52 protein-coding genes (1 of these 52 only partly in view) are annotated in these 56,220 nt (G+C 64.7%); 32 read left to right on the top strand and 20 right to left on the bottom strand.

Translation table 11 applies throughout. The features are described 5' to 3' along the window. From EWM57_RS14945 to EWM57_RS14935, 3 genes are all read left to right on the top strand, one after another. Nucleotides 1-1,044, top strand: partial view of a DUF885 domain-containing protein gene (locus EWM57_RS14945; RefSeq protein ID WP_129921963.1) — the 3' portion only. 744 nt of this gene lie to the left of the window's left edge; the window shows 1,044 of its 1,788 coding nt (coding positions 745-1,788); the start codon falls outside the window, past its left edge; its stop codon occupies nt 1,042-1,044. A gap of 121 nt (nt 1,045-1,165) precedes the next feature. Further along, nucleotides 1,166-1,522 carry a thioredoxin domain-containing protein gene (locus EWM57_RS14940; protein ID WP_129921962.1) on the top strand — a complete coding sequence of 119 codons (357 nt, stop codon included), beginning with the start codon at nt 1,166-1,168 and terminating at the stop codon, nt 1,520-1,522. 72 nt (nt 1,523-1,594) lie between these two features. After that, nucleotides 1,595-2,347, top strand: coding sequence for a YdcF family protein (locus EWM57_RS14935; protein ID WP_129921961.1), 753 nt, complete (start codon nt 1,595-1,597; stop codon nt 2,345-2,347). Nucleotides 2,348-2,460: 113 nt separating this feature from the next. Here EWM57_RS14935 and EWM57_RS14930 read toward each other — a convergent pair whose 3' ends face one another. Next, nucleotides 2,461-3,858, bottom strand: coding sequence for an NAD-dependent succinate-semialdehyde dehydrogenase (locus EWM57_RS14930; protein ID WP_129921960.1), 1,398 nt, complete (start codon nt 3,856-3,858; stop codon nt 2,461-2,463). A gap of 262 nt (nt 3,859-4,120) precedes the next feature. Here EWM57_RS14930 and EWM57_RS14925 point away from each other — a divergent pair, with 262 nt between their 5' ends. The 5 genes from EWM57_RS14925 (at nt 4,121) to EWM57_RS14905 (ending at nt 7,457) form a co-directional block, all read left to right on the top strand. Continuing rightward, nucleotides 4,121-4,678: an RNA polymerase sigma factor gene (locus EWM57_RS14925; RefSeq protein WP_242510085.1), complete on the top strand. Its 558-nt coding sequence runs from the start codon at nt 4,121-4,123 to the stop codon at nt 4,676-4,678. 2 nt (nt 4,679-4,680) lie between these two features. Beyond that, nucleotides 4,681-5,520 carry an anti-sigma factor gene (locus EWM57_RS14920; RefSeq protein ID WP_165370534.1) on the top strand — a complete coding sequence of 280 codons (840 nt, stop codon included), beginning with the start codon at nt 4,681-4,683 and terminating at the stop codon, nt 5,518-5,520. A 137-nt stretch (nt 5,521-5,657) separates the two neighbouring features. Further along, nucleotides 5,658-6,197, top strand: a complete 540-nt coding sequence (locus EWM57_RS14915; protein ID WP_129921958.1) for a heme NO-binding domain-containing protein — start codon at nt 5,658-5,660, stop codon at nt 6,195-6,197. Nucleotides 6,198-6,216: 19 nt separating this feature from the next. Beyond that, nucleotides 6,217-6,783 carry a rhodanese-like domain-containing protein gene (locus tag EWM57_RS14910; protein ID WP_129921957.1) on the top strand — a complete coding sequence of 189 codons (567 nt, stop codon included), beginning with the start codon at nt 6,217-6,219 and terminating at the stop codon, nt 6,781-6,783. 74 nt (nt 6,784-6,857) lie between these two features. Continuing rightward, the gene (locus EWM57_RS14905) at nt 6,858-7,457 is read left to right on the top strand and encodes a TIGR04282 family arsenosugar biosynthesis glycosyltransferase (RefSeq protein WP_129921956.1); all 600 of its coding nucleotides are present in this window, start codon (nt 6,858-6,860) and stop codon (nt 7,455-7,457) included. A gap of 8 nt (nt 7,458-7,465) precedes the next feature. On the opposite strand, the gene EWM57_RS14900 is transcribed toward EWM57_RS14905, so the two are convergent. From EWM57_RS14900 to EWM57_RS14890, 3 genes are all read right to left on the bottom strand, one after another. After that, entirely contained in the window at nt 7,466-8,776 is a 1,311-nt protein-coding gene (locus tag EWM57_RS14900) for a glycosyltransferase 87 family protein (protein WP_129921955.1), read from the bottom strand. After that, nucleotides 8,773-10,242 (bottom strand): cellulose synthase family protein, encoded by a 1,470-nt coding sequence (locus EWM57_RS14895; RefSeq protein WP_129921954.1) that lies wholly within the window; start codon nt 10,240-10,242, stop codon nt 8,773-8,775. Before EWM57_RS14895 ends, EWM57_RS14900 begins: the two co-directional genes overlap by 4 nt. Nucleotides 10,243-10,316: 74 nt before the next feature. Then, nucleotides 10,317-11,030, bottom strand: coding sequence for a glycosyltransferase family 2 protein (locus tag EWM57_RS14890; protein WP_129921953.1), 714 nt, complete (start codon nt 11,028-11,030; stop codon nt 10,317-10,319). A 169-nt stretch (nt 11,031-11,199) separates the two neighbouring features. On the opposite strand from EWM57_RS14890, the gene EWM57_RS14885 reads away from it, so the two are divergent. The 6 genes from EWM57_RS14885 (at nt 11,200) to EWM57_RS14870 (ending at nt 14,975) form a co-directional block, all read left to right on the top strand. Then, nucleotides 11,200-11,709, top strand: coding sequence for a peroxiredoxin (locus EWM57_RS14885; protein WP_129921952.1), 510 nt, complete (start codon nt 11,200-11,202; stop codon nt 11,707-11,709). A gap of 75 nt (nt 11,710-11,784) precedes the next feature. Then, nucleotides 11,785-12,504 carry a GAF domain-containing protein gene (locus EWM57_RS14880; protein WP_129921951.1) on the top strand — a complete coding sequence of 240 codons (720 nt, stop codon included), beginning with the start codon at nt 11,785-11,787 and terminating at the stop codon, nt 12,502-12,504. A gap of 93 nt (nt 12,505-12,597) precedes the next feature. Continuing rightward, nucleotides 12,598-13,134 (top strand): alpha/beta fold hydrolase, encoded by a 537-nt coding sequence (locus tag EWM57_RS21630; protein ID WP_242510084.1) that lies wholly within the window; start codon nt 12,598-12,600, stop codon nt 13,132-13,134. A gap of 3 nt (nt 13,135-13,137) precedes the next feature. Continuing rightward, entirely contained in the window at nt 13,138-13,590 is a 453-nt protein-coding gene (locus EWM57_RS21625) for an alpha/beta fold hydrolase (protein ID WP_242510083.1), read from the top strand. Between the two features lie 590 nt (nt 13,591-14,180). Then, a complete protein-coding gene (locus EWM57_RS21800; protein ID WP_262708251.1) occupies nt 14,181-14,312 on the top strand; it encodes a hypothetical protein in 132 nt (43 codons plus the stop codon). Nucleotides 14,313-14,561: 249 nt separating this feature from the next. Beyond that, entirely contained in the window at nt 14,562-14,975 is a 414-nt protein-coding gene (locus EWM57_RS14870; RefSeq protein WP_129921950.1) for a hypothetical protein, read from the top strand. A gap of 195 nt (nt 14,976-15,170) precedes the next feature. Here the strand turns inward: EWM57_RS14870 and EWM57_RS14865 are convergent, their stop codons facing one another. The 3 genes from EWM57_RS14865 to EWM57_RS14855 form a co-directional block, all read right to left on the bottom strand. Further along, nucleotides 15,171-16,529 carry a 4Fe-4S binding protein gene (locus EWM57_RS14865; RefSeq protein ID WP_129921949.1) on the bottom strand — a complete coding sequence of 453 codons (1,359 nt, stop codon included), beginning with the start codon at nt 16,527-16,529 and terminating at the stop codon, nt 15,171-15,173. Nucleotides 16,530-16,584: 55 nt separating this feature from the next. After that, nucleotides 16,585-16,812, bottom strand: coding sequence for a hypothetical protein (locus EWM57_RS14860; RefSeq protein ID WP_129921948.1), 228 nt, complete (start codon nt 16,810-16,812; stop codon nt 16,585-16,587). Between the two features lie 84 nt (nt 16,813-16,896). Continuing rightward, nucleotides 16,897-18,240, bottom strand: a complete 1,344-nt coding sequence (locus EWM57_RS14855) for an NAD(P)/FAD-dependent oxidoreductase (protein WP_129921947.1) — start codon at nt 18,238-18,240, stop codon at nt 16,897-16,899. Nucleotides 18,241-18,442: 202 nt separating this feature from the next. On the opposite strand from EWM57_RS14855, the gene EWM57_RS14850 reads away from it, so the two are divergent. Continuing rightward, a complete protein-coding gene (locus tag EWM57_RS14850; RefSeq protein WP_129921946.1) occupies nt 18,443-18,805 on the top strand; it encodes a hypothetical protein in 363 nt (120 codons plus the stop codon). 246 nt (nt 18,806-19,051) lie between these two features. After that, entirely contained in the window at nt 19,052-19,750 is a 699-nt protein-coding gene (locus EWM57_RS14845) for a carboxypeptidase-like regulatory domain-containing protein (RefSeq protein ID WP_129921945.1), read from the top strand. A gap of 83 nt (nt 19,751-19,833) precedes the next feature. Here EWM57_RS14845 and EWM57_RS14840 read toward each other — a convergent pair whose 3' ends face one another. From EWM57_RS14840 to EWM57_RS14830, 3 genes are all read right to left on the bottom strand, one after another. Next, nucleotides 19,834-21,318 carry an APC family permease gene (locus EWM57_RS14840; protein ID WP_129921944.1) on the bottom strand — a complete coding sequence of 495 codons (1,485 nt, stop codon included), beginning with the start codon at nt 21,316-21,318 and terminating at the stop codon, nt 19,834-19,836. A gap of 154 nt (nt 21,319-21,472) precedes the next feature. After that, entirely contained in the window at nt 21,473-22,030 is a 558-nt protein-coding gene (locus tag EWM57_RS14835; protein WP_129921943.1) for a hypothetical protein, read from the bottom strand. Nucleotides 22,031-22,062: 32 nt separating this feature from the next. Continuing rightward, nucleotides 22,063-22,632: a hypothetical protein gene (locus EWM57_RS14830; protein WP_129921942.1), complete on the bottom strand. Its 570-nt coding sequence runs from the start codon at nt 22,630-22,632 to the stop codon at nt 22,063-22,065. A 134-nt stretch (nt 22,633-22,766) separates the two neighbouring features. On the opposite strand from EWM57_RS14830, the gene EWM57_RS14825 reads away from it, so the two are divergent. Continuing rightward, nucleotides 22,767-25,508, top strand: coding sequence for a hypothetical protein (locus tag EWM57_RS14825; RefSeq protein ID WP_129921941.1), 2,742 nt, complete (start codon nt 22,767-22,769; stop codon nt 25,506-25,508). Between the two features lie 168 nt (nt 25,509-25,676). Here EWM57_RS14825 and corA read toward each other — a convergent pair whose 3' ends face one another. After that, nucleotides 25,677-26,888, bottom strand: a complete 1,212-nt coding sequence (gene corA / locus EWM57_RS14820; protein WP_129921940.1) for a magnesium/cobalt transporter CorA — start codon at nt 26,886-26,888, stop codon at nt 25,677-25,679. 164 nt (nt 26,889-27,052) lie between these two features. Between corA and EWM57_RS14815 the strand changes: the two genes are divergently transcribed. From EWM57_RS14815 to EWM57_RS14805, 3 genes are read left to right on the top strand one after another with little or no spacing between them, the layout of a single operon-like run. Then, the gene (locus EWM57_RS14815; RefSeq protein ID WP_129921939.1) at nt 27,053-28,042 is read left to right on the top strand and encodes a hypothetical protein; all 990 of its coding nucleotides are present in this window, start codon (nt 27,053-27,055) and stop codon (nt 28,040-28,042) included. A gap of 60 nt (nt 28,043-28,102) precedes the next feature. Continuing rightward, complete coding sequence (locus tag EWM57_RS14810) at nt 28,103-29,398, top strand: MATE family efflux transporter (protein ID WP_165370533.1); 1,296 nt, start codon at nt 28,103-28,105, stop codon at nt 29,396-29,398. A gap of 5 nt (nt 29,399-29,403) precedes the next feature. Continuing rightward, nucleotides 29,404-30,333 (top strand): glycosyltransferase, encoded by a 930-nt coding sequence (locus EWM57_RS14805; protein ID WP_129921937.1) that lies wholly within the window; start codon nt 29,404-29,406, stop codon nt 30,331-30,333. Nucleotides 30,334-30,341: 8 nt separating this feature from the next. Here EWM57_RS14805 and EWM57_RS14800 read toward each other — a convergent pair whose 3' ends face one another. Further along, a complete protein-coding gene (locus EWM57_RS14800) occupies nt 30,342-32,000 on the bottom strand; it encodes a glycosyltransferase family 39 protein (protein WP_165370532.1) in 1,659 nt (552 codons plus the stop codon). 197 nt (nt 32,001-32,197) lie between these two features. On the opposite strand from EWM57_RS14800, the gene EWM57_RS14795 reads away from it, so the two are divergent. The 3 genes from EWM57_RS14795 (at nt 32,198) to EWM57_RS14785 (ending at nt 36,825) form a co-directional block, all read left to right on the top strand. Beyond that, on the top strand, nt 32,198-33,826 hold the full coding sequence (locus EWM57_RS14795) for a hypothetical protein (protein ID WP_129921935.1): 1,629 nt from the start codon (nt 32,198-32,200) through the stop codon (nt 33,824-33,826). A 105-nt stretch (nt 33,827-33,931) separates the two neighbouring features. Next, complete coding sequence (locus EWM57_RS14790; protein WP_129921934.1) at nt 33,932-34,909, top strand: acyl-ACP desaturase; 978 nt, start codon at nt 33,932-33,934, stop codon at nt 34,907-34,909. A 197-nt stretch (nt 34,910-35,106) separates the two neighbouring features. After that, on the top strand, nt 35,107-36,825 hold the full coding sequence (locus tag EWM57_RS14785; RefSeq protein ID WP_165370531.1) for an FG-GAP-like repeat-containing protein: 1,719 nt from the start codon (nt 35,107-35,109) through the stop codon (nt 36,823-36,825). A gap of 82 nt (nt 36,826-36,907) precedes the next feature. On the opposite strand, the gene EWM57_RS14780 is transcribed toward EWM57_RS14785, so the two are convergent. Further along, nucleotides 36,908-37,546 carry a hypothetical protein gene (locus EWM57_RS14780; RefSeq protein WP_129921932.1) on the bottom strand — a complete coding sequence of 213 codons (639 nt, stop codon included), beginning with the start codon at nt 37,544-37,546 and terminating at the stop codon, nt 36,908-36,910. A gap of 67 nt (nt 37,547-37,613) precedes the next feature. Beyond that, nucleotides 37,614-37,895, bottom strand: coding sequence for a DUF427 domain-containing protein (locus tag EWM57_RS14775; RefSeq protein WP_129921931.1), 282 nt, complete (start codon nt 37,893-37,895; stop codon nt 37,614-37,616). Nucleotides 37,896-38,052: 157 nt separating this feature from the next. Here EWM57_RS14775 and EWM57_RS14770 point away from each other — a divergent pair, with 157 nt between their 5' ends. From EWM57_RS14770 to EWM57_RS14760, 3 genes are all read left to right on the top strand, one after another. Next, nucleotides 38,053-40,479, top strand: a complete 2,427-nt coding sequence (locus tag EWM57_RS14770; protein ID WP_129921930.1) for a T9SS type A sorting domain-containing protein — start codon at nt 38,053-38,055, stop codon at nt 40,477-40,479. A gap of 62 nt (nt 40,480-40,541) precedes the next feature. Beyond that, on the top strand, nt 40,542-42,998 hold the full coding sequence (locus EWM57_RS14765) for a hypothetical protein (protein ID WP_129921929.1): 2,457 nt from the start codon (nt 40,542-40,544) through the stop codon (nt 42,996-42,998). A 124-nt stretch (nt 42,999-43,122) separates the two neighbouring features. Then, nucleotides 43,123-44,226 (top strand): vWA domain-containing protein, encoded by a 1,104-nt coding sequence (locus tag EWM57_RS14760; RefSeq protein WP_129921928.1) that lies wholly within the window; start codon nt 43,123-43,125, stop codon nt 44,224-44,226. Between the two features lie 100 nt (nt 44,227-44,326). On the opposite strand, the gene EWM57_RS14755 is transcribed toward EWM57_RS14760, so the two are convergent. From EWM57_RS14755 to EWM57_RS14745, 3 genes are read right to left on the bottom strand one after another with little or no spacing between them, the layout of a single operon-like run. Continuing rightward, entirely contained in the window at nt 44,327-45,883 is a 1,557-nt protein-coding gene (locus tag EWM57_RS14755) for a TolC family protein (protein ID WP_242510082.1), read from the bottom strand. Between the two features lie 35 nt (nt 45,884-45,918). After that, nucleotides 45,919-47,292, bottom strand: a complete 1,374-nt coding sequence (locus EWM57_RS14750; protein ID WP_129921926.1) for an HlyD family secretion protein — start codon at nt 47,290-47,292, stop codon at nt 45,919-45,921. Next, on the bottom strand, nt 47,285-48,298 hold the full coding sequence (locus EWM57_RS14745) for an ABC transporter transmembrane domain-containing protein (RefSeq protein WP_129921925.1): 1,014 nt from the start codon (nt 48,296-48,298) through the stop codon (nt 47,285-47,287). Before EWM57_RS14745 ends, EWM57_RS14750 begins: the two co-directional genes overlap by 8 nt. 463 nt (nt 48,299-48,761) lie before the next feature. On the opposite strand from EWM57_RS14745, the gene EWM57_RS14740 reads away from it, so the two are divergent. Further along, entirely contained in the window at nt 48,762-50,285 is a 1,524-nt protein-coding gene (locus EWM57_RS14740; protein WP_129921924.1) for a sigma 54-interacting transcriptional regulator, read from the top strand. A gap of 204 nt (nt 50,286-50,489) precedes the next feature. Here EWM57_RS14740 and EWM57_RS14735 read toward each other — a convergent pair whose 3' ends face one another. Both EWM57_RS14735 and EWM57_RS14730 read right to left on the bottom strand, forming a co-directional pair. Further along, a complete protein-coding gene (locus tag EWM57_RS14735) occupies nt 50,490-51,401 on the bottom strand; it encodes a helix-turn-helix domain-containing protein (protein ID WP_129921923.1) in 912 nt (303 codons plus the stop codon). Continuing rightward, entirely contained in the window at nt 51,398-52,372 is a 975-nt protein-coding gene (locus EWM57_RS14730) for an NADP-dependent oxidoreductase (RefSeq protein ID WP_129921922.1), read from the bottom strand. The genes EWM57_RS14735 and EWM57_RS14730 overlap by 4 nt, the downstream gene beginning before the upstream one ends. A 375-nt stretch (nt 52,373-52,747) precedes the next feature. Here EWM57_RS14730 and EWM57_RS14725 point away from each other — a divergent pair, with 375 nt between their 5' ends. The 4 genes from EWM57_RS14725 to EWM57_RS14710 all read left to right on the top strand — a co-directional run bounded on the left by EWM57_RS14725 (nt 52,748) and on the right by EWM57_RS14710 (nt 54,952). Further along, nucleotides 52,748-53,347: a helix-turn-helix domain-containing protein gene (locus EWM57_RS14725; RefSeq protein ID WP_129921921.1), complete on the top strand. Its 600-nt coding sequence runs from the start codon at nt 52,748-52,750 to the stop codon at nt 53,345-53,347. Nucleotides 53,348-53,452: 105 nt separating this feature from the next. Continuing rightward, complete coding sequence (locus EWM57_RS14720) at nt 53,453-53,872, top strand: hypothetical protein (protein ID WP_129921920.1); 420 nt, start codon at nt 53,453-53,455, stop codon at nt 53,870-53,872. 321 nt (nt 53,873-54,193) lie between these two features. Then, nucleotides 54,194-54,385, top strand: a complete 192-nt coding sequence (locus EWM57_RS14715; protein ID WP_129921919.1) for a hypothetical protein — start codon at nt 54,194-54,196, stop codon at nt 54,383-54,385. A 363-nt stretch (nt 54,386-54,748) separates the two neighbouring features. Continuing rightward, nucleotides 54,749-54,952, top strand: coding sequence for a hypothetical protein (locus EWM57_RS14710; protein WP_129921918.1), 204 nt, complete (start codon nt 54,749-54,751; stop codon nt 54,950-54,952). Between the two features lie 89 nt (nt 54,953-55,041). Here the strand turns inward: EWM57_RS14710 and EWM57_RS14705 are convergent, their stop codons facing one another. Beyond that, a complete protein-coding gene (locus EWM57_RS14705; protein ID WP_129921321.1) occupies nt 55,042-55,503 on the bottom strand; it encodes a peptidylprolyl isomerase in 462 nt (153 codons plus the stop codon). Between the two features lie 221 nt (nt 55,504-55,724). Here EWM57_RS14705 and EWM57_RS14700 point away from each other — a divergent pair. Further along, the coding region (locus EWM57_RS14700) for a fasciclin domain-containing protein (protein WP_129921917.1) at nt 55,725-56,220 on the top strand (496 nt) is incomplete at its 3' end.

Genomic DNA, 56,220 nt, shown 5'->3' with positions numbered 1-56,220 from the left:
AAGGGCCAGTTTCGCTCGTTTCGCATCGGCAAAGCCCTGTTCGACCGCAAGTTTGCCTACGACATTCAGTCGACCTACACCGCCGACCAAGTGTACGCCAAGGCCCAGCAGCACCGGCGCGAACTGCTCCACGACATGGGCCGGCGCGCGGCCCGGCTCTGGCCCAAGTACTTCCCCGGCCAGCCCCAGCCCACGGATTCCATTCAGCTGATTCGCACCGTTATCAGCAAGCTGTCGGAAAAGCACGCCAAGCCCGCCGAGTTTGCCGCCGCCATCAAGCAGCAGATTCCCACCCTGGTTAAGTTCGTCAACGATAAAAAGCTGCTCACCCAGGACCCGACCAAGCCGCTGGTCGTGCGCGACACGCCGCTCTACATGCGCGGCAGCGGGGCCGGCGCCTCCATTTCCGCCCCCGGCCCCTACGACAAGGCCGCCAACACCTACTACAACGTGGAGCCCGTGCCCGCCGAGTGGACGCCCGTGCAGGCCGAAAGCTACTTGCGCGAGTACAACGACTACACCCTGCAGATTCTCAACATCCACGAAGCCATTCCGGGCCACTACACCCAGCTCGTGTACGCCAACCGCAGCCCCTCGCTCATCAAGGCCATTATGGGCAACGGGGCCATGGTGGAAGGCTGGGCCGTGTACACGGAGCGCATGATGCTGGAAAGCGGCTACGGCGGGGGCACCGACGAAATGTGGCTGATGTGGGATAAGTGGAACATGCGCGTGACGCTGAACGCCATTCTCGACCACGACGTGCAAGTCAATAACGCCAGCCAGCAGGCCGTGGTGGGTATGCTCATGCGCGACGGGTTTCAGGAGGAGCGCGAGGCCACCGGCAAGTGGAAGCGCGCCACCCAAAGCCAGGTGCAACTCAGCAGCTACTTCACCGGCTACACCGAAATCTATGACCTGCGCGAGGAGCTCAAGCGGGAGCAGGGCCCGCGCTTCGACCTGAAAACCTTCAACGAGCAGTTCTTGAGCTACGGCAGCGCCCCGGTGAAGTACATCCGGAACATGATGCTGAAAAAAGCGTAGAAGCTCAACCGTTAGCCGCTACCAAAAAAGCCGCCCACCGGGAATTTCCGGGGCGGCTTTTTTGTCTGCGCTCCAAGCTCGGCTCCGCCGCCTCAACCCGTTCTACTCTACTGCCCCGTTCATGAAAGAAGCCGACCGTCAGCGCGTCATCACCACCGATGACGAGGGCCTGCGCCGCTACACCCACGAGCACCTGAAGGTGTTTGCCAAATTCACCTCCGACAACTGCGCCATCTGCGAGCTGCTGGCCCCGCCCTTCGCCAAGTTTGCCGACGACGAAGAATTCCGCTCCATCGTGTTTTTGCGCCTGGCCTCTGAGGAAAGCCCGGTGGCCCGCAAGCTGATGCAGGAAAAAGTGGCGCCGTTTTTCGTCAGCTACTGCCAGGGCCGCCTGCTGGAGTGCGACACGCTGACCACCGAGGCGGAAGTGCAGGCCATGTTGCAGCGCCTGCGCGAGTTTTTGCCCCAGAGCCACTAGGTTCGGCCGGACGGCGGGCGAGGGATAACCGGACGGAATGCCCGGCTGGCTTTTTCCCGCTAGCTTCGCGCCGTGTTTTTTCTGCTTTCCAAACTCCTGCTCTACGCCATTCTGCCGGTCGGAATCTGGCTGCTCGTGCGCCTGGCGCGCAACCCCCGCTGGCGCCGCTGGCTGCTGCCCCTGGCCATCGTCGGGGGCGTGGTGGGTACCAACAACGCGCTCAGCAACGAGGCCCTGCTGGCCTGGGAGCTGCCCGCGGCCCCGCTGCGCACCCTGGCTCACCACGACGCAGCCGTGCTGCTGACCGGCATCACCGAGGTGCATAAGTCGCCCCACGACCGGGTGTATTTGGGCCAGGGTGCGGACCGTTTTACCAATACCCTCTGGCTGTACCGGGCCGGCCGCATCGACCGAATTATTATTTCGGGTGGCTCGGGGGCCGTGGGAGAGGTGGCCCATACCGAGGCCCGCGACCTGTACACGCTGCTGCGCCTGGCTGGCGTGCCCCGGGCGCACATTCTGCTCGAGGAGCGCAGCCGCAACACCCGCGAAAATGCCCAGTTCACGAAAGAGCTGCTGGCCCGGCACCCCGAGCTCAAGTCCCTGGTGCTCATTACCTCGGCCTTCCACCAGCGTCGGGCCTTGGGCTGCTTCCGGCGGGTGGGCCTGACAACCACGCCCTGGCCCGCCGACTTTCGCTCCACCGACCGGCTGCCCGACCCGGCTTACTGGCTCGTGCCCAGCGGCGGGGCCGTGGGCCGCTGGCTGCTGCTGGCCCACGAAATAACCGGCTACGTGGCTTACCGCATCATGGGCTACTGCTAACGGCCCTGACTCTTTTTCCCAGCCCCCGACTACTGTTTTTAAGAAAGCAAAGCCCCGCTACCAGGCAGTAGCGGGGCTTTTGCATTTCAAAAGACACGTCTGGTTGGGCAGTGCTACTCCACTTTTTTCTTGGTCGGCGCGGCTTCGCCCCCAATCCAGATGCTTTTCTGGTTCAAGAACTCCCGCAGCCCCAGGTAGGACAGCTCCCGCCCGTAGCCCGACTTTTTTACGCCCCCAAACGGAATTTCCGGCGACGACTTCACCATCGAATTCACGAATACCGCCCCGGCCTCCAGGCGCCGGGCCACGGCTTCCCCGCGCCGCACGTCGGTGGTCCAGACCGAGGCCCCGAGGCCGAAGCGCGAGTCGTTGGCCAAGCGGATGGCGTCCTCGTCGTCCTTGGCTTCCATCACAATGGCCACCGGCCCGAACAGCTCTTCCTCGTAGGCCCGCTGCCCCGGCCGGACGCCCGAAATAATTGTGGGGCGAAACAAGGCCGTACCGGGTTTCGACTGACCTCCGTACAGCTCCACCTTGGCCCCGGCCCGAACTGAATCTTCCACCTGTTGGGTGAGCTCGTCGGCTAGGTCGGGGCGGGCCAGGGGGCCGTACTGGGTGGCCTCGTCGAGCGGGTCGCCGGTGCGCAGGGCCAGCAGGTGAGTTTTGAGCTGGCTGATGAAGGGCTTGACGATGGACTTGTGCACGATAAAGCGCTTGGCGGCAATGCAGCTCTGCCCCGAGTTAATCATCCGGGCCTGGGCGGCCGTGGTGGCGGCCAGCGTCAGGTCGGCATCGGCCAGCACCACAAACGGGTCGGAGCCGCCCAGCTCCAGCACTGTCTTCTTAATCTGGGCCCCGGCCGTGGCGGCTACCTTGGAGCCGGCCAGCTCCGAGCCGGTCAGCGTGACGGCCTTTACCCGGTCGTCCTCAATGAGCTTCTCAACCAGGTCGGAGCCGATGAGCAGGGTGCGGAATGTGGCGGCCGGAAAGCCCGCGTCGTGGAAGATGCGCTCCAGAGCCAGGGCGCACTGCGGCACGTTGGAAGCGTGCTTGAGCAGGCCCACGTTGCCGGCCATCAGGGCCGGGGCAGCAAAGCGGATAACCTGCCAGAAGGGGAAGTTCCAGGGCATCACGGCCAGCACCACGCCCAGGGGCTCGTAGGCAATAAAGCTGTGCCGGGCCGCCGACTTTACGTCTTCGTCGCGCATGAATTCCTCGGCGTGGTCGGCGTAGTAGTCGCAGGTCAGGGCGCACTTTTGCACCTCGGCGCGGCCGTCGGTGATGGGCTTGCCCATTTCCAGGGCCATCAGCCGGGCCAGCTCATCCTGCCGCTCCCGCAGCAGGTCGGCGGCCCGGTGCATCAGGCGGGCCCGCTCGGCGAAGGTGGTCCGGGGCCAGGTGCGGGCGGCCCGGGCGGACTGCCCCAGAATGCGCTCCGTTTTACTCCAGGAAAAGGCTGGAAAGCGCCGCAGCACGCGGCCGGTGTAAGGGTTGAAGGATTCGATGGCCATGGGCGGAAGGAAAAAGCTGGGCGAAAAAGGACAGGGCGAAGCCGCCCTTGGGTACGCAAACCAGCTTAAACGGGTCAGGTTTCGGCCCGGGCACAGCTTTGTCAGAACTCAAATTCGGGCCCCGGGCCAGCTGCCGGAACAAATTCGAGCCCCGCCGCGGCGATTTGGGCTAAACCATATCGGCGGAATTCGCTTTATCAGTACATTCGCCCATTGTCGGCCGGTAGCCCTACTGGCGCCGGCTCCTCTTACAGTTGCTCCCGTGACACTACACTCCCCCGAGTCATCCATACCCGATTTTGAGGAATTGCTCGTGCAGCGCCTGCGCGACCGGGACGAGTCGGCCATGACTCTGTTCTACGACAAATATTCGGCGGCGCTATACGGGGTGATTCTCCGCATCGTGAAGACGGAAGAAGTGGCCGAAGACGTTTTGCAGGAAGGGCTGGTAAAAATCTGGCACTCTTTTTCGTCCTACGATTCCACCAAAGGGCGCCTGTTTACGTGGGTGCTGAATGTTTGCCGGAATTTAGCCATCGACAAAATCCGCTCCCGGCAGTACCGCGTAAGTAGTCGCACGCAACCTTTAGAGGAGAGTGCCGCGTTGCGTCAGGCCGCCGTTCCCACGTTCCGGCCCGAGCACATTGGTTTGCAGGAAATAACGGCCCAGCTCAACCCCGAGCAGAAGCAGGTTATTGACCTGCTCTATTTTGGCGGATTTACGCAAAGTGAAGTGGCGGAAGAACTCAACCTGCCCCTGGGAACGGTCAAGACCCGGGCCCGGGCGGCTATCAAAGTATTGTCTAAACTGATTCGATAACCGTGAACATTCAGGACTACATCGAATCAGGAATTCTCGAAGAATACGCCCTGGGCGTACTCAGCGAGGCGGAGCGCACCGAAGTGGAGCGCCAAGCCGCGACGCACCCCGAAATCCAGCGGGAGCTGACGGCCATTCTGGCCGCCGTAGACGGCTATGCTCAAGCCCATACGGTGGAGCCTCCCGCCGGGTTGCGCGAGCGGGTGCTGGCCGGCTGGCAGTCGGCCATTCACCAGCCTGTACAGGCGCCGGAACCGGTGGCCGCGGCCCCGGCCGAGCCCGTGGTGCGCCAGCTGGTGCCCGAAGCGGAACCAAGCGCGTCCCGCTTCAATTGGCTGATGGCCGCGTCCGTGGCGCTGCTGCTGTTGAGTGCGGCGGCCAACCTAGTGCTGTACAACCGCTGGAAAGACGCCGAAACCAGCCTCGTTATTGCCCAAACCGAACAGTCGCGGGTGGCTACGACCATGCAGGCCGTTAACAAGAGCTTGGCCAGCCAGGTGCAGGTGCTGCGCAACGACGAGTTCAAAGCCATTGACCTCTCCGGCACGCCTGCCGCGCCCACGGCCAAGGCCCGGGTACTGTATAACGCGGCGACCAAAGCCGTATTCGTGGACGTGCGCCGTCTGCCCGCCCCACCCGCTGGCAAGCAATATCAGCTCTGGGCCCTCGACAACGGCAAGCCCGTTGACGCCGGGGTGCTGGTGGCGGCCACCACGGCCGGCGACAGTCTGCAGCAGATGAAGGATATCAGCAGCGCCCAGGCCTTTGCCATGACGGTGGAGCCTGAAGGCGGCAGCGAGAATCCGACGCTGTCGACCATGACGGTTATTGGGAAGTTTTAACCTCTGCTAACGCGCCTCGTCCTATCCGGGCGGGGCGCGTTTCAGCGAGTAGCGAGGGAATTGTTGAGCTGGTCGTAACAACCGGGTCGGAGTCGGGGTTTATGCAGGAGCTTATTCCCCACCCACTTTAGCTTAGCATGCACGGCTCCATCATCAACCTGCTCAAACGCTTCGTTCAAGTTCACTATGACCACAGCACCTGGCTTCGGCTGGTGGAGTTGTCGGGCCTGAGCAGCGCCGACTTCGAGATGATGCGTGTGTATCCCGACGAGCAGATGTTTGCCCTGGTAGGGCAGGCGGCCGAAATGACGGGGATTCCGGCCGCGGAGCTCCAGGAAAAGTTCGGCGAGTTTCTGGTGCCCGACCTGATGCTGGTGTACAAGCGCTACGTGCAGCCCGGCTGGGATACGCTGGCCATGATTGAGCACACCGAGGAAGCCATGCACGGGGCCGTGCGCCGCGACCTGCCCGGCACCCGCCCGCCCGCGCTGCACGTCACGCGCCGGTCCGAAAACGAGCTGGAGGTGCGCTACGAGTCGGAGCGGCGCATGGGCGCGCTGGCCGTGGGCATTATCCGCGGCCTGGCCACCTACTTCGACGAGGCTGATCAGATTGAAGTGCAGGCCACTACCCGCGAGGATGGGCAGCAGGTCACGATTCAGGTGCGCCGCCACTAAGTAGCGGGCCGTAGCAAGCATGACAAAGAAAATTGGGTTCTGGCGGGCTGCCAAAAGCGTTTTAGGAATATTGCCGGCGTTGGTCGGCCTCGTCACGCTGCCCGCCTGCAGCAAGGAGCGTCCGGCCCAGCAGCCCGCGGGGCCCAGCGCGGCCTACGCCCAGCTGCTGCGCACGCTCTACCGCGAAACGGTGCCCCTGATTCAGCCCGCGGAGTTGGCCGCCCTGCGCCGCCAGTCCGAGGCCGTGGTGCTGCTCGACACGCGCACGCCGGCTGAGTATAAGGTTAGTCACCTGCGCGGGGCACGCTTCGTGAACTTTGACCACTACGAGCAGGCCACCTTTGCCGACTTGCCCCGCGACCAGCCTATTGTGGTGTACTGCTCGGTCGGCTACCGCAGTGAGCGGGTGGGGGAGCGGCTGCGGGCGTTGGGCTTCACCCACGTGCGCAACCTCTACGGCGGCATCTTCGAGTGGGTAAATGAGGGCCACGCGGTGGTGAATGCCCAGGGGCCAACCCAGAACGTGCACCCGTATTCCGCGCTGTGGAGTGCCTGGCTGCAGCGCGGCAATAAAGTGTACGAATAGCGAACTTACGCGCTGAAGGCCCATCTTTGGGAACCGAAGCTCCGGCCCGTTCCGTCCATTCAGTTGCTCCTTTTGTGAATCACCTGCTCATTTTTGCCCGGCACCCCGAGCTGGGCCGCGTTAAAACCCGCCTGGCCCGCACGCTCGGCGACGAAGCAGCCCTGGCCGTGTACGAAGAGCTGCTGGCCTTGACCCGCGCGGCCGCCAACGGCCTCGCCCCGGCGCACAAGACGGTCTGGTTTGCCGAGCCCGCCTTGACGCCGGGCCCCAACCGGTGGCCCGACTGCGAGCAGCGCCTGCAGCCCGCCGGCAACCTGGGCCACCGCATGGTGACGGCCTTCGCCCAGGCCTTTGCCAGCGGCGCTACCGCGGCCGTCATCATCGGTACCGACTGCCCGGAATTGACCACAACTCACTTGGAACAGGCTTTTCAGCAGCTGCAAACCCACGACGTAGTGCTGGGCCCAGCTGAGGACGGGGGGTACTACCTGCTGGGTATGAACCGGCTGCACCTGCTGCTGTTTGCCAATAAAACCTGGAGCACTGACTCCGTACTGGCCGACACTGTGGCCGATTCCCAGGAATTGGGGCTGCGACTCGCGCTGCTGCCCAAGCTGCAGGACGTGGACACGGAGGCGGATCTGACTGCCTGGCGTCAAAAAACCAAGCGCTAGAAGCCGCTTTAAGCCCCGCTTGGGAGCTGTGCCAGCGGTTTTCGGCGCAACTCCCAGAGGAGCACCAGCAGCAGCAGACCATATTCCAAGGCCACCAGACTCAGGTTTTCGGAGTAGCGCGGCCCGCGGTAGGCTCCGTACGACAGCAGCGCCAGCGCGGACCAGGCCAGGGCAAACTGCTGGCGGGTAAATACGCTCAGTGCCACCAGCGGCGTCAGGTACCACGGATGCACGGTGGTGGCCAGTAGGTAATAGCCAGTCAGGACCGCCAGGGCCGCCGTGGGCAGGGTGCTGAAACTTGGTTGCCGCTCCCGGCCGGCCACGACCAGCAGCCAAGCCGCGGCCAAAACGCCCAGCCCGGTTCCGATGCGGGCAATTTCGTTGTAGCCCGTAATCTGGTAGCCCAGAGCCCGGACCAGGTAGTATAGGCTGGCGTTGAACTCGAACTTGTGGAAGTACAAATCGAGGCTACGGCCAAAGTTGCCCACCAACCCGGCCGACAGGAATGGGGCAAATAGCAGACCCACCAGCAGTAGCGTTAGAGCGGTATAGACCAGAAATACCCGCCAGCCCAGGCGCCGCAGCAACAACGGCAGCAGCAGCAACGGCAGCAGCTTGGTAGCAATGCTCAGCGCCAGCGCCCCCGCCGACAGCGCCACCCGCCCCCGGACCAGGGCCAGCAGGGAAGCCAGCACGCCGCAGATCAGCAGGGCTTCGAAGTGCAGGTTGCCGGTAAGCTCCACGATAACCAGGGGGTTGAGCAGATACAGCAACGCTCGTTCGGTGGGCTGTCCGAAATGACGCAGCAGAGCCACCAGCAGCGCGGCCGTGCCTATTTCCGCCGCTATAATCAGCAGGCGCAGCACCACAATGAAGCCCAGCTCCTGGTCGGGAAACAGCCCGCTGGCCAAGCCGAACGCCGCTTGGCACACCGGCGGATACACCGAGTAGTAAGCCGGGGAGTTGAGCCGGTCGTACAGCGCCGACGGCTGGGCTGCCTGCAATTCGCGGGGCGTGTGCCGGTAAGGGTTCTGCCCGGCCGCCACCAGCGTCCCGTCCCAGCGGAAACGGTGGTAGTCGTCGGACAGGGCCGGGGTGGCCGGCAGCCAGAGCAGGCGCAGCAGCAGGGCCGCCAGCAACCCGCAGCGCAGGGTAAGCCCGGCGCGCAGCAGTCCGGCGTAGGCGGCGAAGGCCGTGGCAAACAGCATCAGCACCTGCGCCAGGGCCGGGCGCGGAGTCAGATAGGCCAGCCCGAGGTAGGCTGCCGCGCTGCTCAGCAGGGCTAGCACCTGAACGAAGCCGCGCCGGGTGCTGCTCATGCCCCGCGGCGGTTGTGGCGCACCGAGTAGTAAAACACCAACCCGTAGCCGGTAGTCAGCAGCAGGTGCAGGGGCAGCAGGCTGAAATTGCCGAAGTACAGGCCCGCACCCAGGCCAAACAGGAAGTAGAGCGTGAGCACGCCTTCGAGCCCGGTGCGCGCATCGAGGCCGCCGGTGCGGTAGCGGCGCTGCCAGCGTTGGGGCGGGGCCGTCAGCCCGAGCTTGGGCGTGCGGATAAAGGCCGACCGGCGCCCGGCCAGCCCGGCCAGCACCGCCTGCGTGTTGTGCAGGGAGAGCCCCATTGACATGGCTAAAAACAGCAGGAACTTGGGCACGAAAGCCGTCCAGGGAGCTGCCGGCTCGGCCAGGCGCCAGGCCGTGAAATAGTAGTAGGCCAGGGGCGCGAGGGCCAGCAGGAACAGGGAGGCCAGCTTAAAAACGGGCTCAAACTCGGGCCGGTGCTCCCGGGCAAACAGCAGGGGCACGCTCAGCACGGCCATCAGCAGAATGGCAATAAAGACGGTGCTGTTGAGCAGGTGAAACGTGGCGTGCACCTTGGTGGCCGGCCGCAGCCCCGAGCGGAGCACCCGGCCCAGGTGCTTGCGGGCGGTTTCGGCCCCGCCCTTGTTCCAGCGAAACTGCTGGGAGCGGAGCGCGTCCATGGCGGCAGGCAGCTCGGCCGGGGCCGCCACCCGCGGCAGGTAGCCGAAGCGCCACCCCCGCAGCTGGGCCCGGTAGCTCAGGTCGAGGTCCTCGGTGAGCGTGTCGGCGTGCCAGTTGCCGGCGTCCTCGATGCAGGTGCGCCGCCACACCCCGCCGGTGCCGTTGAAATTGATGAAGTGCCCGCCGGCCTGGCGCCCCACCTGCTCGACGAGAAAGTGGGCATTCAGTCCGAAGGCCTGCAACTCGGTAAGCAGGGAGTCGGCGGCGTTGAGGTGGGCCCAGCGGGTCTGCACTACGCCCAGCTCCGGGGCGGCGAAGTAGGGCACGGTGCGGCGCAGAAAGTCGGGCTCGGGCACGAAGTCGGCGTCGAAGATGGCCACCAGCTCGCCGTCGGTTTCGGTGAGGCCGTGCCGCAGGGCCCCGGCCTTGAAGCCCTGTCGGTCGGGGCGGCGCACGTGGTCGATGCGCCGGCCCCGGGCGCGGTGGTAGGCAATGCGGGCGGCGGCCAGGGCCACTGTTTCGTCAGTGGAGTCGTCGAGGACCTGAATATGGAGGCGGTCGGCGGGGTAGTCGAGGGCCGCCACGGCGTCGATGATGCGCTCTACCACGTACCGCTCGTTGTAAAGGGGCACCTGCACCGTCACCAGGGGCCAGGCCGCGGGCGCGGCGGGGGCCGGCAGGGGCGGCTGCCGGTAGGCGCGCCGGGCCAGGCGCGTGAGGTGCAGCTGCGCGAGGCTGAAACCCAGAATAAACGTCAGGCACAGGCCGTAAAGAACCAGAAGTGCGGTTTCCAGTTCGGGCATCAGCGGAAAAGAAGCATGCGGGATTGGGGAAGAAAACGGCTGCGAGACCCGGCGCACCGGGCGGGGCGGCGAGCTTACAAGTACTTAAAAATCGTCCACAGAATCTTGTAGCCCGCGCCCAGCGTGCCCTTCACCGTACCCGATACCTTCGACACACCGATGCGGCGGCGGTAGCGCACGGGTACTTCCTGGCTGCGGAGCTTGAGCTTGGCGGCCTTGAGCTGCATTTCCACGGTCCAGCCGTAGGTCGTGTCCTGCATCCCGATTTGCTTGAGGGCGTCGGTGCGAATGGCCCGAAACGGCCCCAGGTCGGTGAAGCGCACCCCGTAAAACGCGCGCAGCAGGGTAGTGGCGAGCCAGTTGCCGAAAATTTGCTGGGGCAGCATGGCCCCGCTTTCCCGCTCACCCAGGGCCCGGGAGCCAATAACCAGGTCGGCCTCCCCGCGCCGGATGGGCGCCAGCAGCTCGGGCAGCTGCTCGGGGTAGTCGGAATAGTCGCCGTCGAGAAACACGATGATGTCGGGCTGGTCGGTGGCGGGGCGGGCAAAGCAGTGGGCCATGCCCGCCAGGCAGGCGTGCCCGTAGCCGGGCCGGTTTTCGCGCACCACGGTGGCCCCGGCGGCTCGGGCCACGGCCCCGGTCTGGTCCCGGGAATTATTATCAACGACCAGCACCTCCCGCACCAGTCCGGCGGGAATGTCGGCCAGCACGCGCCCAATGGACTGCTCCTCGTTGTAAGCCGGAATGATAACGTCGATAAGCGGAACGGCGGGCAGGGGCGGAGGCATTCGGAACAAACGAGAAGACGGCGAATATGGATTGGGGCGGGGCCACTAACCCGAGGGGAAAGCGCAAAGATGCAGCCCGGAACCGGGAGAATCAGTACGCCAGCCAAACCTTCGCCTGAGCGGCGCGTTTTTTTCAACGGCATCTTTTCACTTTCTCACCCCCGCACTCATGCTCCAGGTAGGCGACCCGGCCCCCGATTTTTCCCTGACCACCACCTCCGGCGGCACGTTTCACCTCGCCGATTTGCGCGGCCGGCGCAGCCTGGTGCTGTACTTCTACCCCAAGGACGACACGCCGGGCTGCACGGCCGAGGCCTGCTCGTTCCGCGACCAGTACGAGGACTTCCGCGACCTGGGCGCCGAGGTGGTAGGCGTGAGCTCCGACAGCGAGGCCTCCCACCAGAAGTTCACCCAGAAGCACCGCCTGCCCTTCGAGCTGCTGGCCGACGCGGGTGGGCGGGTGCGCAAGCTCTACGAGGTACCCCGGGCCATGCTCGGGCTGCTGCCGGGCCGCGTCACGTTCGTCATCGACCAGCAGGGTATTGTCCGGTACATTTTCAACTCCCTGAGCGGGGCCACCGACCACGTCAGCATCGCCAAGCAGGTGCTGCAAAATCTGGCGGCCCCCAGCAAGGCCGGGTCGCGCAGAAAAAATGGCAGCCCCCGGGTGCTGTTGTAGATATTCAGGACAAGAATGGCTTATTTTTGACAAAAACTCGGCCGGCGCATTCCAGGGCGAGAAAATGTTTGTGTCATGAATACTCTACCTACGTCGCTGATTCCGGACAATGATCCGCAGCGGCTGCGCAGCTTGCACCAGTACCAGATTCTCAACACCACCCCCGAACCCATCTTCGATGAGTACGTGGCCCTGGCCGCCCAGCTGTTCAACCTGCCCATCTCCCTGATTTCCCTCGTCGACGAGCAGCAGGTGTTTTTCAAAAGCAACGTGGGGCTGCCCGACCTGGAGCGCTTGGATCGGGCCGACAGCCTCTGCTCAGCGGCCATTCTGCAAAACCAGGTGCTGACCTACACCGACTTGTCGCGGGAAGGCTGCGACCTGGTCAACCCGTTTGTGGCCCAGGCGGCAGGGCTGCGCTTTTATGCCGGGGCGGCCCTGCACATGCCCGACGGGGAGAATATCGGCTCGCTCTGCGTAATTGGCCGGGAAGCGCGCACCATTGCGCCCGAGGAGGAAACGCTGCTTGCCGAACTGGCCGGGCTGGTTAGCATGACCATGGCATTGCGCTGGGGCTATCTGCACCAGGGCCAGGTCGAAGCGTGGCAGGCCAAACAGCATGAACTGACGGATCTGCTCCACGATAGCGCCGCTTTTGCCCGCTACCTGACCATGCGGACCGGCACCATTTCGGCCAGTGCCCGCGACCTGCACTCCGTACGCCAACGGCTCCAGGAGCTGCGCGACGTGCTCACGGCCGCTCTGGCCGAGCAGTCGCCGGCCCCGGGCCGCTAGGCCAGACACGCCGCCAGATGCCCGTATCCGCTCCCGGCATCTGGGCTTTGTGGGCCGCATTTGCGTAGGAAGACCTCACCCTAGTACGCTGCAATGCCACGATACCTGCTTCTGCTGCTGTTTCTGGTTTTCGGAACGAGTACCTCCGGCCGGGCCCAGAATGTTCCGCTAAATGCTACGCTCGACGGCTACGCGTATCCGTTTGCGGTCAAGTACCTACCCCTGACGCTGGAAGGGCAGCGCCTGCGCATGGCCTACATGGACGTGCCGGCCACGGCCCGGGCCAACGGGCGCACCGTGGTGCTGCTGCACGGCAAGAACTTTTTCGGGGCCTACTGGCGCGAAACGATCCACACGCTCACGGCCGCCGGCTTCCGGGTGGTGGTGCCCGACCAGATCGGTTTTGGAAAATCCGACAAGCCGGACCTGCACTACTCGTTTCACCAGCTGGCCCGCAACACCAAGCACCTGCTCGACACGCTGGGGGTGAAAAAGGCCGTGGTGGTGGGCCACAGCATGGGCGGCATGCTGGCCGCACGCTTTGCCTTGCTCTACCCCGAAGCCACGGAAAAGCTGGTGCTCGAAAACCCCATCGGCCTCGAAGACTACCGCGTCGGGGTGCCGTTCTAGTCCGTGGACCAGGCCGAGGCTACCGAGCTGAAAAGCACTGAGGCCAGCATCCGCAAGTACCACGCAACCTATTACCCCAACGGCTACCCGGCGGCCCACGACCAGTGGCTGCTGCCCCTGGCCGCCCAGACCCGCAGCCCCGACTTTGCGAAGGTGGCCCGCGCCAATGCCCTGACCTTCGACATGATTTACCAGCAGCCGGTCAACTATGAGTTCAGCCGCATCACGGCACCCACGCTACTCATCATCGGCCAGGCCGACCGCACAGTCGTAGGCAAGGCCCTTATCAAAGACCCGAAAGTGCTGGCCTTAATGGGCCAATATCCGGCCCTGGGCCGCCGCACGGCCAGCCTGATCAAAGGCACCAAGCTGGTACAACTGGAAAAGGTGGGCCACATTCCGCACCTCGAAGCCCCGGCGCAGTTCTACAAGGCGCTGCTAGGGTTTCTGGGGTAAGGCTCAACTTAGAAAGGGGCGTCGGATTGGCTTTTCAGCCAAAGGACCGTTTTTTTTGAACTAGGCGAACAGTTCAGTCATCATTATGTAATGGATTAATGTTTTTATTCTTCTCCCGTACAGTGGTAATATTGCTCACTTACTTATTGCTAAGTGAAGCACCCTCATCCACCTATCCCATCCGATACTCGGGCAGTGTGGGGCGGGGTGAAATCCGAATGTGGCTAACCTTAGTGGGGCCCGACATCTACACGTATAGCGAATGGACCCATACAGGCTATTCCGTCGAGGATTCGGGGCACTACGAAACGCGCCCGCAGCACTTGCTGCTTACTTCCATTCATACTGTCCATAAGACAAGAAAGCGCAGAAAGCGCCTGCTGGGTTACCGTATAGCGATACCCGCTAAAACCAGTTATCGACCTCTGTTTCGACGTTCCAGTGCTTTCGTGGATGCCGATACAATTTTGATCAAAAAACGGCACGTCTTGATCAACAAAGACTTTGACATGTACTTGGTGAAAAGAAAATAAATAGCTCCTTTCATCCTCCAGGCTGCAGTGAGAAGCGCGTGGTACTATATTCGGCTCATGTCTATTTACGACGGGAAAGGCTTCAAAGGAAAGTTGCTGGTGGGAGTGGCCATCGGTGTGCTGCTGCTGGTCATGTTCAGCATCTACTGGGTGCTCACGAAAGGGTACGCTTGGCTCTCTTCTCATTAATCATTGGACCGTCTTTTCAATGGTAGCGGCCCGTTTATGGTTGTGGTAACAGCCGCACCAGCAGGGCCACTATCCAGACCATAAACCCCTCACTTGTTGTGGGGGCGAGATGCTATACCCTTCATTGCTAGGTGATGGATGATAATCAATAGCGGAAGGCTACATAAGGAGGGAAGAAAAGTAATTAGATAGTCTGGGTCATGCGTCCAGATCTGTATATAATCCGGTAGGAATAATGTTCGAATGCCTATGTTCCGTCCTGTTCTATTTGCGATTCTGGTAGGGCTATTGAGCGCGTGCATCGGTACGTCCCATGTGGAGAGCTTAGACCCGCGCATTGATACCTTTTTTCGGAATTCCTTTGCTGTACTGCACCGCGAAGTGAATGGCTTGGGTGTCGGTGGGCGAAATCGGACGGATTATGCAGCCATTGCCGGCGATAGTGTATTTGTGGTGGCCGGCATCAGCAGAGCCCTTGGGTTTATGCAAACTATTACTGGCATCTCGGCCCCGTTGCGAAACCCAGCGCAGTACACCGCTGCTCATACTACCACGCCCGAGGTGGTCCGCCGCTGGGAGCAGTGGTATCTCATCCATCGCCGCGAGCTACGCTGGGACGAGCAAACCAAGCAACCGATACGTGGCAAGCGTACCTATAGGTAGAAATGCCCTCGATTAGTTGAACTGCTACTTATAGCTCATTCATAACGTAGCTGATATTGGCGACTGTCTTATGCTGAGTTCAATAAACAGGTGCACGAAATCAACGTGCATAAAACGCTTGCAGCAGTGAGTTTCGTGAACCCGCACTTAGCGCGTTTCACTAGAGTAAGTTTTTATAAAAACCTGCCTGGCGGGCTAGCTCAGGATTCGCAGCGAATCCGAGTGGATAAGGGCGGAGGCTTGGTAGCGGCCCGTGCGGGGGCCGTTTTCGAGGTTGAGCACGCCCCGGGGGCAGGCCGTGGAGCAGAGGCCGCAGCCCACGCAGGCCGCCCGGATGATGGGCTCCCCGCGCTGGGCGTACTGCTTCACGTCGATGCCCATCTCGCAGACGTTGGAGCAGTTGCCGCAGCTAATGCATTGGCCGCCGTTGGTGGTGATGCGGAAGCGGGAGAAGTGCTTTTGCAGCAAACCCAGGTAGGCCGCCATGGGGCAGCCGAACCGGCACCAGACCCGGGCTCCCATAATCGGGTAGAAGCCCACACCAATAACGCCCGAAAACACGGAGCCAATCACGAAGCCGTAGGTTTTGCTCAGCCCTTCGGCCAGGGGCTGCACGGCCGGCACGGCGCCCGAGGCCGCCACCCACAGCAGAACCGTGACCAGGATGATGAAGCCCAGAATCGGGTAAATCAGGCGCACTTCCCAGCGCCAGGCGGCCCGGCTTTTGTCGGCCAGGTGGCGGTACGGGTCGCCGGCGGTTTCGGCCAGGCCCCCGCAGCCGCACACCCAGGAGCAGTACCAGCGCTTGCCGAAGAAGTAGGTGAGCACCGGCGTGGCCAGAAACGACATTACCGCGCCCCAAAATACCATAAACACGCCCAGGGCCTGCCCGTCGCGGAGCAGGTAGCTCACCGTGCCCGGAAACAGGTAGTCGTATTTCAGGGGCCAGAAGTAGGAAAAGTAGAACTCCGGCTTTTGCAGCAGCAGCAACAGGCCCGGCAGCAGAAAGCTAAAACCCAGCTGAAAGAACATCACCGAGCCGGTCCGGATAAGCTGGTAGCGGGAGTGGCGGTATTTCCACAGGGCCCGCCCACCCATTAGCAGCACGGCCAGGGTGTAGAACGTGCCGTAGAGAAACCACTGGTCCGCGGGCTTGCCGCGCAGCAGCTGGCTGAGCGGGTCGAGGGTGCGGATCAGGTTTTCGAGGTAGGCCGGAAACCAGTACAGCACCACGTAAAAGCCCGTCAGCGCTACCCCCAACGCCCAGGCAATGGCGCCCCGGCTGGTGCTAGCCCGCTGCCAGAGGTGGTCGTGGCGCACCCCGGCCGGTGGCCGCCCAAACTTCAGCGCCGCCCAAGTGAGCGTGCCGATGCTCAGCAGGAACAGGGCCACGTACATACTCAGCCGGGCCCGGGCAGGGTCGGCCGCGGTGGCCGCCACGAGCAGGGCCAGCAGCCCCAGGGCCACGGCCGCCAGCGGAAGCTTTTCGGCCGGCGGGGTAGCGGGCAGCGGGGCAGGAGCCAGCAGGGTAGATGCGGAAACGGAAGCAGCCATCAGAGACGAGGAAAAGTAGAGCGGCGGAAGGCGGCGCTCAATGAAAAGGCGCAGCCTAGTGGTGGTGGTGATGCCCTTCGCCGGGCTTACCAAACAAATTCATCAGCGAGGCCACTACGTACAGGGCAGTCCAGCAGACGTAGAGCCAGGAAAAGCCCTCGGGCTGGCGGTGCACGAAAAAATGCAGCACCAAGTGGGCCCCGGCGCTCATAATCAGGCCGGTGATGGCAATGAACTGGTAGCTGTTGAGGGCGCTGGGCTTGTAGAGCTTGGAGAAATCCACGACTTGAAACGTTGAATGCAGAAAAAATAAAAGGGAAGCCCTCCGAGCAGAACGGATGGTGAGCACCGGCCTGCCGCACCTCGATTAAACCGGCCCGCTCAGCCTGCCCCACAGTCCCTTACGGCGCCGCAGCCCGACGGGCTGCTGGGGGTAGGCCGCCGCAAAGGCCGCCACGATGGCCGGCTCGTGCTGGCGGAAGAACTCGGGGTCAAAGTTAGCCGCTCCGAGCTGCTCCAGCACCGCGTGCACCGGCGTGCGGGTCCCGATCCAGCCGGCGCAGACTTCGTGGCGCAGGCGCAAGCCCAGGGCGTTGAAGCCCAGGACGGCGTGGCCGCCCGCCGATTCGAAGTTAATCCGCAGGGCCTGACGGCCATCCGGGTGCTGCCAGTAGAAGCTCTCGATACCCGCAGTGGGCCGGGCCGGCACCTGTCCGTAGGTCTGGTATTCGAGGTTGAAGAACTTGGCCGAGTTAAACCAGATACCGCGGCGGTAGGGGGTGGCCTGCCCGCAGATAGTATGGGCCACGGCTTCGCCCTGCATCCGGCCTGTGTACCAGAGCTGCTCCACGGCCACTTCGCCCGCGCCGGGCTGCCGGTGCTGGGCGCAGTCGCCGGCGGCGTACACGTGGGGCACGCTGGTTTGCAGCCGCTCATCAACCAGAATGCCCTGGTCGGTTTCCACGGCCGAGAGTTGAGCCAGGCTCAAATTGGGTTGCACGCCGGTGGCCACCCCCACCCACTGGCAGGCAATTTCCTCCCCGGCCGTCGTCACCACGGCCCGCACCCGGCCGTGCGCGTCGCCCAGGATTTCGCGCAGGTCGGTTAGGTAGCGCACGGGCACGTGGTTTTCGGCGAACTGCTGCTGCACGAGCCGGCCTTCCTCGGGCGGCAGCACCGAGCCCCAGTAGTGGGCGTCGCGGACCAGCACCGTGACGCTGATGCCCCTGGAGTGCAGCATTTCGGCCAGCTCCACGCCAATCAGGCCGCCCCCGACCACCACGGCCTGGCTGATGCCGCGGGTGTCGCGCGCCATCTGCTCCAGGTCGGGCAGCCCGTAGAGGCCCTGCACCCCGGCCAGCTGCCGGCCGGGCCAGGCGGCAAAGCGGCTCACCGAGCCCGTGGCCAGCAGCAGCTTGTCGTAGGGCAGGGCCTGGCCGGTGCTCAGGGTCACGGTCTGGGCTTCGGTATCGAGGGCGGTGGCGGTGGCGTGCACCAGTTCCAGGCGGTTTTCGGCCCAGAACCAGTCCTCGTACGGCTTGATGTCGGGGTAGCGCAGGTGGCCCATGTACACGTACATTAGCGCCGTGCGGGAGTAGTGGTGCTTGGTTTCGGCCGAAACCAGCGTGATGTGGGCCGCGGGCCGGAGCCGGCGCACCGTCAGGGCCGCCGTGACGCCGGTGATGCCGTTGCCGATAATAACGAGGCGCATAGTGAAGAGTAGGGAACCCAAAGCCAGCCAGACCAGCCGCTTTACCGTCGGGCTTCAAAGGTAGCGCCGCCACAGTAGAACCCGGTTTGGGCAGATGTACTGGTTCGGGCGGGTTTCGGTTTGCGTCGGGGTTCCCTGCCGGGCCCAACCAAGCCTCGCAAGGCGCGTAAGAGAAAGCACACGTCACTAAAGATTCCCCACCATGGCCATCGACAACCAAAACGATACTTCGGCTGGTAAAAACGAGCAGTTCGAAAACGAGAAAGAATTCAAGAAGAGCGTCAGCAACGACAAGGAGTCGGACGACGCCAGCGCCCACCGCAACATCGGGGCCCGGGGCTACACCCAGCGCTCCGACCAGAAAGACCAGCTCGAAAACCTGCACATCGGCGGCAGCGAAACCACGCCCCAGGGCGGCAACGACCACTACAACGAGGGCGAGCAGGCCCAGGGGCCGGGCTTTACCAAGGAAGGCAGCAACGAAATGGGCAACAGCATCCGCACCCAGGACCAGGATTTTGGCGAGTCGGCCCCCAGCGGCCCCGCCTCCCCAGCCCACGACTAGCCTGCTTTACTTAGGCCACAAAAAAGCGGCTGCTTTCGTCACGCGACGGAAGCAGCCGCTTTTTTTTGTGGCCGGCCATACGCACTAGTTTGCAGTCAGGTTACGCTTGCGTTATGATTGTGCTGGACTATTTCTATATCTTTAGAATCCCATAGTGGCCTTGCTGCTAGGGGATTGTTTTTTCTACTTCCTCGAACTGGTTTTTTGCCCGCCTGAACCCACTCTTTTACCCCGAAGCTCTCCTTTATGAATTCTAACAACTACTCTGAACCGGAACTCGACAACGAAACCCAACTCGATGACGAAGAGCAGGCGTTGTCCTCGGGCAACGGTAAGCTGGCCATCATTGTAGGCGCCGTGGTGGTGCTGGCGGGTCTGGGCTACGCCTTTGCCCCCGGCAAAACCGGCAAGGCCCCGATTTCCAGCGTGATGCCCTCCATTATGCTCGGCGACGCTACCGTCACCGGCAGCCGCCCGGCCGAGGAAGCCGCCGCTGCCCCCGCGGAGGAGGCGACTACGGAAGAAGTTAAGAAGTCCGGCGCCACGGCTACCGTAGCCGCCCGGCCCGCCGCCCGCCCCACGGCCATGGCCGGCGCGGCCGCGGCCCCAGCCGAAGCCGCTCAGCCCGCCGCCGCTCCGGCCGTGGAAGAAGCGCCGGCCGCTGTTCCCGCGGCCACTGCTGAACCCGCTAACGTGACGCTTTCGGGCCGGATTCTGGACGAGGAAGGCAAGCCCATGGCCGGCGCTACCGTGATGCTGAAAGGCTCGCGCAAAGTGACCAGCACCGACGCCAATGGCAACTACTCGCTGGAAGTACCCGCCGGCGACAACACGCTCAGCTATGGCTACGGCGGCTACCAGGACCAGGAGATGCGCGCCCGCGGCTCCCAGCCCGTCAACGTGACCCTGCTGCCCAAGGAAGGCAGCAAGCGCCGCCGCAAGTAGCCGCTGCGGTTCCGTTAGTAAGACCAATAAAAAAGCCCCGCCGTGAATACGGCGGGGCTTTTTTATTGGGAGCTTCGGGGTTGCTATTCCGCCGCGGCGCGGCTGGCGAAGCGGTTGCCGAAGATGAAGTACACCGGCAACCCGAGGGCCACCAGTCCCAGGCCGCGGCGGGAAAATTCGGCGGTGTCGGGGGCAATGAGCAGGATGATGCAGAAAGCCGAGGCCAGCACCACGTAGAGCAGGGGCACCAGCGGGTAACCCCAGGCGCGGTAGGGCCGGGGCGCGTCGGGCCGGGTGCGGCGCAGCACGAAGATGCCGATGATGGTCACGACGTAAAACAGAATCACGGCGAACATCACGTAGTTCAGCAACTGTCCGTAGGAGCCGCTCAGGCACAGCAGGCTGGCCCAGAGAGCCTGCACCCACAGAGCCCGGCTGGGTACGCCGGCACCGTTCAGCCGCGCCAGGCCGGGGAAGAAGAGTCCGTCCTTGGCCATGGCGAAGTAGGCTCGGGCTCCGCTCAAGATGATGCCGTTGTTGGCACCGAAGGTGCTGAGCATAATCAGCACGGCCATCACCGCGGCGCCCACCGGCCCCAGCACCGACTCGGCCACGGCCGTGGCCACCCGGTCGTCGGTGGCGTACTGAATGCCGCGGCCCGCCAGCGTGGTGGCCTCTGGCGAGCCAGCCAGGGGCAGCACCAGCAGATACACCACGTTGATCAGGATGTAGAGCGCCGTCACGATGGCCGTGCCGATGGCCATGCTGCGCACCAGGGTCCGCTCCGGGTTCTGGATTTCCTCGCCCGCGAAGCCGATGTTGTTCCAGGAGTCGGAGGAGAACAGCGAGCCGGTCATGGCCATGCCGATGGCAATGAGCAGAGTTGAGCCGCTGATGGGCGTGGTAGCGGCCGTCACGCCGGGGGCTGCCGAGCGGGTGGCACTCCACAAATCGTGGAAGTTGGCCTGAATGGCGTCGGAGTTGATCCCGAAGGCCACGCCCAGCACGATGAGCAGGGCCAGGGCAATGAGCTTGGTGCTGCCCAGCACGTTCTGAATCAGCTTGCCGGCCTGCACGCCCCGGGCGTTGATGGCCGTGATACCGACGATGAGCAGAATGGCCAGCAGCTGCACCGAGGAAAAGGTGAAATCCCAGCCGAAGATGACGGTTTCGTACAGCACGTTCTTGACGCTGAACCAGGGCACGAGCACGCCGGTAAACTTGGCGAAGGCCACGGCCACGGCGGCAATAACCCCGGTCTGAATGACCAGAAACAGCGTCCAGCCGTAGAGAAAGGCCGTCAGGCGCCCGAAGGCCTCGCGCAAATACACGTACTGTCCGCCCACTTTCGGGAACATGGAGGCCAACTCCCCGTAGCTGATGGCCCCGGCCATCGTGATAAAGCCGGTCAGCAGCCAGACCACCAGCAGCCAGCCCGCGCTGCCCACCTGCCGGGCAATGTCGGCCGAGACGATGAAGATACCGGAGCCAATCATGCTGCCGGTGACCAGCATAATGGCGTCAAAAAGAGTAATGGCGCGCTTGAAGTGGCCTTGTTGTTCGGACATTGAAAGAAGGGAAAGAGGGAGTTTAGGCCGGAAGATAGGACGTTGGAAAGGATTGCTGGCAATCTGCTGCTTCGAAGCCCATCTTGCTTGCCGCCCGGCCAGCCGGGGAACCCCGCCCAGCACCCCTCAAATTCGGAAAATCCGAGCTACGGCCCTAAAACTCGCTGCGGTCGTACCAGCTGCGCATGCGCCAGGGGGCGTCCTTGTTTTTGCGCACCAGCACCAGGCGGGCCGAGCCGGCCCCGGTGAAGTTCTGGTCGTCGCGCTGCTCGATGCTCAGGCTAAAGCCGCGCTCCACGTACACTAGCGTGTCGGAAAAAGCCGTGTCGGAGGTGGGTAGGTACTGAGTCCACTGCAAGTTGGCGCTGCGGGCCGCCCGAAACATCTTGTAGGTCGTGTTAATCTCCACGTCCCGGTTCCAGGTGCGGTCCACGTTGTTGGCAAAGTCGCGGTAGGTGAACGTGAAGCGCCTATCGAGCAGCTGCCCGTAGAGCGTGGAGTCGCGCAGTTGGTAGCTGGCCCGAAACCGGTCGAAGAAGCCCCGCACCGTGACCGGGTTGCCCAGCAGCTTGTTGGGGTCCGTCACGGCGTCGTCGAGGGCGGGGGCGAAGGGGTTGCAGCCCGCCGTGGCCAGCAGCCCGGCCGCGGCCAGCAGCCGGCGCAGGGCCGGGGGGCAGGGCAGCAGCGACGGGGGCAGGAGCGAAGAGGGCATGGGGAGTAGGCCGGCGAAGCGGAAGAAAGCAGCTAGTGGCTGATAAAGTATTTTTTCAGGTCGGTCCAGGTTGTCTGATTGGCGGCTGTGCGCTGGTCGCGCCAGCCGGCAATCTTCCACTCGTTGTTGCGCCGCCGCACCAGCAGCCGGATGCTGCCCTCGAGCAGGCTCGCCCGAAAAGCCGTGTCCTGCTGCGGCACCCGCAACTGGTAGAGCGCCGACACCTCGGCCGAGTCGGTGGTGAAAAACTGGTCGCGCCGGCTCGTGAGCGTCAGCTGGTTCTGGCCCGAGGCCGGGGCCCGGCGGCGCAGGCTGTTGAAGTAGTCGCGCTCCTCGCTCACGCTCCAGTTGGCAAACAGCGCCGCCGTGGTGCCGGCCGAGGTGGGGTCGGGCACAAACCGGTAGCCCGGGCCGCTGAAGCACCGCTCGTAGTTGGCCGGGTTGCGGCTCTGCACGGCGGTGCTGAAGTTGGTCAGCAGAATATCAATCTGGGTGGGCTGAATCCACTCGCTGACTGCCCCGGCCGGCTCCGGCTCGCGCAGCTGAAAGCAGCCGGCAAGCGCCACCAGGAAACCGAGCAGAAGAAGACGAGCGCGCCGCATAGCATTGATTGAGTACCCAATATAGAACCTGGCCCGCATATTTCGAGTCGGGGCGCGGGGCCGGGTAAAAGTAACCTTCCGCCGTCCGGCCTCGAATAGCTATTTTTGCCGCCCGCATCTCCCGGCCCCACTGCATGTCGCAAAAGCTTCTGGTGTTTCTGATTGGACTGCTGCTGGTTTCGGCCCTGGGCTCCTACGTCTACTACCGCCGCAGCGTGGCCAGCGTGCCCGTCGACAGCTGGGCCCTGGTGCCCGACGATGCCGTGTTTGTGATGGCCACCCACGACCATCCTACGCTGATGCGCCACCTGAAGGAAACCCAGCTCTGGGACAACCTGACGGCCGTGCGCTACTTCCAGCAGGTCGAGGACAACGTGACGCTGGCCGACAGCGTGGCCGGGGGCCGCAACGTGGTACTGCGCTTTCTGGGCCGCAAAAAGGTGCTCACCTCCGTGCACGTGACCGGCCCCGCAAGCTTCGACGTGCTGTTTCAGGTGCCCATCGGCAGCGTGCGCGAGTACCGGCAGGTGCGCACCCTGGTCGATGGCCTGCGCCGCGACGCCCGCTACGTCATCAGCAGCCGCGACTTTCACGGCGAGGAACTCACCGACGTGCGCGAGAAGGGCACCGGCCACGGCCTGACGTTTTTCAACTACCGCAACCACCTGATTCTGAGTGCCAGCTCGGCCCTGGTTGAAGCCGTGATTCAGCGCCTCGACCACCCCGGCCTGCCCTCGGTGGCCGCCGATTTTCAGAACACCGACTTCTTCCAGCTCAAGGACGTGGACGCCACGCTGCTGATCAACTACCGGCGCATGCCGCAGTTTCTGAGCTTGTTTTTCCGTTCCGAGGTAGGGCCGGGGCTGGCCGCCGTCACCAGCCTGGCCCGCAACGGGCAGTTTGAAATGAAGCTGGCCGGCAACAAGGTCGTGTTCAACGGCTTTGCCAACCCCGAGGTGGCCCACGGCACCCTGCACCAGCGCCTGCGCGGGCAGCCCGCCCAGCGCCTGCGCATGGCCGAGGTGCTTTCCCTGCGCACGGCCGTGCTGGTGCACCTGGGCCTCGACAAGGCCGCCGTGCTGCGCGAAGCTCGCCTGAGCGCCCCGCCCGCCGACTCCCTGGCCGCGCGCACCGGCCCGCTCATCGACAGCCTGGCCGCCGGCCTCAGCCAGGAAGTGGGCCTGTGCTATCTGGCCGCGCCCTCGGCCCGCAGCCGCCCGGCCAAGCTGGCGCTGGTCTACTGTCCCAGCCAGGTAAAGGCCGCCATCTGGCTCGGGCAGCTGCGCCGGCAAACCGGGGCCAGCCCCAGCTTCGAGCGGGTGGGGCCCTACCAGATCTACCAGACCGGCGTGCCCGAGCTGCCGGCCCGGCTGCTGGGCTCCTTATTCAAGGGCTTCGCGGCCCCGGTCGTGACCCAGGTTGGCAACTACCTCGTGTTTGGGGAAGATGCCGCCGGCCTGCGCGGCTGGCTCACCGACGTGGTGGCGGGGCAGGTCTGGAGCCGTTCCCCCACCCAGGTGGCGTTTTTGCAGGAAACCCAGCCCCTGGCCCGCATGAGCGTGTTCTTGGACACCCGCAACAGCTGGAACGTGCTGCTGCGGGCCTTAGTCGAGGAGCGCCGGGCGGGGCTGCTGCGCAACGAAACCCTGTTTAAGCGCTTTCCCCAGGTGGCCCTGCAGTTTGTGCCCGCCGCCAACGAAAACGACGCCGACGCGCAGTATTACACCCAGCTCGTGCTGCGCCATCCGGCCCTGGGCCCCGCCGTGGCCCGGCCCCAGACCCAGAACGGCACCAGCGGCACCCTGGCCTTCAAAACCGGCCTGACCAGCTCGCCCACCCTCGTGCCCGTGGCCGGCACCACCCGGCCCGGCGCCCTGGTCCAGGACGCCCAGCACGTGCTGCACTACGTGACGCCCGACAACGTGGTCAGCTGGTCGGACTCGCTGCCGGGGCCGGTGGTGGAGCCGGTGCAGCGCCTGGGCGCCAACGGCGGCTACCTCTTTGCCACCCCCGACCAGCTCCACCTGCTCGACGAGCGGGGCCGGGAGGCGCCCAATTTCCCGCTGAACCTACCCGATACGGTGCAGATCAGCTCCCTGACCGTCTCGCCGGGCGGGACGGCCACCAACCCGGCGGCCCGGCTGCTGGTGGCCGGGGGCGGGGGCAACCTGTTTCTCTACGATGCCCGCGGTACTGCTTACCCAGGTTGGCAGCCCAAGCGCATGGAGTTTGCCCTGGCCGCCCCGCCGCACTACCTGGTGGTGGGTGGGCGCGACGTACTGGTGGTGCCCCTGGAAAACGGCTACGTGTACGCCTTCGACCAGCAGGGCGGCGTGTACCCGGGCTTCCCCATCAGCATGGGCGCGCGCCTGCACACCGGCGCCTTCGTGGAGGCCGCCGCCACGCTGAGCCGCACCCGCCTGACGGTGGTCACCCAGCACGGGGAGCGGGTCACGTTCAACCTCAGCGGCGACATCGTGAGCCGGAGCCGGGTGGCCACCTGGAGCCGCAACTCGGTTTTCCGCCTCGTGCCCGACCAGATTCAGCACAGCTACGTGGTGGTGCGGGAGGAAGGCGGCCGCCTGAGCTTGTTTGAGCCCGGCGGCCGGCTCCTGCTCAGCCAGACCTTCGTCACGTCGGGCCCGAAGCCGGTGCAGTACTTCGACTTCGGGGCCGGCCGGCGCGTGTTTGTGCTCACCGAGCCGGGCCCGCGCAAAGCCTACCTCTACGACAGCCAGGGCCGCCTCGTGAGCGGGCAGCCCTTCGACAGCAGCGCCCCCCGCGTGGGCCTCACCCACGACAAGGCCGCCGCGGCCTACGAGCTCTACCGGGTCATGGGCCCCGAGCTGCGCCGCACTACCCTCAAGTTCGAGTAGCCGTCCGCCCCCGGGAGCTGACCTCTCACCGGGCGGATCATTGTGATTTTTCGAAGAAGGCTCGTAAGGGGTGGGGATAGGCTGCCTACACTGTGCCTATCCGGAAACCGGTCCGGAGCAGGCTGCCGCCGCCGGCTTGGCAATAGCACAAAACCAAGGCGGCCGGCCTCAGCGCCCGTTCGTCAGCCAGCCTTTGCGGTAGAAGTAAATCAGCTGCCCGGTCACGATGAGGGCCAGCAGGGCCAGCAGGGCGGGGTAGCCCCAGGGCTCGTAGAGCTCGGGCATGTTCAGGTGATTGATGGTGCCGTCGGGGGCCTCGCGCTGGAAGTTCATGCCGTAGAGGCCCACCACGAAGCTCAGCGGAATAAAGATGCTGCTGATAATGGTCAGCACCTTCATCACCTCGTTCATGCGGTTGCTCTGGTCGGAGAGGTACAGGTCCACGAGGCTGCTGACCGATTCGCGGTAGCTTTCGGCCAGGTCCATGGCCTGGATGGCGTGGTCGTAGCAGTCCTTGAAGTACAGCTTGATGTCTTCGGGAATCACCTCGTCGTGCATGCGCAGGATTTCGGCAATCTTCTCCCGCTCCGGGTACACCAGCCGCCGGAAGCGTACGATGTCTTTCTTGATGTGCAGAATCCGGTTGAGCACCCGCCGGTCGGAGCGGCCGTTGAAGATGCGCTCCTCCAGCGTTTCGATATAGTCGCCGATGGCGGCCATGGTGGGGTAGTAATGGTCGAGCACCACGTCGGTCAGGGCGTAGGCCAGGTACAGCACCGGCTTCTGCTTGATCTTGCTGAAGCCCGACCGGATCCGGCTCCGCACGCTGTCGAGGCAGTCGTCGTAGTCGTCCTGGAAGCTGATGACGTAGTTGGGCCCGGTGAAGATGGAAAGCTGGTCGTCGTCGATTTCGAGCAGGGGCGTGAAGTCGGTCATGCGCGAGACCAGAAACAGCCGGTTGTCGTCGAAGAGCTCCACTTTGGCCCGCTGGTAGTCGCCGAGCACGTCTTCCATCTGGAGCGGGTGCAGGTTGAAGTCCTGCATCAGGCGCTCCATCAGGGCCAGGTCGTTGTAGCCGCGCACGTCAATCCAGTGGCGCAGCTCGGGGTGGGCCCGGAAGAAGTCGAGCAGCTCGTCGTAGCTGGTGTACTCGGTTTCCTGAAAGAACGTGTCGTCGTAGGAAATCAGAAACAGCCGGGGCGGCAGCGAGCCTTCCCGCACGGTGAGCGTGCCCGGCCGCTGCCCCACCGACTGGGCCCGGGCCTGCCGGGTGGCGTCGCGGTCGGATACGCCGCCCAGAGCCTGGTCGGCGGCGAAGGAGCCGGGGGCGGGCTCGGCGGGTGGGGGAGTGACCGTGAGGTTGTTGGGGTCGGAAAGCATGGGGCAGCGTGTGGTCGGGAGCAGGGCGTAGGCCGTGTACGTAGCGGACGGGGCCGGGCGTTGCCGTTGGCTCGTGGGGCGCAAAACTAGCGCGCTTCGGCCAGCGCGTGGTATTTACTCGTACTTTCGCCCCCCGTGCCCCGCTAGTTGCTATTCCCTTGAGTGTGTCCGCTGCCTTCATTCACCTGCTGCCCCTGCCCGCCGATGCGCGGTACGCGGTGCGCGTACAGGTGGGCGCCTGCTACGAGGACCCCGCGCTGCCCCTGGCCTTTGAGTCGTACCTCTACCTGCGGCCGGCCCACCTAAACCTGCAGCGCCACGCGGGCCCGCGACTGTCTTTCTACTTGGAAGACCAGGCCGCGGGCCGCACGGTGGCCCAGCTGCACGCCGGCGGCGTGGCCGACACGGCCTATAGCCCCTGGCAGGCTCCGTTCGGCTCGGTGCAGCTGGCGGCCGAGGCCGTCAGTGCCCCCGTGCTGGCCGACTTTCTGCGCGCCGCCGGGCAGGAGCTGGCCGCCCGCGGCCTGGCACACGTGCAGCTGCGCGGCTACCCCTTTGCCTACGACCCGGCCGCCAGCACCCTGCTGGCTGAAGTACTGCCCCGGCTGGGCTACCGGGTCCGGCAGGCCGAGCTGAACAACCACCTGCCGCTGACGGCCAGCTTCGAAGCCCGCCTGCACCCCTCGGAGCGCCGCCGCCTGCACAAGTGCCGCCGCCACGGCTTTCACTTCGAGCAGGAGCCGCCTTACCTGCTGCCGCTGGCCTACGAGTTTCTGGCCCGCTGCCGGCAGGAGAAGGGGCAGGAGCTGTCGTTGGCGCTGGAGCGCCTGCAGGAGCTGTTTCGGCTGTTTCCGCGGGAGCATTTCCTGTTTTCCGTCCGCGACGCCCAGGGCGAGTGGGCCGCGCTGACCGTCGCCATTCAGGTCAGTGGGCAAGTGCTCTACAACTTCTACCCGGCCAGTCCGCTGGCCTACAACGCCTTTAGCCCCGTGGTGCTGCTCAATGAGGGCCTGCACGCCTTCGGCCAGGCCAGCGGCCTGCGCCTGCTCGATCTGGGCACCTCCACCTTGCCCGGGGGCCTAAACCAGTCGTTGCTCCAGTTCAAGCGCCACCTGGGCGGGGTACCCAGCCTGCGCCTGACCTATGAGAAGTAGCCGGGCCGCTGCCGCGGCCTGCGGGAGTACCTTGGCCCAACATCCGCTACTTTTGCCCTGATGCCGCCCGTGACTCCCGCCGTTGCCGCCCTGCCCGAAACCCGTGCCGCCGTGCTCGGGCGCTTTTTGCGCGGCTCGGCCGGCTCGGGCGTGGCCATCGGGGCCCGCACGGCCGGGGCGCTGCTGCTCAACAAGCTGCTGGCCGTGTACGGCGGCCCCGGCGGGCTGACCCTGCTGGCCCACTTCCAGAACCTGATGGCCCTGTTCACGACCCTGCCCAACGAGGGCGTGCACGTGGGGCTCATCAAGTACCTGGCCCCGCTGCGGGCCGGCTCGGGCCGCTACCGGGCCTGGCTGGGGGCGGCCCTGGCCCTGAACGCCGGCGCCCTGCTGCTGGGCACGGCCGTGCTGGTGGTGGGGCGGCAGCCGCTGGCGGGCATCTTCCGGCCCTCGGTCGGCTGGCTGGCGTTGTTTGCCCTGGGCATCGGATTGCTCACGGCCCACGTGTTTCTGGTGTCGGTGCTGCTGGCCGCGGGCCGGCTGCGGGCCTACGTGTGGCTGACGGTGGTGCTGAGCGGGTTGGGCACGGGTGCCGTGGCGGTGGTATTGGCGGCGGGCTGGGCGCTGGACGAAGCCCTGCTGGCTTACCTGCTGGCCCAGGGCCTGACGCTGGTGCCCACCGTGGCCGTGTGCGCCCGCCTGGGGTTGTTGCCCCGACTGCGGGGCCCGGTGAGCCGGCCCGGCCTGCGCGGCATCGGCCGGTTTCTGCTCATGGCCGTGAGCGTGCTGCTGTTCAGCAAGGCCGTCGACTTTGTGCTGCGCGACGTGCTGATGCAGCGCTTTAGCCTAGCCCAGACCGATAACTGGCAGGCCGTGGCCAAGCTTTCCGACAACTATACCATGGTGTTTTCGGCGCTGATGGGCAGCGTGTACTACCCGCGCCTGGCCCGGCTGGCGGGGGAGCCGGCCGCGCTGCGCCGCTACGTGCGCACCGTGCTGCTGCTGCTGGCCCCGGTGCTGGCGCTGGGGCTGGGTGCGCTCTACCTCGTGCGCGACTGGCTGCTGCCCCTGCTCTTCGATGCCCACTTCGCCGCGGCCCGCACCCTGCTGGCTCCGCAGTTCGTCGGCGACTGGGCCAAGTTTCTGACCTGGACGCTGCTGTTTCTGCTCATGGCCCAGGCCCGGGTGGGGCGCTACGTGGCCGTGCAGGCCGGCTCGGCAGTGCTTTACGCGGGGCTGCTGGCCGTGCTGCTGCCCCGCTACGGGCTGCTGGGCGCGCCCCTGGCCCACGCGGCCCGCTTCGGGGTGCTGCTGCTGGGCTGCGGGGTGTATTTCCGGAATTACCTGCGGCCCTGACTTCTATGAACCAACCCGCTACTACTGACCTGCCGCTGGTGACCATCGTGGCGCTGTGCTACAACCACGCCCGTTTCCTGCGCGAGGCCCTGGACTCCATCCGGGCCCAGACCTACCCGCACCTGGAGGTCTGGCTCGTGGACGACGCCAGCACCGACGGCAGCGTGGCCGTGCTTCAGGAGTACGCGGCGGCTAATCCGGGGTGGAAAACGTTGTTGTTGTCCCGCAACGTGGGCAACTGCGCGGCGTTCAACCAGGCGTTCCGGCAGTCGGCGGGGGAGTTTCTCATCGACTTTGCCACCGACGACGTGCTGCTGCCCACCCGCGTAGCCGAGCAGGTGGCAGCTTTTCAGCGCTTGGAGGCTAGCTACGGGGTGGTGTATTCCGACGCTGAACTGATTGACGAAGACTCCCGGCACGTGCGCTTCCACTACCGCCGCGACCCGGGCGGGCAGCTGCACCCGCGGCCGGCCGCGGGCTGGGTGTTTGCTGACGTGCTGCGCCGCTACTTTATCAGCACGCCCACCATGCTCATGCGCCGCAGCACCCTGGCGCAGCTCGGCGGCTACGACGAAACCCTGGCCTACGAGGACTTCGACTTCTGGGTGCGAGCCTCCCGGCTGGCGCAGTTTCACTTTCTCGACGCCGTCACGACCCGGAAGCGTTTGCACCCGGCTTCCATGTCGCGGCGGGGCTACCGGCCCAACGACCCGTTTCTGGCCTCTACTATCCGGGTGTGTCATAAGGCCCTGGCGCTCTGCCAGACCGCCGATGAGCGGGCTGCCCTGGCCGTGCGGGTGCGCTGGGAGCTGCGGCAGGCCGTGCGCTGGGGCAACTTCCGGGAAGCCACGGAGCTGTATGCCCTGCTGCGCGAAGCCGGTTCCATCGGTCCCCTCGACCGGGCGCTGGGTTTCTACGCCGGGCTGCGCAAGTAGCCGACTGCCTACCGCACCCGGTACAGTTCCACCTGGCCGTCCTGCGCCAATAGCCGGCGGCGGGGGAAGCGCGCCAGCACCTCGGGCACTGAGTAGCGGATCAGCTTGCGGGTCAGCTCGTCATTGGACAGGGTGCTGCGGTTGAGCAGTAGCCAGGCCCGGTCCCCGGGTGCCAGCTGCACCGAGTCGGCGGCCGAGTAGCGGCGAAACCGTAGGCCCGGGGGCACCTGAAAGCCGTAGGAGAAGTCGTAGTTGCCAATCAGAAAGTCATCGACGAACACTACGCCCTGGGCCGCACCCGCTAGGTGCTGGCGCAGGATGCGCTGCTGAGGCTGGTGGGAGCTCACGCCGGGCTTCTGCATAAAGTAGAGGGGCCGCACGGCCAGCCCCGCCGCCAGGGCCGCCACGGCCAGGGCCGCAAACGGCAGCGTGCCGGGCCGCCGCCAGGCCGCGGCGGGGGAGTCGGGGTTTACCAGCGCCAGGGCAGCCAGGGCCGTAGCCACCCCAAAATACAGGGCCAGCCCGGCGTAGAGCACTGCCCCGCTGTTGTGCAGCCAGCCCGCGCACAGCAGCAGTCCCAGCGTCAGCCAGCCGCCCCCCCGGCCGGTCCGGACGAAGTTGCGCAGCCCGAAGCCCGCGGCCAGGGCCAGGGGCGGGAGCAGGGGCGTGGTCATGCGCGGCAGCAGGGTGATGGGGTTGTACTGGGTGAGGGAGGTGCTGCCCAGCCAGTAAAACGCCAGCGTGGTGGCCGTCAGCCCCAGCCAGAAGCCGGCGTCGGAATTCTGGTTTTGCCGCCCGCCCAGCGCCGCAGCCCCGGCCAGCAGCAGGGCCACCCCGAGCCCAATGCTCACCAGAAAAGCCAAGGGCTGGTAGGTGAGCCGGGCCAGCAGCGCCCCGCGGTTGCCGCCCAGGAAGTTGCCTTCCCGGAGATAGTTGTTGGTGTGCTCGATGAGGTGAATCCGGTAGAGCGCGTCGTGGGTGAACACCTGGTAGAAGGCCAGGTAGCCGGCCAGCAGCACTGTGCCGCCGAGCAGCGCCGCCCCCCAGAACCGGCCGTGCTGCTGCCGGAAAAGGTCGCGGCCGAGCAGGCCCAGGTAGAAGGGCAGGTAGTACACGATAGTCTCCTTGCTGAGCAGGGCGGCGAAGTTGAGGGCGGCAAACCCTGCTCCCCACAGTAGCTCGTTGCGCCCCAACTGCCGGCCGTGCAGCAAGGCTAACGCACAACACAGGCACCAGAACATCAGAATGTTATCGGGGTACAGGTAGTTGGTTAGGTTAAGCGTGAAGTAGTGCAGGCCCAGCAGCAGCAGGGCCCCGGCGGCCACCACCGGCTCCGTGCGGCGGTAGCTTCTCCAAAGCAGCGCGGCGCAGCCCAGCGTGCAGAGCAGGGGCCACAGCGTGGTGCTGATACTATTGACCCCGAACAAGGCGTAGAACCCGGCCACGGGCGCGAAAACCAGCCACCGTTCCTTGAGCGGGTCGTGGAGCAGCCCCTGCGGGTCGGGCACCACCTGGAAGCTGCCGCTGAGCAGCTGGTGGGCGTAGCGGGCGTAGAAGTAGTCGTCGAGGTCGTAGAGGCCTTCGTGGGTGAGCACGAAATAAGCCACCGTAAACAGCACCACGAACAGCAGCGTCAGATCGGGCAGAAGGGAGGGGCGGAGCTTCACGCCGCAAAGCAACCGATTTACGCCCACATCCAAACTCTGGCTGGTGTAATAGCCCTTTTCCGCCGCGGGGCGCCGGGGGCCAAACTCGACCGTGTTGTTTCCTCGGCATTTTCCAATGCTGGGGAGTTCGGTACATTTGGGCCCCGCCCGCCGCGCCGCCTCCCGGCCACCGGGCCTTACCCGTTCCGTTTGCGGCGTTGCTGAGCCCTAAATTCCTGCGCGTGGTGGTGTTGCCGGCGGCTCTGCTGCTGCTGGCTGGCCTAGCGCTGGGCTGCTACTACGAAACCAACGACGACGTGACCATCACCCTGCTGCTGCGCGGGGTGGCCGCCGCCGCGCCCGTCACCGACCTGCACCTGTACTTCCACGGACTGGCCCCGCTGCTGGCCGGCTTGTACACTCATTTTCCCGCTTTGCCCTGGTACGGCCTGCTGTTGTATGGGCTGCTCTACGCCGCCACGGTGCTGGCCTTTGCCGTCCTCGACCGGCTGCTACGGGGGCAGGTGACAGCCGGGGCATTGGTGGGGGCGCTGGTGCTGTTTTTCGGGTTGGCCTGGCTGGAGCACGGGCTATGGTTCAACTACGTGCGGGTGCCGGTGCTGCTGGCCGGGGTCGGGCTGCTCTACGCGGCCCAGCGGGCCGAACGGCTCCCGGCCCTGCTGCTGGGGCTGCTGGCCGTGGGCCTGGCCTGGCTGATTCGGCCCAGCGCGGCGCTGCTGGGGCTGCTGGCGGCCGTGCCCGGGGCGCTGTGGCTGGCCCGGCGGCGCGGGGCGGTGGTCATTGCGGCCGTAACGCTGCTGCTGGGCGTGGCCCAACTGACGCTGAGCTTGACGCGCACCCCGGCCGAGGCCACCTACCGCCGCCTCGACGTGCTCAAGTCCAACCTTAACGACTACCATCTCTATCAGATACATCCCCAGAGCCGCCTTGACAGCCTGGGCGTGCGGGCCGTAGCGCACTGGGCCCTTGGCGACTCCACCCTGGTCAACGAAGCGCTGTTTCGGCGGGCCACCCGGTTTGAGGCTGGCACGTTCGGGCGGGAGCAGGTGCCGGCCAAGCTCTTGACCCTGGTCAGCCAGTTGGTGCGTGATTATTTCCCGCTGCTGCTGCTCCAGTTGGGACTGGGGCTGGAAATTCTGCGCAACCCGCGCCGCTACGAGGGCCGCGGCCGGTTCTGGCTCGTGCAAGCAGGCTTCCTGCTGCTGATTCTGGGGCTGGGCAGTGGGTTGAAGCTGCCGCCCCGCATCGGGCTGCCGCTGCTGAACCTCTGGACTCTGAGCAACCTGAGCTACGTGCTGCGGGTGCCGCGCCGTCCGGTGCGTCTTGCGCCCCTCAGCACCGCCGCCCTATTGCTGGTAGTGCTGCTCTACGGTTATAAAACCATCCACCGGGGGCAGGTGCTCAAGCAGGAGCAGCAGCAAAACGTCCGGCAACTGGCCGCGTGGCTGGGCCCGCCGCCGCGGGTGCTGGTGGGGGCGGGACTCGAAACGCTCTTTAAGTCCTGGTCCCCGTTTGCTGAGCCGGCCTTCGCACCCCACTCCGTGCTGAGCCTGACCGGCTGGCAGACCCTGGACCCGTCGCAGCCAGCCCTGCGGCAGTACCTGACCGGTACCCGCGACCAGCCCGCCGCCCTGCGCCGCTTAGCGGCCCGGCCTGCCGTGCGCTGGCTGCTGGCCCCAGCCGTGGTGCCGTGGGTAAATTCCTATTTGGCGGCTACCCGCCAGCCCGGGCAGCCGGCGCTGGTGCTGTCGGCGGCCCGGCCGGTGGGCGCGGGCGAAACGGAGCAGCCGCGGCAGTACCAAGTGCGTGTAGAAACGATGAAATAGGGGAAAAGGCCAAAATTTTATAGGCGGTAGTTAACCAGCTTCTAACGTATCAGTGAGGGGTGAATGCCTACATTTGACCCGATTTCCATTTCTACCCTCCCTGCCATGATTGCAACTGTAGCCTCCCGCGCGGAGGTGCTTCAGCATCTCGAACCCTTTTTGAAGGCCAACCTCGACGGCTTTCTCAAGAAGGTTGATGAAAGCTGGCAGCCCTCCGACTACATGCCGGACCCTCGCTCTGAATCGTTTTTTGACGAAGTGAAGTCCCTGCGCGAGGCCGCGCAAGGCCTGAGCTACGATTTGCTGGCCGTGCTCATCGGTGACACCATCACCGAAGAGGCGCTGCCCAACTACGAAGCCTGGTTTCACCAGCTCGACGACATGAACAAGGACCACGACAACGGCTGGGCCCAGTGGATCCGGGGTTGGACGGCGGAAGAAAACCGTCACGGCGACCTGCTCAACCGCTACCTCTACCTGTCGGGCCGCGTGAACATGCGCGAGTTCGAGGTCAGCACCCAGTATTTGATCAACGACGGCTTCGACCTGGGCACCGCCCACGACCCGTATCGCGCTTTCGTGTACACTTCCTACCAGGAAGCGGCCACCAACCTCTCGCACCGCCGCGTGGGTACCCTGGCCCGCAAGGCCGGCGACGCCCAGCTGTCCAAAATCTGCGGCATGATTGCCGGCGACGAAGCCCGCCACGCCCGCGTGTACCAGACCTTCGTCGACAAGATTTTCGAGGTGGACCCCTCCGAGATGATGCTGGCCTTCGAGGACATGATGCGCAAGAAAATCGTGATGCCGGCTCACTACATGCGCGAGCTGGGCGTGGAGATGGGCAAAACCTTCGGCCACTTCACCGACGCCGCCCAGCGCCTGGGCGTGTACACGAGCCAGGACTACACCGACATTTTGGAAAGCCTGATCAACACCTGGAAGCTCGACCAGGTAACCGACCTGAACGGCGCCGCCGAAAAGGCCCGGGACTATATCATGGCCCTGCCCAACCGCCTGCGCCGCGTGGCCGACCGCATGCCGGTGCCCAAGCTGGAATACAAGTTCAAGTGGATTGAGTAACGGACTATCCGTTGCGGTGCACCATCTCAAGCCGGGTAGAACTCTACCCGGCTTTTTTGTGCCCTGGTCTGGTCCGTACTTTCTGGCTCCTATATTTAACGCCGCTGATAGTGCGGAGCCGCCCAGTGCTTCCGCATTGGCTCTTTCTGTGTTTCCCTTCCTATTTAGTATCGTGCGTATGCCGAACTATTATTTCCGTGCTGGCGCTGGGCGGCGCTGGGGTAACGCCCCTGGCCCGGGCACAAGGCCTGGTAGTCGGCAGCAGCCTCAGCCCCGCCCGCCATGCCCGGACCGCCAGCGTGCACGCCCCCGTCGGGATTGGTTTTTCCCAGGCTATCAATCCGGGTACGGTCGGGGGCATGCGGATTCTGAGCAGCCAGAGCCGGGGCCGGATCATGCTCACGCGCACCGTAGCCGGCAACCTGGTGACGCTTACGCCCATAACGCCGGCCGGACAGCCCCTGGATTTCAGGGCTGGCGAAACGGTGTCGGTAGTTATACCGGCCTCGGTTGCCAGTACCAGCGGGACGGCGGCGGGGCCGTTCGTGTATCAGTTTACGACGGCCACCACTGGGGGCTCGGGCAATTTTCAGGCGGCGCCGGCCGTGAGTGTCAGCTCCAGCGCGACGAGCACGGCCGCTGCCGACCTAGACGGCGACGGCGACCTGGATCTGCTGACCTCGAGCTACTCCACCAACCGGGTGAGTGTGCGCCTCAACAATGGCATGGGCGGTTTCACGAACGGGGCCGACCTGGCCGTGGGCAACGGAGCCTTCTTCGTGGTGGCTGGCGACTTGGACGGCGACGAGGATCTGGACTTTGTCGCTACGAATGTGGGGAGCAACGACGTGAGCGTGCGCCTCAATGCCGGCAACGGCGCCGTCTTCACCACCGCACCCACAGTTTGGGTGGGCAACAACCCCCGCACGGCCGCCCTGGCCGATATTGACGGCGACGGCGACCTGGACCTGCTCACGGCCAATGCAGTAGCTCTCGGAAGCGTAAGCGTGCGGTTCAACAATGGTCAGGGCGTGTTTAGCGCGGGCTCGGATGTGAGGGTCGGGCAGTCGCCGTACGGTTTAGCCCTGGGCGACATGGATAACGACGGCGACCTGGACGTGGTGACGGCTAACGCCAGCAACTCCATCAGCGTGCGCTACAATGATGGTCAGGGTGCCTTTTCGGGCACTACCAACAGTACCGTACTGGGGGAGCCAATCTGCCTGGCCCTGGGGGATGTGGACGGCGACGGCGACCTGGATGCGGTGGCCGGTTGTTCAAGCAGTAACGTAGCGGCAGTGTTGGTCAACGACGGCACTGGCGCCCTGACCGCCGGGGCGCGCATACCCGTGGATGCGTCCCCGCTGGGGGTGCAGCTCGGGGACGTTGACAGTGACGGCGACCTGGACTTGCTTGCGGCGAGTTTCGTTACGCCGAGCGTGGTCAGCCTGCGGCTCAATAACGGTGCTGGCGAGTTTTCGGGCACTGCCAGCATCCCCACCGGCCAGCCCAACGCCGCCAGCCTCGTCCTGGCCGACATCGACGGCAACGGAACCCTGGATTGTTTGACGGCCCACTATTCCTCGTCGGGAGTCGTAAGCGTACTGCGCAACGCCCCGGCTCCGACGGCCGCGTCCGCGGGGCAGGCGGCTTCACCACTGGCCGTGTATCCCAACCCGGCGGCAGCTACTGCCCCGGTCTACGTGAGCCTGCCGACTGCCGCCACTGGCGGGGCTGCCGCCCAGTTCACGCTGCTCAACGCCCTCGGCCAGACGGTGGCTACCCAGCGCTTAAGCGGGTCGGCGGATGGCGGATTTACCGCCACGCTGCCCACGGCCGGCTTGCCCGCGGGTATCTACCTCGTGCGTTTGCAGGCTGGCTCCGCGCTGCTGAGCCGGCGGCTGGTGTTGCAGTAAAATCGAAGGTCATCAAAGCCTTATATGCACGAAAGCCGCCCCCGGATTTCGGGGGCGGCTTTTTTCGTATAGCCCGAACCAGTTACTGGGCCGGCCGGGCTTCGGTGACCATGCTTTTCTGCTGAAAGGCCAGGCTGCGCTCGGGCAGTACGTAGCGGATGGTGCGGGTACCGCCGCTGGGGCAGCAGTTGGCGTCGGCGGGCAGGTAGATAGGGAAGGAGCGAACCAGCTCCCGGCCGACTACCCGGAACTTGTCTTGGCCCTGGTAGCCCTGGGCGGCGGCCCCGGCCAGCTTGGGCAGGGGTGCCATTCTTTCCCAGTCCTGGCCGCCAAACCAGTAGCCGCGCACGTCGCCGTAGGAGCCGCTGCCCACGCCTTCGGTGAAGACCAGCAGCTCGTCGCCGGGGCCGGTGGTCAGCTTGGCCAGCTGGGCATCCTGCACTTCGCCCAACAGGGTGTCCTGGGCGGTGGTCAGCTCCCGGCCGTCCTGCGCGGCGCGCACGCTCAGCTGGCGCTGCCCGACGGGGCCAGTGGTGGTAATCAGGTAGTTGTAGGGGCCGCTGGTCAGCTCCCTGCGAAAGCTGGGCCGCTCGGGCGCGGTGGCCGGAGCCGGGTTAATCGTGGTTGACTGGGGCTGGCTGTAGGTGGTTTCGCGGGTGCTGTCGCAGGCAGTAGCGGTGGCCAGCAGGGAAAGGGCCAGCAGGCGGTAAGAAGCGCGCATGGGGGAAAAGTAAGAACGGGAATGTAGCGGCTATACGCAAAGCGGCTTCTAGCGGCCGATTCCAGGCTTACTGAACCACTTTCACGCCTTTCCAAAACGCCACGCGCCCCTGAATTTCCTGGGCCGCGGGCTTGGGGTCGGGATAAAACCAGGCCGCATCCTTGTTGAGCTCCCCGTTGACGCGCACGGAGTAGTAGCTGGCCCGACCCTTCCAGGGGCAGGACGTGTGGGCAATGCTATCCTCAAAAAACTCGCGCTTGATGGCGTCGGCGGGGAAGTAGTGGTTGTTTTCCACCACCACGGTGTCGTTGCTCTCGGCAATGACGGTATCGTTCCAGATAGCTTTCATAGACCCGTGTAACCAGCAACAGGCGGCAAAGTTTGGCTCTTGGCCGAATGCCAGTGTCCCCGTATCTTTATAGCTGATTTCGAGTGCCCTATCCTTACCGCTGGCAACTTGGGGCCTTTATCCTCTTCTTTTTGTCTTCCCTGCTTCCTCTACGTGCATGATTAAAACTTTACGCTACGCACTTTTCGGGGCGTTTTGCAGTCTGCTACTGGCTCCCGCCGCGCAGGCCCAGACCCCGACCACCTTCCTGACCGAGAACTTCGAAGGGCCTACCTCCATTTTTACGGCCGTCAACGGCACCCAGGCCAATAAGTGGTTTGTGGGTGAGGCCCCCGGCAACGGCCCCACCACGGCGGGCTCCAAGGCGGCCTACATTTCCAACAACGCCACCGGCAGCACCTACGCCTACAGCCTGAGCAGCTTTAACGTCACGTATCTCTACACCGACGTGACGTTCCCGGCCGGGCAAAACCAGTTCGACCTGTCCTTCGACTGGAAGGCCATCGGGCAAAACAGCGCCCTGGCTCCCGACGACTACATGGGCATCTACCTGCTGCCGGCCGGCGCCACGCTCACGGCGGGCAGCACGCCGCAGTCGTCGAGTGCGGTGCTGGTGCGCAACGATTTTCACTCCCAGCCCACCTACTCCCGGGCGCTGGTGCGCCTGCCGACCGGCAACCAGCTGGCCGGCACCACCCGCCGCCTGGTGTTTATGTGGCGCAACGACGCCACCTTTGGGCAGCAGCCCCCGGCAGCTTTCGACAACGTGACCCTGACGGCCACCACCGTGCCCCCGCTCAGCGGCACCTACACCATCGACAACACCCAGCCCCTGACCGGGCGCAACTTCAACTCCTTCACGGCGGCCTTCGAGCGGCTGAACCTGACCGGCACCAGCGGTCCAACCACGTTTGAAGTGGCGGCGGGTCAGGTATTCACCGAAAATACCCCGTCCATCACCACCGGCGGCACGGGCGCGGCCCCCGTCGTGTTTCGGCGCAGTGGGAGCGGGGCCAACCCCGTGATTGAGTCGGGCTTCGGGGCCTCGGCCGGCGTGGCCATCGTGGGAGCCGACTGGCTCACGTTCGACGGCATCGACGTGCGCAGCAAGTTCAACAGCCCCCTGCCCAACGGTTACCTCGTCACGGCCCAGCAGTCGGGAACCAACGGGGCCCGTCACATCACCATCCGCAACGCCACCATTGCCCTGACCCGCTCGGCGGTGGGCAGCTCGGCCCCGGCGGCGGCCGGCATTCGGCAGTACAACGTGGGCTTCGCCTCCGACACGGCCGGGCTGAACCGGGACCTGCTCTACGAAAACCTGACCATCAGCAACTGCATCTACGGCGTGCGCCTGACCGGCTCCGATGCGGCCTTCCCCGACGAGAAAGTGACCGTGCGCAACGTGAGCGTGAGCACCGGCACGCTCGACAGCAGCTGGGAGCTCTTTGGCTTCGTAATCCAGCACGTGAAGGGCCTGACCCTGGTCAATAACGCCGTGCGCGGGCTGCGCTCCACCTCCGGCGCCCGGGGCATCGACCTGCGCGACCTGCAGGGCACCGGCCCGCTGGCCTGCCGGGTGACTGACAACCAGATCTACGAGCTGCAGCTGGTCAGCCCGGGCACCACGTTTTCGGGCTACTACATCTGGGGGCTGATCTTCAACCAGGGCTCCAACATTCCGCCCGTCGAGCTGCGCATCCAGAACAACGAAATCCGGGACCTGAGCCTGGACTACTTCGGCACCGCTACCGCCACCCGCAACGTGGCCGGACTGTCGGTGATTCTGAGCGTGCCGGGCGTGGGCAGCCGCTTCGAGGTGTGGCACAATAGCGTCCGCCTCACCGGCACGGGCGTGCGCTACATCACGGCCGCCTTCGACTGCTCGGTGTTTGCCCCCGAAGCTCAGGCCGCGCTGAGCGTGCGCAACAACGTGTTTAGCAACGAGGTGGGCGCCCAGACCGGCGTGGCCAAGCACTACGCCTGGTATTCGCCCTATGCCAGCTTCGTGCCCGCCCGGGCCGTGGCCGATTACAACGACCTGGTGGTGACGGACCCGGCCAACGGCTACGTGGCCCGCCACAGCACCCTCGACGCGGCCACGCTGGCCGACTGGCGCGCCAGCAGCGGGCAGGATGCCCACTCGGTCAGCCTGAATCCGCAGTTTGCCGCGGGCACGGCCCTGCGCCCCGTCAACCTGGCCCTCGACAACATGGCCCAGCCCCTGGGCGTGCCCACCGACCTGACCGGAAACCTGCGCAGCCCCAGCCGCCCCGACCTGGGCGCCTACGAGTTCGGTACCATTGCCCTGGCAACGAAGCCCGGATCAGCCGCCGCGGTACTGGGCGCTTTCCCGGTGCCCTTCGCCGATAAGCTGACCCTGACCGTGCCAGCCACCGCCGCGGGCGCCGCCCGGTTGCAGCTCTGCGACGCCGCCGGCCGCGTAGTGCGCCAGCAGGCCCTATTGCTGACTACGGCCGGGCGCGCGGAGCTGAGCGGGCTAAGCCAGCTGCCCGCTGGCCTCTACTGGTTGCGGTTGACGACGGCCGCCGGGCAGCAGTACCGGGTGCGGGTGCAGCACTAAGTAACGCCTGGCCCGGTAGCTGCCTACGGGCGGGGCGAGGTTCTATCCTTTCTTGATCTATCATGCAAAAATTTGCTTCCCGGCTGCTGGGCGCCCTGCTGCTGCTGGGCGCCTCACTCCCGGCCCGGGCCCAAGCCTCGGTGACGGTGTTCACTGAGGATTTCGAAACCCCCGGTCCGAATGGCCCCGGCTCGTTTACGGCCGTCAACGACCAGCTCTACAACCAGTGGACCAGCGGCTCGGCCGCCGGCAACGGGCCGCTGCTGCCCGGCACCCGGGCCGCCTATATCACCAACACCCTGGCCAGTCCGGTCGGCTCGTATTCGTACGCCACCACCCTGAGCAGCATCGTGCACCTGTACCGCGACATTGTGCTGCCCGCCGGCTTCAACACGTTTGAGGTATCGTTTGACTGGAAAAACCGGGGCGAGGCCACCGACTATATGTCGGTGTTTGCGCTGCCGCCCAGCTACGTGGTGCAAAGCTCGTTTGAGCCGGTTTTCCTGAAGGGTGGCAGCAAGCTGACGCCAGCTAGCGGCGGCTTGCAGGGCCAGGCCACTTACACCCGCAACACCTACACGATTCCCAACGGCCCCGTGCTGGCCGGCACCACCGTGCGACTGGTGTTTAGCTGGGTGAACAACAACGCCGGCGGCACCCAACCCCCGGCGGCCCTCGACAACGTGGTGGTAACGGCCCGCAACGTAGCCACGGGCCTGGCCGGCACCTACACCATCGACAACACGCTGCCGGCCAGCGCCACCAACTTCCCCTCGTTTACGGCCGCCGTCAGCCGGCTCAACCAGGCCCTGCCCACGGCGCCCGTGACCTTCAACGTGCCCAGTGGGCGGGTGTTTGCCGAGCAGGTGCCCCCGCTGGTCGTAGGTGGCACGGCCGCCGCGCCGGTAGTGTTCCGCCGAACCGGCAACTTAGTTAACCCGGTTATCACGGCCACTTCGGGCGCCATTCTCGACGTAGCCGGCGCCGACTACCTGACGTTCGACGGCATCGACGTGCGCGCGGCCGGCACCGGGCAGGGCCCCGCCTACGGCTACCGCATCCGCAACCTGACTCCCACCAACGGGGTGCGCCATTTGCTGGTCCAGAATGCCACCATCACCCTGAACCGAAGCTACCTGTCCTCGGCCGGAGTGGTGCAGGCCGCCAACGACAACAGCGGCAGCGTGTCGCCGGCCGACACCAGCGGCTGCAACGCCCATACCCATTACCACAACCTGCTGATTCAGAACTGCTACACGGGTTTTACCGTGTCGGGCTACACCAGTACGTGGTCGGAGTTTGACCTCGAAATTGACTACGTGGTGGTGGGCAACGGCACGGCCGGCGACATCGGCAACGGGACTTCGGGGGTGGTCGGCACTCAGCTCAGCAACGTGCGCAACCTGCGCTACCACCACAACCTAACCCAAGGCCTGCGCTGCACCGGCAGCGGGATTATCTACGGGCTGTTTTTGAGCAATGTGCAGGGCAGCGGGGCCGAGGCCTCGCAGGTGTACAACAACCGCATCCTCGACCTGCGGCAGACCAACCTGAACGTGGTCACCACCCAGGAGGCCGTGTACGGCATGTACCTGACCATGGGCTCGGGCACCACCGGCAGCCACGAAATCAACGTGTTCAACAACGAAATCAGCGGCCTCGCGCGCGGGTACTCAGCTACGGCACCCGGCACCCCGTCCTTTCTGATTCAGGGTATTTACGTGCCCACGCTCACCCAGCCCAGCCGGATGCTGCTGGCCAACAACACTATTGTGGTAGACGGCAGCGCCACGCCCAACGGCTCGAGCGTGGCCCTCAACGTGGGCAGCTTCGGCACGGCCCAGGGGCAGTTTACGCTCCGCAACAACCTGCTCGTGAACCTGACCGGAGCTCAAACCGCGGCCTCGGCCCGCCACGTGGCCCTGTACGCCACCAACCGCCAGCTCGGCGCCCCCGGCTCCAGCACCGACTACAACAACTTCTACCTGGCCAACCCCACCGGCGGCTTCGTGATGGGCAGCAGTACGGCTTCGTATCCTACGCTGCCTGAGTGGCAGGCCGCCTCCCTGCAGGACCAGCACGCCCACGACCTGAATCCGCAGTTTGCCAGCGCCACCTTCGTGCCGACCAACCCAGCCCTCGACAATCTGGCCCAGCCCCTGGCCGAGGTACCCCGGGACTTCGACAACCGCACCCGCTCCGCAACCACCCCCGACGTGGGCGCCTTTGAATTCCTGGCCACTGCCACGGCGACGACGACTCCGGCCCGGGCCGAGCTGGGCCTGCGGGCCTGGCCAAACCCCGCGGCCGGGCCGCTGACTGTTGCGGCTGGTGCCGGGGTGGCGGGGCAGCTGGAGCTGCTCGACCCGCTGGGTCGCCGCGTGGGCGAATCCCGGCCGCTGCCCGCTAACGGCGTGGTAAGCTGGCCTAGAGCGGAGAACCTACCGGCCGGCCTGTACCTGCTCCGCCTCATCCGGCCCGATGGGCAGCGCCAGACCCTGCGAGTGGTCCGGCAGTAGCAGAAGTAAAAAGGCTGCCCCCTGAGCTCCCGCCGACGGGATTTTCGAGGACTCTTTTGCCGAAAAACTGCCCCGGTGAACATTGCCCGCGGGCTGGTTGTTCTCAGAGCCTAATTCCTTTCCTATGGCTGCTGGTTTTCGTTTCCGGGATTTCGTGCCCGATGACTCGCCCGAAAAAGGCTTTGAGTCCCTGTTCAAGATCTTTATGCAACTGGTCACCATCACGTCCGGCGACGTGGGGGAGGCTTTGTCCTGGCTTAATGAGCTCGATAAGCAGTACGGCCTGACCGACAATGACTACGGCATGGGCAACTTCATCGAGGACCTGAAGAAAAAGGGCTACATCGATGAGAACGAGCAGGAGCGGGGCGCCTTTAAGATTACGCCTAAAACCGAACAGGGCATTCGCAAGAGTGCCTTGGAGGAAATCTTCGGCAAGCTCAAAAAGGGTAACTCCGGCAACCACCGCACGCCCCAGACCGGGCAGGGCGACGAGCTGAGCACCGACCTGCGCGAGTTTCGTTTCGGCGACGCCGTGGACCAGATTTCGATGACCGAAAGCATCCGCAACGCCCAGCTCAACCACGGACTGACCGACGAGTTTATGCTAGCTGAGGGCGACCTGGAAGTGCGCGAAACCGAGCACAAAACCCAGACCAGCACGGTCTTGATGATTGACATCTCGCACTCGATGATTCTCTACGGCGAGGACCGCATCACGCCCGCCAAAAAGGTGGCCATGGCCCTGGCCGAGCTCGTCAAGCAGAAGTATCCCAAGGACTTCCTCGACGTTATCGTGTTCGGCAACGATGCTTGGCCCATCACCATCAAGGACCTGCCCTACCTCGAAGTCGGGCCCTACCACACCAACACCGTGGCCGGCCTGGAGTTGGCCCTGGACCTGCTGCGCAAGCGCAAGACGCCCAACAAGCAGATCTTTATGATTACCGACGGCAAGCCTACCTGCCTTAAGGAAGGCAACGGCTACTACAAAAACTCCTTCGGCCTCGACCGCAAAGTGGTCAACAAGACTCTGAATCTGGCTGCCGCCGCCCGCCGCCTCAAGGTGCCCATCACCACGTTCATGATTGCCTCGGACCCGTATCTGCAGCAGTTCGTGGAGGAGTTTACCCAGGTCAATCAGGGCAAGGCCTACTACTCGGGCCTAAAAGGTCTGGGGCACCTAGTATTCGAAGACTATAAAAAAAACCGCCGCAAGACGCTGTAATAACCGGTTTGCTGGCTAACAAAAAAGGCCGTTCTGCTCAGCAGAACGGCCTTTTTTGTTAGCCGTTGAAAATCCTTAGGCCATGGCGCAAGCAACTAGGTTAACGCTCCTGTGCCCCCAGCGTGCGGGTGCCGGCGTAGTAGTACAGCTCGGCGCGGGCCTTTTCGTAGCTGGCCCGCAGGCTTTCCTGCTTGATGCGGAGCTCAATGAGCTTGGATTCGCGGGCGTTGATGAGGAAAATGGTGCTTTCACCCAGCTCGAATTTTTGCAGCTCGGCTTGGAGCAACTGGCGCTGGTTGGCAATGGTCTGAGCCTGCAATGTCAGCTGCCGCTCGTAAGCCTGCAGGCTATTATACACGGCCTGCACCTGGTTGACGATGGTGCGTCGGCTTTGCTGCTGCTCCAGGGTGGCATCCTGCACCTTTAGGCGGGCTTGCTGGAGCTTGCCGCGCTCCTGGCGCAAAAACAGCGGAAAGGCGAAGTCCACGCCCAGCTTGTAGTTGTTCAGCCCGAAATCGTAATAGGCTGGCACTTCGGGGCGGTAGAAGTCGCCGCGGCTGAGCAGGGTGCCGCTCACGTTGATTTTGGGCTTGAGCAGCTCCCGGCGGTAACGCTCCTCCACGCCCAGTTGCCGAATTTTGGCGTCGAGCTTGAGCAAGGTGGGATGGGCCACGGCGGCCTGGCGCTGCAGCTGGCCGAACTGAACCGTATCCACGGGCACCAGCATCGGGCGCTGGGGCACGGCGTAGGCGGGTAGCTCCACGGGCTGGGCATCCTTGTTCCACAGATGATTGGAGAGCAGCAGCCGGGCATTCTGCAGTTCCACCACCAACTGCTGGGCCTGGAGCTGGCGGTCCTGCACCGTGATGCTGGCTTCCACCGAGTCGATGGGGGCCTGGTCGCCGAGCAGGGCGCGGCGGCTGGTAGCCCGGAAGCGGGTGTCGGCCAGGGCCACGCCCTCCTGCACCAGCTGGGCCTGCTGGGAGGCGTAGTACCAATTCCAATAGTCCTTCACGGCCTGCAGCCACACCTCGTTGATCTGCTTGACTTGGTCGGCCTCGGCGGCCTGCACCATAATGCGGGCCTGGCGCAGGGTGCTGCGGCGCGCATCAATGAGCAGGCCCTGACCCAGCGGCACCGACAGGCCCACGCCGGCCAGCCCGTCGAGGGGAGTGCGGTACTCGGGGTTCACGTAAGTGCCCACCATCCGGTCGTAGCCGGCCTTCAGGTCGATGCCACCGGGCCAGAGCGGGACTTTCAGCTCGTTGGCCCAACGGTTGTAGTAGTCGGTGCCCCCGAAGATTTTCCGGTCGAAGCCCGAGCCCAGCTTGGGGTCGAAGCCCCCGCGGGCGGCCAGCACCTGGGCCTGGGCGTCGGCGCTGAGCAGGGCGGCCTGCTTCACCAGCGGGTGGTTGGCGAATACCAGCTCGGCCAGGTCCTGGAGCGAAAACACCCGCGCCGTGTCCGCGGCGGGCGGGTCGGTGGCCAGCTGCCGGGTCTGGAGCGGAGCGGGCGTGAGGCCGGCCGCGCGCCGGGGCAGAGCCGGCGTCTGGGCCAGAGCGCCCAGGCTCAACAGCGTCAGCAGAGCAGCAATAGGTAGTGTAAGGTTGATGGGGGCTGGTTTTTGGGTGAGGTAGGGCCAAAAACCAGAAACCAACCACCAAAAACCAGTCGTTCGTTTCTTCATAGGGCCTACTTCTTGTCGGCTTGCGCCTTGATGGGGGCCTCGCTCGGGGCGGCCTGCAGGCTGGGCGGGAAGCCGTTGAGCTGCCGCCAGATTTCGTACCACACCGGCACCGAGTCCAGAATCACCCAGCCGTAGACGCCCGAGCCCAGCCGCAGCTGCGCCGGCCAGGCCGGGTCCTGGTTGTTCTGGCGGTCGGGGCGCACCAGCAGGCGGTACTTGCCGTTGGTGGTGCTCACCACGTCAATCACCGTGACGGTGCCGCCGAACGTGCCCACGGCCACCGAGGGCCAGCCCGAAAACTGCACTGCGGGCCAGCCGTCGAACTGCAGGCGCACGGGGCGGCCCCGCTGGATCAGAGGCACGTCCATGGCCCGCACGTAGAGTTCCACGGCCAGCACGGGCGCGTCGGGCTGCAGGGTGGCCAACGATTCGCCCTCCTTGATGGTCTCGCCGATACCGGCCTTGAGCGTGCGCACCACGTAGCCGTCCTGGGGGGCGCGCACCACGTACAGGCCGCGGCGCACCTCCACGTTGCTGATCTTGTTGCGCAGCGCCGCCACTTCGCCCTCCGACGAGGCCCGGCTCGATACGGCCGAACTGCGGTCCGACAGGGTTTTGGCCAAGTCCTGCTCGTACTTGGCGCGCAGGTTGCTCAGCTCGATGTTCGCGTTGGCCAACGACTGCTGGGAGTTGAGCAGCTTGTTGCGCTGGGCCGTCACCTTGGCCTGGTCTTCCTGGAGCTTGAGGCGGCGGGTTTCGATGTCAGTGAGGGAAAACAGACCGTTTTTGTAGCCTTCCTCGTAGCGGGCCAGGCGGGAGAGGGCCACCTGGTAGAAGTTGCGCACGGCCACTAGGTCGGCCGAGTCGATGCGGACGGTGTTGCGGGCCTGGGTGACGCGGTTGCGGGCCGCGTCGAGCTGCACGTTCAGGGTCAGGCGCAGGGCTTGAATCTGCTGGTCGGTGGCCTCGATTTTGGCCGCGTTGGCCGCCACGTTGCCCTGCTTGGCCGCCAGCTGCTCACCCAGGCGCTGGGGCAGGTTGGGGTCGAAGTACTCGTCCTTGATTTCGGAAATGGTCAGCAGCGTGTCGCCGCGCTTCACCAGCTGGCCTTCGCGCACGGCCCAGCGCTCAATGCGGCCCGCAATGGCGTTCTGCACGGTCTGGGGCCGGTCCTCGGGGCTGAGCGTGGTGAGCGAGCCGGTGCCCTCGATGGTCTGGCGCCAGGGCAGAAACAGGATGACCAGGAAAATCACGCCCACGGCCGTGAGCACCCGGGCCAGGGTGCGGGCCCCGTTGGCGCTGAGCAGCTGCCGGCGCGAGTGCTGCAACTCTTCGTGCCAGATGGAGTCGTCGACGTTCTCGTTGGAGATATTAAGCATGGGCGTCGGCGGAATGAGGGTGAACGAGGGGCAGATCCGTGACGGCGGCCAGCTTCTCCACGCCCGTGAGCATGTCGAAGACGGTAGCCACGCCGGTCATCAGCTTCTCAATCGAGCTGCTGATCTGCACGATAAGCACCTCGGCGGCCACAAACTGCCCCAGCGTCATCTGCCGCGACACCACGAACAGGGTGCCGGCAATGAGCAGGCCGCCGGTGAGCACCGTGCGCAGGGCAATGGCCCACTTGTAGTAGCTTTTGAGCACCCGAAAATGGTCGTTGCGGGCGCGCAGGTACTTGGCCGTCAGCTCGTCGGTGCGGGTCAGCACCACGTTGGGCGTGACGGCGCTGGCGCGGAGCTGGGGCAAGTCGGCGGCCACCTGCTGGAGCCAGTCCACCGTCTCGTACTTGTAGGCCGACTCCTCAATGCTGGTTTTCAGAGCCCGGCGGTAGTTGAGGGTGTAAATCAGGGCCAGCAGCACCAGAATGGTCAGGCCCAGGCCCACGAACACGGGGTGGTAAAACGAGAGCACAATGACGCCAAACAAGATCTGGATGCCGGCAAACATCAAATCAATCAGCAGCTTGGTCAGGCCCTTCTGCACGGTCAGCACGTCGAAGAAGCGGTTGACCAGCTCCGGCGGGTTTTCGCCCTCCAGAGCCTTGGGGTCGATGCGGGGCAGGCGGTAGGCGTACTCGATGGCGGCCTTGGCAAATAGGCGCTGCTCCATGGCTTCCACCAGCGTAAACTGCCCAATCAGCAGCAGCCCGGCCAGCAGCACGCCCACGACCACCACCCCAATCAGGATGTAGGTGGAGCTGAACACGGCCCCGGTCGAAACCAGGTTGAACACGGCCTGAGTGCCCAGGGGCAGGGTCAGGCTGATCAGGCCGGTGGCAATGGCGTAGAACAGGATGTAGCGGATGGCGCGGCGCTCGGGCTCGAGCATGCGGACCAGCCGCTGCCAGGGCGTGGGGGGAGGTAAAGCCAGATGTTTGGTGGCCATGGGGAAGAGTGTGGTTCGAAATGAGGCTGGGCACCCGCGGCCGGCCGTTAAGCTCAACCGTACTTGGCGGCCGAAGGTTACGCCGGGTCGGGCCCGGGCCAGCGGGCCTAGCCGCCCGCAAAACCGGGCCGCCACGGGTAAAAAACCGTTCCGGCGGGCGCCAGCTGATTGTGCCACAAAATTAGAGCCCACAACGCGGAGGCTTCTTAAAACCGAATTAAATCGGTTTTTTATCCCCATTTTTAATCCCAGGCTAATCTGGCGGCCCTGGCCGGCCGGCACCAAAACGGCCGCCCCGGGCCGGGTTGGTCGTCGGGCTAAAGTCTGTCGGGCCGCAACTGCTGGGTGAGGGCGAGGCGGTCCTAGCGGTGCGCCTCGAACCAACGGGGGGCTTAGGCAGTTATACCAGTATCCTTCCGCGCCCTGGCTACCACGCTGCCGGGCGCCGCACTATTCCCTCTCTATGAACCGAATTGACATTCGCACCCTCGGCGACCTGAAGAAGTCCGGCTACCAGCCCCGCTCCGTGAAGCAGGAACTCCGGGATAATCTTATTGCCAAGCTCCAGGCTAAAGAAGACGTGTTTCCCGGCATCTTTGGCTACGAGGAAACCGTAATTCCGGACCTGCAGCGCGCCATTCTGAGCATGCACCACATCAACCTGCTGGGGCTGCGCGGGCAGGCCAAAACCCGCATTGCCCGCCTGCTCGTGGAGCTGCTCGATGAGTATATTCCGGTGGTGGAAGGCTCCGAGCTCAACGACGACCCCTTGCAGCCGCTGAGCATCTACGCCAAAAACCTCATTGCCGAAAAAGGCGACGCCACGCCCGTAAGCTGGCTGCACCGCTCCGACCGCTACACCGAGAAGCTGGCCACCCCCGACGTGTCGGTGGCTGACCTCATCGGCGACGCCGACCCCATCAAAGCCGCCACGCTGAAACTGCCCTACTCCGACGAGCGGGTAATTCACTTCGGCCTGATTCCCCGCTCGCACCGCGGCATCTTCGTCATCAACGAGCTGCCCGACTTGCAGGCCCGCATCCAGGTGTCGCTGTTCAACATCCTGCAGGAAGGCGACATCCAGATCCGGGGCTTCAAGGTGCGCCTGCCCCTGGATATCCAGTTCGTATTCACGGCCAACCCCGAGGACTACACCAACCGGGGCTCCATCGTGACCCCGCTCAAGGACCGCATCGACTCCCAGATTATCACCCACTACCCGAAATCCATCGAAATCGGCAAGCGCATCACCCGGCAGGAGGCCCGCATCAAGGAGGCCCAGGACGGGATGGTGACGACCAACGAAATCGTGCGCGACCTGGTGGAGCAGGTGGCCGTGGAGGCCCGCTCCTCGGAGTTCGTGGATGCCAAGAGCGGGGTGTCGGCCCGCCTGACCATTGCCGCCTACGAGAGCCTGATCAGCGCCGCCGAGCGGCGGGCATTGATCAACGGGGAAAAGAAAACCTACGTGCGCATTGCCGACTTCCTGGCCGCCGTGCCCGCCCTCACCGGTAAGGTGGAGCTGGTCTACGAAGGCGAGCAGGAGGGCGCGGGCCTGGTGGCCGAAAAGCTGATGGGTAAGGCCATCCGCACCCTGTTCCTGAACTACTTCCCCGACCCCGACAAGCAGAAGAAAAAGAAGAGCATTCCGAACCCCTACAAGGAGGTGCAGGACTGGTTCAGCGCCGGCAACACCGTCGACGTGCTCAGCGACGCCTCGGATAAAGACTACCACGCCGCCCTGGAGCAGGTGCCCGGCCTGCGCAACATCGTGACCTTCCTGCACCCCAACGAGGACAAGGAAACGACCTGGTTTTTGATGGAATTCTGCCTGCACGGCCTGGCCGAGCACAGCCTGATTTCGCGCAACCGCGTGCAGAGCGGCACCCAGTTCAAGGACCTGCTCTCCTCCATGTTCACCATGCCCAGCTTCGGCGGGGATGAAGACGAGGACGACGAGGACGAGAAGCCCCGGCGGCGGCGGTAAGGGTGTATCGCGAACTTGGTAGTTCGCGTACCCCGTGCCATTCGTGTCGTTCAGGCACGCGAACTACCAAGTTCGCGCTACTGCCAACCCAATCGCCCCGCGTGCCGAAAGGTGCGCGGGGCGTTTGTGGTTAACGTCTGGTCAGGTTTTGTAGCTTATTTTTTAGTTTTTGAAAAATAAGCTACAAAAACCCTGACTCGGTTCTCAGCTGGGAAACGAGGCGCGGAATTCCAGCGGCGACTGGCTGGTTTTGGTCTTGAACAGCTTGCTGAAGGAGGGCACGTGCTCGAAGCCCAGCTCGTAGGCAATTTCGCTGACGGTCCGGGTGGTGGTCGACAGCTTCTCCTTGGCTTTGGCAATCAGCCGGGCGTGAATGTGCTGCTGGGTGTTTTGCCCGGTTGTCACCCGCAGCAGATTGCTCAGGTACTTAGGCGAAAGGTGCAGGCAGTCGGCCACGTAGTGCACGGTGGGCAGGCCTCGTTCCGGCAAGTCAGGGCTGTTGAAATAGGCTTGCAGCAGGGTTTCCAGCCGTTCGAGCACCTCGTGGTTGGCCTTTTCGCGGGTCAGAAACTGGCGGTGATAAAACCGGTCGGCGTACTGCAGCAGGCTTTCCAGGTGCGAAACGATAATCGGCTTGCTAAACTGGTCGATGGGGGAGGCATATTCCCGCTGGATGGCGAAGACGAGACTCAGAATGGCTTCCTCCTCCTTGGCGGAAAGAAACAGGCCTTCCCGGAGCGAGTAGTCCCAGAAATCATACTGCTGGATGGTCTGGGCCAGGGGCGTATTCCACAGAAAGTCGGGATGGAGGTACACCACCCACCCGGATTTCTCGACGTCCTCTGCCTTGTCGGCCACGGCGAGGCTGAATACCTGATTGGGCGCCATGAACGAGAGGATGCCTTCGTTGAAGTCGAACGAGTGCTGCCCGTACTGCATGTGCACATTGCGCATGCGCTTGATGGAAATGCAGTAGAAGTCGAAGACCAGGCTCGCCGGCTCCGCACTGGTCAGGGGGGGCACGGTGCCCACGTCTACCACGCTCAGCAGCGGATGCTGGGGCTTGGGCAGCTGCCGAAACTCGTGAAACTCGCTTATCGTGGTGAATCGTCTCATGCCGGCTCGTCGTTGGGGCTGATGTGCAGCACCAGCTTGCCTTGTACGTGCCAGGTCTGGCTTTCGCGGTGGGCCTCGGCCACCTGCGCCAGCGGATACACCCGGCTGACCACCACCCGCACCTGGCCCGCGTCAATCAGCCGGGCTATTTCCTGCAGCCAGTCCTGCCGGGGCTGGTTGGGCGCCAGCTCGCCGGTGGCCGGCCGGCTGGCCAGGGCTGTCTGCATCGCCTCGTCGAAGGGGAAGTCGAGGTTGACGCTGACGAAAGTGCCGCCCGGCTTCAGCACGCTCACCGCCTTCACCCGCGCCGCATTGTCGCGCAGGGGCGAGGCTTCCAGCACCAGGTCCACGTCGCGCACAAAGTCCTCCACCGGCTGCGTGCGGTAGTCCAGCACCTCGTCGGCTCCCAGCTGCCGCAGATACTCCAGGTTGCCGGCCGAAGCCGTGCCGATAACGTACGCCCCCCGGGCCTTGGCAAACTGCACGGCGAAGCTGCCCACGCCCCCCGAGGCGCCCTGAATCAGCACGCGCTGACCGGCCTGCAGCCGGCCGTGCCCGAACAGGCCGCTCCAGGCCGTGAGGCCGGCCAGCGGCACTGCGGCGGCCTCGGTGAAGCCGATGGTTTTCGGCTGGTAGGCAAACTGGCTGGCTTTGGCCGCGCAAAACTCGGCGTAGCTGCCGTTGCCGGGGAAGTTGGGAATGCCGTACACGGCGTCGCCCTTCCGAAACCCGGTGACCGCGCTGCCCAGCTCTTCCACCACGCCGGCCGCATCCCAGCCCAGGGTCAGCGGCAGCGTCAGGTAGGGGCGCAGCACGTCGTTGCCGCCTTCCCGCACTGCCCAGTCGACCGGGTTGACGCCGCTGGCCCGCACCCGGATCAGGATTTCGTCGGCCGCCGGCACCGGCCGCGCTACTTCTTCCAGGTGCAGGACCTCGGGCCCGCCAAAGGCATGAATTCGTACTGCTTTCATAAGAAGGGGTTTGAAGTTGATGAACGATACAAAGGTCGGTGCCGCCGCGGCCGACGGCTTAGCCGAAATGCCCTTTGTCTTAGCCAGAATGCCGCCGCGAGCCTTCCCCGCGGCCAGGCTCGTGCATACTCAAAACGCCCCGCCTACCGAAAGGTGCGCGGGGCGTTTTGAGTATGCACGATTGTAGAGACGCATATTTGCGTCTCGGCGTGCACGCCAGCCGACCGATTGTCGTTCAACGATTGAGACGCAAGTATGCGTCTCTACACCCAATCGCCCCGCGTGCCGACAGGTGCGCGGGGCGTTTGACGTTGGGCATAGCCATGTTTTGTAGGTTATTTTTCGTTTATTGAGAAATAACCTACAGAAAAGACAGTGCCTCGCAAGTCCATTCCTTCCACCACACTGCTGGCCCAAGTGCGCAAATACTTTGGCTTAGAGCAGCAGGAGCTCGCCGCCTACTTAGGCATCACGGGTGCCCATGTTGGCCACCTCGAAGCCGGCCGCCGGGCCATTACCAGCCGCGTCTTGCTGCGCCTGCACCCCCTGGCCGCCCGGCTGCCCCCTGATGCTCCGGCCCGACCCGCGCCGCCCGCACCCGAGGTGCCCCCGCCGGGCCTCCCCGCCGCCGACTTACTGGAGGCCCGCCTCGACACCTGCTGCCACCAGGCTGCCAAGCTCCGGCGGGAGCTGCGGAAGCTGGCCATGATCCAGGCCGGGGCCCGGCGCTGGCTGGAAGTGCTGCCCGGTCTGCTGGCCGCCCCCGCGTTGCCCGAGGTCCTGACCACGCCTGGTGAGGCCACCCGTACCCGGCAGTGGCTGCTGAGCCGGCAGGAGCAGGCCCACGCCACCCTGCACGACCCCGCCGACGCGGCCCGCTACCACCTGCTGCGCCTGCGGGCCGAGGCCCTCGAGGCCGAGGCCGCCGGGCTGGCCGCGCTGCTGGGCGACAGGGCGGGGGCGCGGCCAGCCTAGTGCTACTACCAGGATTTGAATTTCTAGTGCTGGCACTAATGCACGGGATAAAACCGGGCCTTACGTTTAGGGAATTCTATTTTTCACCCTAACCCCTTACCCGTTATGGCACTTGACCTAACCCTGCTCACCACCCGCGCCGAGTGCGACGACGTCCTCCAGGACCTCGAAGCCGAGCTGGAAACCTACCAGCACCGCGACTCCAACCTGAGCTACACCGATAGCCGGGTCGCCCGCAGTAAAGCCGAAACCGGGGCCCAGCTGCTCCAGGTGGAAGCCGAAATCGGCATGTACACCGGCATGCTCGCCACGCCCGGTATCTCGGCCAGCCTGCGCAAGCAGTACGAAACCAAGCTGCGCCGGGCCAACGACCGGCGCGACAACCTCCGCGACCAGGGCGGCGCCCGCAGCGCCCCGGCCCGGGTGCTGGCCGCCATCGACGCCGAGCAGATAGATGCCCAGGTCAGCGTGCTGACGGCCGCCCAGAGCCAAGTGACCAGCCACCGCGCCACGCTGGCGGCTTAAGCGCCCCGCGTTCCGCCCTTGCTGAGTGCCCCCGTATTGTTAGGCTACCCTTCCTATTGCAGTTTCTGACGGCCGTCTTGCGCAAGCAGGGCGGCCGATTTTGAAGTGGCCGCGCCATGTTAGGGAGAAAAGTTCCGCCATTCGCCCAGCCGAAAAGCTGTTCGGCGAGGAAAACACCCCGTTCGCACAGGCGGGGCGGGGGCTGGCTGAAAAGGGCGAAAAAACCGGATTCGGCGCCGTTGCTTTGTATCATTCCAACGGCCCAACGGCGCTTCGGAACTTTCCTTCAGACTCTTCGCAACCTCTTCAATCTTCCCCGTCATGAACGCTTCGCTTCTCGCCCGCCTCGCCTCGCTGTTCCTCGTTGTTGCCCTGCTCGCCGCCAGTGCTCCGGCAATGGCCAGCCGCTCGCCCTACGTGCGGGCCGTGAGCAAAGGCCGCGTAGCGCTGCATCGCCCCAACTACAAGCAATACAATGCCAACCACAATCGTTGGTTCTTCCAGCGCTGGTAAGCAAGCCGGCGCGCTACGCCGCTAGGTTTTTCACACGCTCTCTATTGCACGCTAAAAGCCGCTTGTCCGCAAGCGGCTTTTTTGCGTCCGGGCCGGCGGGCTCGGCTGCCGCATTTGGGAGCCAAAGGCCACCGCCCGGTGGGGGAAGCGGTGGTGGGCCCCAGTGGGGAAAACAGGCCGCCTGCGCCCGGGCAATAATCGTTCGGATAGAATATTCGGCCTCTCGCATAGAGCCCCCGCCAGCCGGGCTAAAAAGCCAGCCCCAGTCTCGGCGGCGGTGTTGCTTTGACTCATTCCAACGGCCCACCGGCGGCCCCGGAAAGTCCCGCAACCACTTCCCAACCCTACACACCTGTTCTGCCCATGAAAGCTTCCCTCGTCCTGCGCTTCGCCTTTTTGCTCTTCGCCCTGACCGTGCTCGTGCCCGCTTCCCCAGCGGCCGCCGCCGACCGGTCGCCCTACGTGCGGGCCGTCAGCAAGGGGCGCGTTGTTTTGCACCGGCCCAACTACAAAGTATACCGCGGCAGCCAGCCCCACGGCCCGCTCTACCGCTTCTTCCACCGCTAGGCTCCCGCGCCGGGCCCGCCTTGGGGCTCGCGCATAAAAAAAGCCGCTGGCAGACCAGCGGCTTTTTGGGGCTTTATCTAAAAAGAAGCCTAGGCCTCCTCACGCACGACAATCTTCTGAATCTCGTCGTTGGGCTTGATCTGGTCGATAACGTCGACGCCTTCCACGACTTTGCCGAATACGGTGTGCACCCCGTCGAGGTGAGCCGTGTTCTGGCGGTCATGGACGATGAAGAACTGGGAGCCGCCGGTGTTTTTGCCGGCGTGGGCCATGCTCAGCGCGCCCCGCTCGTGGTACTGGTGGCCGCCCTTGGTTTCGCACTCAATTTTGTAGCCGGGGCCGCCGGTGCCGGGCGTGCCCTTGGCGCCGTCGCGGGAGTTGGGGCAGCCGCCCTGAATCACGAAGTTGGGAATGACGCGGTGAAACTTGAGGCCGTCGTAAAAGCCTTTCTCGGCCAGGTCAGTGAAGTTTTTCACCGTCTTGGGGGCGTCCTGGTCGTAGAACTCCACTTTCATAACACCTTTGCTGGTGTGGATTTCGGCAGTTTTCATGCGGAAGAAAGAAATGGTAGATGGAAAAGTAACCCCGGGCTATACGGGCCGCAGCCCCGCGGGGTCGGTGGCAAAGGTAGCCAATATCGGCCGCGGGCTGAACATCCGGCCTACGGCGGAGTTTCGTAAGCAGAATTACCATATCGGAAACTGAATATCCCGATATTGGCCCCAACTCAACCATCTCCACCAGTTCCAATCCCAACCCCGTTCCGTTTCCGATGAAAAAGACTCTGCGCGACGTCTCCCTCGCTTTCGGCGCTGCCGGCCTGCTGGCCGCCGGCCTCAGCAGCTGCGGCGACCCCAAAACCACCGAAACCACCACCGCCACCGAAGCCGCCGTCATTGCCGACTCGGCTAACATGTCGACCGACTCGGCCCGCATGGGCAAGCCCGAGGGCGTGATGGTGGACGGCGTGGCCATGACGCCCGACAAAACCATTATCCAGAATGCCGTGCAGGCTGCCAGCGTGAGCACGCTCATCAAGGCCGTGTCGGCCGCCGACCTGGGCGGCACCCTCAGCGGCCCCGGCCCGTTCACGGTGTTTGCGCCCACCAACTCGGCTTTCATCTCCCTGCCTAAAGGCGCGCTGGATGGCCTGATGAAGCCCGAGAGCAAGGAAAAGCTCAAGGGCGTGCTGACCTACCACGTTATTGCCGGCCGCCTGCTGGCCTCCGACCTCAAGGACGGCCAGGAGCTGACCACCATGAACGGTG

This window comes from Hymenobacter persicinus (assembly GCF_004167665.1).
In the GTDB taxonomy this organism is placed as follows: domain Bacteria; phylum Bacteroidota; class Bacteroidia; order Cytophagales; family Hymenobacteraceae; genus Hymenobacter; species Hymenobacter persicinus.
This window is presented reverse-complemented; position numbering and strand designations above follow the sequence as displayed.

What these genes read in the sequence shown, in the direction of transcription:
- EWM57_RS14940 (WP_129921962.1), top strand. Translation starts at nt 1,166, where the DNA reads ATGAAAGAAGCCGACCGTCAGCGCGTCATCACCACCGATGACGAGGGC.
- EWM57_RS14930 (WP_129921960.1), bottom strand. Translation starts at nt 3,858, where the DNA reads ATGGCCATCGAATCCTTCAACCCTTACACCGGCCGCGTGCTGCGGCGC.
- EWM57_RS14915 (WP_129921958.1), top strand. Translation starts at nt 5,658, where the DNA reads ATGCACGGCTCCATCATCAACCTGCTCAAACGCTTCGTTCAAGTTCAC.
- EWM57_RS14910 (WP_129921957.1), top strand. Translation starts at nt 6,217, where the DNA reads ATGACAAAGAAAATTGGGTTCTGGCGGGCTGCCAAAAGCGTTTTAGGA.
- EWM57_RS14900 (WP_129921955.1), bottom strand. Translation starts at nt 8,776, where the DNA reads ATGAGCAGCACCCGGCGCGGCTTCGTTCAGGTGCTAGCCCTGCTGAGC.
- EWM57_RS14895 (WP_129921954.1), bottom strand. Translation starts at nt 10,242, where the DNA reads ATGCCCGAACTGGAAACCGCACTTCTGGTTCTTTACGGCCTGTGCCTG.
- EWM57_RS14890 (WP_129921953.1), bottom strand. Translation starts at nt 11,030, where the DNA reads ATGCCTCCGCCCCTGCCCGCCGTTCCGCTTATCGACGTTATCATTCCG.
- EWM57_RS14885 (WP_129921952.1), top strand. Translation starts at nt 11,200, where the DNA reads ATGCTCCAGGTAGGCGACCCGGCCCCCGATTTTTCCCTGACCACCACC.
- EWM57_RS14880 (WP_129921951.1), top strand. Translation starts at nt 11,785, where the DNA reads ATGAATACTCTACCTACGTCGCTGATTCCGGACAATGATCCGCAGCGG.
- EWM57_RS21630 (WP_242510084.1), top strand. Translation starts at nt 12,598, where the DNA reads ATGCCACGATACCTGCTTCTGCTGCTGTTTCTGGTTTTCGGAACGAGT.
- EWM57_RS21800 (WP_262708251.1), top strand. Translation starts at nt 14,181, where the DNA reads ATGTCTATTTACGACGGGAAAGGCTTCAAAGGAAAGTTGCTGGTGGGA.
- EWM57_RS14870 (WP_129921950.1), top strand. Translation starts at nt 14,562, where the DNA reads ATGTTCCGTCCTGTTCTATTTGCGATTCTGGTAGGGCTATTGAGCGCG.
- EWM57_RS14865 (WP_129921949.1), bottom strand. Translation starts at nt 16,529, where the DNA reads ATGGCTGCTTCCGTTTCCGCATCTACCCTGCTGGCTCCTGCCCCGCTG.
- EWM57_RS14855 (WP_129921947.1), bottom strand. Translation starts at nt 18,240, where the DNA reads ATGCGCCTCGTTATTATCGGCAACGGCATCACCGGCGTCACGGCGGCC.
- EWM57_RS14850 (WP_129921946.1), top strand. Translation starts at nt 18,443, where the DNA reads ATGGCCATCGACAACCAAAACGATACTTCGGCTGGTAAAAACGAGCAG.
- EWM57_RS14845 (WP_129921945.1), top strand. Translation starts at nt 19,052, where the DNA reads ATGAATTCTAACAACTACTCTGAACCGGAACTCGACAACGAAACCCAA.
- EWM57_RS14840 (WP_129921944.1), bottom strand. Translation starts at nt 21,318, where the DNA reads ATGTCCGAACAACAAGGCCACTTCAAGCGCGCCATTACTCTTTTTGAC.
- EWM57_RS14835 (WP_129921943.1), bottom strand. Translation starts at nt 22,030, where the DNA reads ATGCCCTCTTCGCTCCTGCCCCCGTCGCTGCTGCCCTGCCCCCCGGCC.
- EWM57_RS14830 (WP_129921942.1), bottom strand. Translation starts at nt 22,632, where the DNA reads ATGCGGCGCGCTCGTCTTCTTCTGCTCGGTTTCCTGGTGGCGCTTGCC.
- EWM57_RS14825 (WP_129921941.1), top strand. Translation starts at nt 22,767, where the DNA reads ATGTCGCAAAAGCTTCTGGTGTTTCTGATTGGACTGCTGCTGGTTTCG.
- corA (WP_129921940.1), bottom strand. Translation starts at nt 26,888, where the DNA reads ATGCTTTCCGACCCCAACAACCTCACGGTCACTCCCCCACCCGCCGAG.
- EWM57_RS14810 (WP_165370533.1), top strand. Translation starts at nt 28,103, where the DNA reads ATGCCGCCCGTGACTCCCGCCGTTGCCGCCCTGCCCGAAACCCGTGCC.
- EWM57_RS14805 (WP_129921937.1), top strand. Translation starts at nt 29,404, where the DNA reads ATGAACCAACCCGCTACTACTGACCTGCCGCTGGTGACCATCGTGGCG.
- EWM57_RS14790 (WP_129921934.1), top strand. Translation starts at nt 33,932, where the DNA reads ATGATTGCAACTGTAGCCTCCCGCGCGGAGGTGCTTCAGCATCTCGAA.
- EWM57_RS14780 (WP_129921932.1), bottom strand. Translation starts at nt 37,546, where the DNA reads ATGCGCGCTTCTTACCGCCTGCTGGCCCTTTCCCTGCTGGCCACCGCT.
- EWM57_RS14775 (WP_129921931.1), bottom strand. Translation starts at nt 37,895, where the DNA reads ATGAAAGCTATCTGGAACGATACCGTCATTGCCGAGAGCAACGACACC.
- EWM57_RS14770 (WP_129921930.1), top strand. Translation starts at nt 38,053, where the DNA reads ATGATTAAAACTTTACGCTACGCACTTTTCGGGGCGTTTTGCAGTCTG.
- EWM57_RS14765 (WP_129921929.1), top strand. Translation starts at nt 40,542, where the DNA reads ATGCAAAAATTTGCTTCCCGGCTGCTGGGCGCCCTGCTGCTGCTGGGC.
- EWM57_RS14760 (WP_129921928.1), top strand. Translation starts at nt 43,123, where the DNA reads ATGGCTGCTGGTTTTCGTTTCCGGGATTTCGTGCCCGATGACTCGCCC.
- EWM57_RS14750 (WP_129921926.1), bottom strand. Translation starts at nt 47,292, where the DNA reads ATGCTTAATATCTCCAACGAGAACGTCGACGACTCCATCTGGCACGAA.
- EWM57_RS14745 (WP_129921925.1), bottom strand. Translation starts at nt 48,298, where the DNA reads ATGGCCACCAAACATCTGGCTTTACCTCCCCCCACGCCCTGGCAGCGG.
- EWM57_RS14740 (WP_129921924.1), top strand. Translation starts at nt 48,762, where the DNA reads ATGAACCGAATTGACATTCGCACCCTCGGCGACCTGAAGAAGTCCGGC.
- EWM57_RS14735 (WP_129921923.1), bottom strand. Translation starts at nt 51,401, where the DNA reads ATGAGACGATTCACCACGATAAGCGAGTTTCACGAGTTTCGGCAGCTG.
- EWM57_RS14730 (WP_129921922.1), bottom strand. Translation starts at nt 52,372, where the DNA reads ATGAAAGCAGTACGAATTCATGCCTTTGGCGGGCCCGAGGTCCTGCAC.
- EWM57_RS14720 (WP_129921920.1), top strand. Translation starts at nt 53,453, where the DNA reads ATGGCACTTGACCTAACCCTGCTCACCACCCGCGCCGAGTGCGACGAC.
- EWM57_RS14715 (WP_129921919.1), top strand. Translation starts at nt 54,194, where the DNA reads ATGAACGCTTCGCTTCTCGCCCGCCTCGCCTCGCTGTTCCTCGTTGTT.
- EWM57_RS14710 (WP_129921918.1), top strand. Translation starts at nt 54,749, where the DNA reads ATGAAAGCTTCCCTCGTCCTGCGCTTCGCCTTTTTGCTCTTCGCCCTG.
- EWM57_RS14705 (WP_129921321.1), bottom strand. Translation starts at nt 55,503, where the DNA reads ATGAAAACTGCCGAAATCCACACCAGCAAAGGTGTTATGAAAGTGGAG.